Source organism: Sunxiuqinia sp. A32 (assembly GCF_052690465.1).
In genome coordinates, this window is sequence record NZ_JBQYLI010000023.1 from 1 (window position 1) to 57,671 (window position 57,671).

The window sequence follows — 57,671 nt, forward strand, 5'->3', positions numbered from 1 at the left end:
TTTTTTTACTAATTTTATTCAAAAAAATTTAAAAAAAAATATTTTTATATTTTATTTTTTTTTTTTTGTTGTTTTTTTTTTTTGGGGGGGGGGGGGTGGGGGGGGGGGGGGGGGGGGCCCCCCCCCCCCCCCCCCCCCCACGACCGAAACTTCTCTATTTACTTCTCTATTATTGCAGAAGTTCTTAAAATTCGAATAAATTTATTTTACATATTCAGCGGAAGAAATTACAATTTGAGCAAAATCAGAATCAATTGTATTATCATCCGGGTTATCTTTAGTATAAACAATTCCACTAAATTTTATTTCCGCTCCCGCTATCAATTGTTCATTTGAAATATTACAAGGATAGAGTTTAATAGCAATTGACCCGCCATCAGAATATTCTTCATAATAATCAATATAGTTTAAGCCTGTTGACGGTGAAGTTTTCACAAGCCCAATATCATCAGTAAATTGCGCCATGACTAGTCCGGCGTTAGGACACTCTTGGTCATTAAGCTCAATAACTCCTAAATTTAAATTGTCTTTAACGCAACGAACACTATAGCCATGGGCTGGATTTACACTGTTATAGCCAGGTTCCAAATAATCACCAGAACTAAAACCCCAAGTGTATGCATCTTTATCCAAACTCCAGTATCTACCAGAATAATGAAGTGCGTCAAACATTCCATCAAAATACATTCCACCCGGAAAAGCTCCAAAACCAAAATTGTCAGTTCCTGGTCCGGGCATAGAACCATTTTCAAACCAATAATTTTTCGATTTTAAATTACGACCTATCGACATATAACCTTCTGTCCAAAACATAAAATTCTTTCTTGAAATATTTAAACTGCTACCTGCATGAAGCGCCAGGCTTTGCCATTCCTCGTTAGTAGGAATATGCCATCCTTCAGGACAGGCATTTTTAGCAGTTTCCCAATTATATAGCCTGCCGTAGATATTTACATTGCTTTCATTGTCATCATATGCCCAGCAGCCATCTCCGGCATCAAAGGCTAAATTTTCGGCCATCCAGGTTTCATTACCAATTTGTATTGTTTTATATTCATGATTATCTCTGGAATCGACAAATGTCCCATATTCAATATTATTGGTGGAAGTACGAAAAGTTATGGTATCACCTAATGAAGAACCTTCACTGTTGATAGCGAAAGCACAAAATTGATAGTTTTTGCCCGATGTCAGGTTATTTAAATCGTAACTAAAATCATAATCTGAACCTTCAATAATGATTTTGTTTTCGTCATTTATAAGTTCAGTTCCCGCCTCTGTATAATAAAAACCTTTTTGAGTTATTTCGCTTCCATTGTCCGATAAAACAAATGCATTTAAAGTTGCTGTTGTTTCAGTTACCTCAGATGTAAAATTAGTGTATGCAATAGGTTCTGAAACACCTTTAATATACCTTGCAGAAATTCTCGAATTACTTTCAGCACCTTCAAAATCCATTAAATTACCAGAATCAAAGAACATTGCCATAAAATTAGAATGTCCATTATGAATACCTCCATTAGAAGACCAAAAAATAGTAATTTTTCCTACACTCGACCCATCATAATAATATGATGGCGTTATACCACTTGGCAATGCAGAAAATCCATAATCATCGGTCCCGTTTCCTTCATTTTCCCAGCTGGATGTTGTTTTTAATAGATTTCCAATATTTTCCCAGCCTGCTTCTGTTTTGGGAGAGCCTCCATTTTCCGAATTAATAAATTCAGCTAATTGATTCCAGTCGAAGTCACTTGGTAAATGCCATCCTTTAGGGCAAGATTGTAATGCCGCAAACCAATTATATAGTACACCATAAGTTTTATAGTTTGCTGTTTCTCTCGCTTCGTCTGAATTTGTTCCATTGTATCCATATACACTATATGCAGGAACGTTCCATGATTCATAGTCCAATGAATCAACTTTGGGAAGATAAGCCAGATTTTCTGCCATCCACCATTGGTCTCCAATTTGAATAATTGGATAAGATTTTCCGGCAGCATCTTTACATTCATGAAATTCTACCTCATAGGTTTTTGATTCGGTCGGGGAATCAGCAATTTTAGTGATATTATCGCCAGAATAAACAAAGAAGTTAAGTAATTCGTCTGCTGCTGTTTTTGCTGATTTTTCATGTTGAGAAATGGACGAATATCCGCTATATTCAATTTTGTTTGGATATTGATTGTTTCTTGTTGAAATTATTTTTTGTGAAAATTTAGTTTGATTACCTGTAATATTTAAAATATATAATCCATTGTCATTGGTTGAAATATTAAATTGGTGAATACCAAGAGTTACATTTTGTTTTTTTTCAGCAACTATTTGTCCGGCGGCGTTGATTAAAGAAACTTTAATATTATCATTTTGACTTGAACGCAATATGAGTTGAGTATAGTTTTCAAATGGATTTGGATAAACGCATATTTCCTCAGGATTTGATGGAAATAGTTTGGTTCCAGTAGTAAAGGAACTCATATTAATTGTATTTGAACCTTCAACAAACGCAGTTTCCCCACTTTCTACTTTGAAGGCTTTGATACTGTCAATGGTACTTGAAGCATCCTTGGCATTAAATGTAAGGATGATATCTTGAGCATGGAGGTAACTTATTGTCAAGAAAACTAATACAAATAAGGCGGATAGTTTTTTCATAGAAAGTAATTTTTAGTTTTTAGTTTATTTTTAGTCTTTTAGCTATAGGTCACTTGCAAGTTGTCGGGGCGGTTTTCGGAGTGCGTTCCTATCCGCCAGCTGGCGAACACGGAATTACGATGCGATCCCGAGTTCTCGGGACGCAGTTGGCGTACCACCGAACCCCGCCCTGCAATATGTACTGCTTTATGGGCAGATTTTTTTAATTTCTTTGTCATTATATGTTTCTCCTAATTCTTTTCCTTTCATAAAATCCTCGCAGGCTAAATTGTCTTTACCCATAAAATGGTATGTCATTGCTCTCCGTGAATAATAGTCGCCTTGAACATCTAAGTCCATTGCCATAGAGAAATCTTTAATTGCTTTATCAAATTCCGATTTAATCTGAAACATTTGTCCTCTATTTGAATAGTATTGAGCTAAATAATTGTCTGGAATATAATTTGATTTTAAGTTGATTCCTTCAGTCAAGTATTTTATTACAGTATCAATTGTTTTAGACTTATCAATTGAGGGATTAAACCAATCAGTTTTCTCAAGATAGCATTGAGCGATGTTAAAACAAGTATTTTTATATTCAGGCTGTTTTCGATAAACCTGTTGAAAGTTTGAGAGAGCATTTTTATAATCCTTAATTCTCAAATAAGAAAATCCAATCAAATAAAGAGCTTCCGATGATTCAGCACCATTCAACAATTGAATAGCCTCATTGTATTTTCCTTGGTCAGTTAGTTTGTCTGCCTGTAAAATTTTCTCGTTTTCATTGTTAATCCTTTTTGTCTGACTGGAACAACTAACAGAAAGTAGAATTAAAAGTATATAAAGTGTCTGTTTCATTGTGACTTTTTTAAACTTGCCGCTAACGTACCTGTAATGACACATTTGCTTTATTTATACCTGCTATACTCTGGGATGGAACAATTTTCATGATTTTGGGTATTAGGTTTTAAACTCACCTAAATTACAAAATTGATCAGAATCTATTATTATGCTTAACTAATTTGGATCGGTTATAAATGGCCTCTCAATTCATCCGAAAAACAGATGTATATAAGCAGAGGGGTAGAAATAGAACTGCGGCCTCGTGGCAAAGTGCCATTAGTCAAAAAAATGAAAAGTAAGCTCTTGGCACTGTGCCATTGCTCAAAAAACTAAAAAGTGGAGATGTGGCACGATGCCATTACTTCAAGAGGTGATAATTGGACGTATGGCACTTTGCCACAAGTCAAAAAGATGGCAGGTGGAAGTATGGCACATTGCCATCCCATAAAATATCAACTTAAAATTACTTACCATAAATAAATATTTTGTAACTTTTATTCGTTAAATAACCAAGACACTGCCACCCCATACAGAGCTGTGATCAGTGTACTAATCAATTTTATTAAAAACAAATTAATTTACTATGATTCAAAAGTTAAGGAGTACTAGTCGCACTACAGAAGTAGATGCAGTATCAATCCGTTTGATTGGTGCTTACAGAAACACAAGTTTAAACACAGATGCCCATCTGGAAACAATTTATGGCAGCTTGGAAAGCGAATCTACGCAACTGACTGCAGCCATACGGCGCATGAAAGCAGAGTCGGTGCTTGATGAAAAAGACAGCGTTCGGGATCAGTACGTTCGCGGGTTGTTTCACTTTGTGCAGGGCTCTTTGTACCATCCTGATGATGCCATCAAAACTTCGGCTGAAAAGGTGGAAAAAGTTCTTGAGCAATACGGAATTTCTATCGTATCGGAAAATTATGCCACTGAGTCGTCATTAATTAATTCGTTATTGAATGATTTAGCAAAACCCAATTTGCAAGACGACATTGCAGCCTTATCGGGCTGTGCCGACCTAATTGCGGCATTGCAAGCAGCCCAGGCTGATTTTGAGGCTACCCGCATTGCATATGAAGAAGATAAGGCAGACGAAAGCACCATGGAAAATGCCAGTTCAATTAAGAAGCAAGTGGTACAAATAATTAACGAACAACTGGTAATTTATCTGCAGGCAATGAACCAGGTAGATGTAGAAACCTACGGTAGCTTTGCCCGAACGGTAGCCGAAATAATTGCCGATAACAATGAAGTGGTGAAAAAGCGCCGCAAGAAAACTGAGCCGGTGGAATAGTGAGCTTATGTATAGTGCGAGTGTTTGAGAATTAGTAAAATTAAATAGGTTTTAAAAGCCGTTTCTATCAGGAAACGGCTTTTTTATTGCAGTTATTTGTCGCTGGCAAAGGGGAACTAAAACCAACGATAGGTGGTTCCCTCTAATGGATTAATTTCTCTCCAGTTGGATGTTTGATATTCATCCCACCAGTCTTTATAAAGCTCACGAACTTGTAATACCTCATTTCCATTAATTCCTTTATATCGTTCGCTTTCATCTCTGGCATCGTCAATTAAATATGGGTCGAGCGAACCATATCCCATTTGATTTCTAATTCCCTCTACTGACCATAGTAAGCATTCGCCTAAAATTGCATAATCTCTTCCGATTGGGTAGGGTGTCCGCGACGATAATGAGTTTAAAGGATAAGCATGTATATGTGTTGTGTCTGACGAAAATTCAATTAGTAATTGTATATGTTCTTCATTGAACTCAGGCATTAGAAGCCATAATTTTTCTCCATTTTCGTTAACGTAATAGTTGTCGTAAGTTCCATTTTTAATTTGTTGGACAAATTTCCCTACGTCAGGTTTATTAATGTCAAAATCTTCTTTTTCGCAACTAACACAAGAAAAGATTAAAACGATTGCAACAAACAACATTTTCATAATATTTGGTTTTTTTATATGATGGGGTGTATGTCAATTAAGTTGCGTTATTGGTTCTCCATTTCCTGAGATTGCTTCTACCACCTCCGTTAGCGCGGGTAGTTATTTGTTTTAGCCCTTTTAATTCTACGTCTTCTTCTGAAAAATATAATATTTACGATGAGACCAATAATTCCAAATACAATATAGACCTTGAAACTTGAAGTAGAATATCCTAATTCCGATTTAATTAATTTCTCAACAGAAAAAACAGTACTCCATACTGAATCAAAATTCTTTTTACCATGAATAAGTCCGTTGACATTGGTTAAAATGATGTATCCTGATTTGTCTGACTTATTAAAACTCCATAAACTTTGATATCCAATCGTTGAACCACCATGACCAAGTATCTTGTCACCATAATAAATGATTCCCAATCCGTATCCCGGAAATTGACATTTGCTGAATAAATGGAACAGGTCTTTACCATGCGAATGCTTTTTGTGCATCAACTCAATTGTTTCTGGTTGTAATAAGTAATTGCCATTATATTTTCCGTTGGTCATGTGTGCTATCATGAAATTTGCCATGTCTTCAGCATTTGTATACATCCCCGCCCGGAATGGCAGTTTAGTGTCTTCATTACCGTTTCTGGTATAGGAGTTCGGGAAATTAGCGGATGATGCATTATCTGCAAACACAGAATGATTCATGCCTGTTTCTTGAAAAATATTTTTGGTTACATATTCCGAATAAGTTTGACCTGAGACCTGTTCTATCAAATAATGGAGAATGAAGTAGCCCGAATTTGAATAATGAAAGTTTGTACCTGGCTTGAACATCCAGATGTCCGGATTATAATTAACTCCCATGGAATCCAGCGAGGCTTTCATGAAATCTTCTTCTGGAAGTGATTGGATAGGCAGACTCTTCTTCTGGACTGAATATTCCTCAAGGTCTTTGGTGTCCCAATCAAACTGATACTGAAACATGTCCAGCCCTGTTCTATGGGACAATAGCATTATGGTTGAAATCGTGTCGTTCGGAAATTTTGGACTCCGCACTGAAAAGGGAAGGTATTCGTTCACATCGGCATAGATGTCTATTTTCCCTTTCTCATACAATTGCAGTAGAGCCGTGGCTGTTATTACTTTTTCGATGGAGCCAATTTGGTAGAGAACATTTTTATTTGCTTCATTTCCATATGTTTTGGACCATGTAATTTGGTTGTCTCTTACAACAAGTACCTGCAATGAAGGCAAGTTTCCTTGCTCAGCTAAAACTTGAATGGTGCTGTCAATTTGAGGTGGAACAATTCCATTGTTGCTGTCAATATGTACGTCTCGCGTTTGGGCAAATATTGAAAGAGATACGAATAGAGCAGCTATTAGAAATTTTATACTACTTATTTTCATTCGAACACATTTATTTTTTAGCTTGAATGCTAAGTTGCAATCCAGTAACAATCAACAGTATTCCTGCCAGGTAATAGGTGACATGCGCCGGAGCATAGAATTGTTGGATCATAATTATTTGCACGGTCAGCCAAGTGGTCAGTAATAGTCCGCAAAGCGTCGTAAGCCAAGGGAATAAGCTATTTTTTCTGATTCCTAAAATCCCGACAAGCACATTGAATAATCCATTTACAGTAAACAGGATAATTCCCGGGATCAGAAAGTTTTTAAAGGGCGTATGTTCCAAAAACTCAATTGGCATTTGCAGAAATTTTCCCGTTGGATCATAGATCAAACTTCCACCTCCAAATAGGGCAGATACACCATTGAAAAAACATAAACTTATGGCGATTATACGAGTTGATTTTTTCTTAGCCATAACCTGTATCAAATCTATGAGCTTTTTTCTCTTCGCAGTATTTTTACAATACGACTGTATACAATTTCCGATAAATTCCAGTCATATCCATCAAAATTAGTAGTATTATTGAATTGAATGACCACCATGTCCATGTCTTTGTAGTATTTGGCAATACTCTGATAGCCCACAAGCAAACCTGTATGTTCGTACTCATAAACGGAGGAATAGATTTCCTGTTCACCTTCATTAAACACCGAACCATCATTTAATGCACGTAAGAATATACCCACATCTTCTGCAGTAGCCAGCATTAAGCCTGTATCTTCAGTTTTGAAATCAGTTTCAATACCAACATAATAACCACTCATCACATCATTTATATCCACTTCACTTAGCGAACCGAACGTATTTTTGAGGCCGAGAGGTATCAGGATTTCCTCTTTTATATACTGCTGGTGGGGATAGCCCACCGTTTTACCAATGAGGTCCTCAATCAACATATAATTGGTATTTGAATAACCATAATCTTCGCCTGGCTCAAAGTCTGCTGGTAAATCCAGTGCGTATTCAAGTGTTTCTTGTCTGCTTTTGGGAGGTTTTATCCAAAAATCAGGATGGTCAACAAAATTGGGAATGCCACTCCGGTGTTGCAGCATCATTCTCAAGGTTATCTCGTCTGAATTTTCAATTCGTCCTGCAAGTTCCGGAAAGTAATCAGCAAGGGTTTTATCCAAAGACAAACGTTCTGCTTTGACCAATTTCGTAGCAGCAACAGCGACATAGAGCTTGGTGATACTGGCAATCTTGAATAAGGCTTGCGGGTAAGCAGGTATTTTATTTTCTCTATCGTGCCAGCCTGCAGCATAAAACTCAGCTGGTTCACCAGCTTTGTCTACAAAAACAATCATGCCATCAAATCCAAAATCAATTGCTTCATCTAGTTGTTCCTGAACCGTATCAGGTAGTGGTAAAATCCAAGCCTTTACCAAAATCCATGGTACGAAATATAAGGAGCCTATGCTTGCAATAATAAATGCGATTCTGAGTATTCGTTTTATTTGGTTCTTCCTCATAATGTCAATTTTCAGGATACTATCCTTTGTTAAATAGCTTATAACAAGTTTGCATCAGCTTTGTTGTTGTGTTTCGATTGCCAATTTACAAAATCAATCATAGAATGTTCGTTTGGGAAAATTGCCAGCAAAAAATAATTTTATTCTTGGCTATCTTTACAGCAATGGAAAACCCGGTGCGCAAAATAATTCACATCGATATGGATGCCTTTTATGCGTCTGTCGAGCAACGTGATCATCCCGAATTAAAGGGGAAGCCCGTGGTAGTTGGAGGTGATCACGAGCGGGGAGTGATTGCCGCTGCCAGTTACGAAGCACGGAAGTTTGGGGTGCGTTCGGCTATGTCGTCCATTCTGGCAAAAAGAAAATGTCCGGACCTTATTTTTGTAAAAGCGAATTTTGAGAATTATAAAAAGGTGAGTCGTCAAATCAGGGATATCTTTCATGAATATACCGATTTGGTTGAGCCACTTTCGTTGGATGAAGCTTTTCTGGATGTGACCCTGGCAAAAAAAGGAAAGCCGTCTGCTACATTAATTGCTAAAGAAATAAAAAGGCGAATCAAAGAAGAAACAAATCTGACGGCATCGGCAGGAGTTTCGTATTGTAAGTTTTTGGCAAAAGTGGCTTCTGATGAGAAAAAGCCTGATGGAATATTTGTGATTACTCCGGATGAGGCTGCTGCTTTTATTGAAGAACTGGAAGTGAGAAAGTTCTTTGGGATTGGAAAGGTTACTGCCGAGAAGTTGAATAAGCAGGGAATTTATACCGGAGCAGATTTAAAACTACTGGATCAGCAGGAATTGGTCAGACAGTTTGGCAAGGCCGGCAATTATTATTATCACATTGTACGTGGGATTGATAATCGTCCGGTTGTTCCGTCCCGCGAGCGAAAGTCGTTGGGAGCTGAACGTACTTTTGGGCAAGACTATTTTTTATTAAATGATTTGAATATTCAACTCGAAAAGATAGAAGACGAATTATGGCGTAGAATTGAGCGGTCGAAAAGTTATGGCAGAACAATAACCCTGAAAATTAAATTTGCTGATTTTGAGCAAATCACTCGCAGCAAAACAGTTGATCGTCTCATTGATTCGCGAAGTTTGATTCATGAAACTGCCTATAAATTGTTGAAAGCTGAAGAGCCTTTTGCCAAGGGCATTCGTTTGCTTGGCCTTACCGTTTCTAATTTTCCACATGAGGAACCTGGCCCGGTTCAACTCACCATCGATTTTTAGTGGTTTACATTTGAATGGAGAGCAGTCAATCGGTAAAATTCTTTTATCTTCGTTTTTTTAATTTTATTCCAAATGATCACTCCAGAAATAATCCAACGCTTAACGAGCCAACTTCAATTAAATCCTGAACAGGTAAAAAATACCATTGCACTTTTAGATGATGGGGCAACGGTTCCATTCATTTCCCGCTACCGGAAAGAAATGACCGGAAGTTTGGATGAAGTTCAGGTGGCTCAGGTTCGTGATGAGAAAATCAAAATTGAAGAATTGCTCAAGCGTAAGGAAACAATTTTGAAAACCATCGAGGAGCAAGGGAATCTATCTGACGAATTAAAACAGCGGATTGATCAATGTTTTGATTCCACTGAGCTGGAAGATATTTACCTGCCTTATAAGCCAAAGCGAAAGACGAAAGCGTCCATTGCCCGCGAAAAAGGTTTGGAGCCGCTGGCAAAAATCATCATGAGACAACAGGAGAGTGATTTGGAAAGCCGGGTGTTGAAATTTGTGAATGATGAGGTGCAAAGCGTTGAGGATGCGCTTGCCGGAGCCAGAGATATTATTGCTGAGTGGGTGAATGAAAATGAAAAGGCACGAAACATTGTCCGCCGCTCATTTGAAATTGGTGCCGTTATAACCAGTAAACTTGTAAAAGGGAAAGAGGACGAAGGCGAAAAGTACCGCGATTATTTTGAGTGGGAAGAATTGTTGCGAAAATGTCCTTCGCATCGCTTATTGGCCATGCGCAGAGGTGAAAATGAAGGATATTTGAGGATTAGTATTTCTCCGAATGAGGAGGCTGTGCTTGAACGGCTGAATAAATTATTTATCCGTACCCTCTACGAATGTGGTGAACAGGTTGAAAAGGCAATCAAGGATAGTTTGAAGCGTTTGCTGTTGCCATCTATCGAAACGGAATTTGCCAATACATCGAAATTGAAAGCCGATAAGGAAGCTATCCAGGTTTTTGCTGAGAACCTTAAACAGCTTTTATTGGCTCCTCCATTAGGGCAAAAGCGGGTGTTAGCGCTTGATCCGGGATACCGGACAGGTTGCAAGGTCGTTTGTCTGGACGAGCAGGGAAACCTGCTTCATAACGAAACAATTTATCCGCATAAACCACAGGAACAAACCAAGCAGGCTGCACGCAAAATCGTTTCTTTGGTAAGTGCTTATCAGGTTGAAGCTATTGCCATTGGAAATGGTACCGCCAGTCGGGAAACAGAATTTTTCATTAAAAAGTTGCATTACGACCGGGATGTCAAAGTGTATGTGGTTTCTGAAGATGGTGCCTCTATTTATTCGGCCTCAAAAGTTGCCCGCGACGAGTTTCCTCAATATGACGTAACGGTGCGAGGTTCCGTTTCTATCGGTCGCCGATTAATGGACCCGCTGGCTGAACTGGTAAAAATCGATCCAAAGTCTATTGGCGTGGGGCAATATCAGCACGATGTGGACCAGAAGCTTTTAAAGGAAAGTTTGGATACGGTTGTTGAATCAGCGGTGAATATGGTGGGGGTGAATGTAAACACAGCTTCACAGCATTTACTGATTTATATCTCTGGTTTGGGACCACAACTGGCTCAAAATATTATTGACTATCGGAAAGAAAACGGAGCTTTTTCTTCGCGCAAAGAATTGTTGAAGGTGCCAAGAATGGGAGCCAAAGCTTATGAGCAAGCGGCCGGCTTCCTGCGCATTCCGGATGCTAAAAATCCATTGGATAATTCCGCTGTTCACCCGGAGTCGTATCACATTGTTGATCAGATGGCAAAAGATATGGGATGCTCCATTGAAGAGCTGATTGAAAGTTCCGAATTGCAGGATCAAATTCGATTGGAAAGGTATCTGACAGAGCAGGTAGGGTTGCCTACGTTGAAAGATATTGCCAAAGAACTTGCCAAGCCAGGCAGAGATCCCCGAAAACACATTAAGGTTTTTGAATTTGCACCAGGTATCTATAAAATGGAAGACTTAAGTATTGGTATGGTGCTTCCGGGCATTGTTTCCAACATTACCAAATTTGGTGCTTTTGTGGATGTAGGTATCAAACAAGATGGTTTGATACATGTATCGCAATTGGCCGACAGGTATATCAGCGATCCCAATGAAATCGTCAAATTACACGAACATGTCAAGGTGAAAGTGGTCGATGTGGATATACCCAGAAAGAGAATTCAACTGAGTTTAAAAGATGTACCGCAGGACTAATTCTCTTTCGGAATGGCAATCCAGAGAATTAAATAAATTAACAGTCCGGGGAAACCTGCACTAAAAATTGACAACACCACGAATATTACGCGAATAAGAACCGGATCAATATCAAAATAATTGGCGAAGCCACCGAGCACTCCGGCAATTATTTTATCGTTAGATCGGGTTATTCTTTTCTTTACAGTCATGCCCAATTCTCTTTATTCGTCCTCGTCGTCGTCAAAAAGGTTTTCCTGACTTTCCAATTCATTTTCCAGAAACTCTTCTGCATCTTCCAACAATTGGTTGATAATGTCTTTTGATGAAGGTTCGTCACTGATCCAGTATACCTCCTGGTTGGACCAGAAATCTTCAACATCACTTTTTACAATGAATTTAGGTTCTTGCGTGTGGACTACATAAAGTAAGTCTGGTGTTTCCTGCGAATTATCCGCAATTAAAAATTTTGGTAACATAGTGGAGTTGTTTAATTGTTTTGACAAATTTATGGAAAAAACGGAATTGAAGCCTAGTTCATGTCTTTATTTTTAGCAGGAAATGTTATTTTCAACCAAAACTTTTGGAAAGGGGAAGAAACGAATTGATTTTTGTTCATTAATTTAAATTTATAGTTGAAAAAAAACGGACTAAATCTGCGTAATATATTTCATCAAGAATATTGAATATGTTAATTTAGGCCTTAAAATAAAAAAAAGGTATATGAATCAGTTGAATAATGTTTTATCGCTTATTGATAGTTTTATTGGGGGTAGTAGCTGGTTTGTCTTCCTTCTTTTGGGTACAGGGGTTTTCTTTACAGTCTATTTGAAGTTTCCACAATTTCGTTATTTAAAGCACTCGTTACGGATTGTACGCGGTAAATTTGATCGTGAAGGCGATGTCGGAGATACATCACACTTTCAGGCGTTAACTACCGCTTTGTCCGGTACCGTGGGAACCGGAAATATCGCCGGAGTAGCATTGGCTATTCACTTAGGAGGACCGGCAGCTTTGTTTTGGATGCTGGTTACTGCGCTTTTAGGAATGACGACTAAATTTGTGGAGGTTACTCTTTCTCATAAATACCGTGAAAAAGCTGAAGATGGCTCCATTGCCGGTGGACCGATGTATTACATGAAAAACCGGCTTAATATGAAATGGCTGGCCGCCATTTTTGCGATTGCTACCGTTTTTTCATCTTTTGGAACCGGAAGCTTACCACAAATTAATTCTATTGCGAATTCTGTTTTTTCAACCTTTGGTGTCAATAAGATAATTACTGGTGGTATATTGTCGCTGCTGCTGGCCTTTGTAATTATTGGGGGAATTAAACGTATTGCAAAAGTAACTTCCCGTCTGGTGCCGATAATGGCATTAATCTATTTCTTTGGAGCGTTGGCAGTTATTTTCTACAATTACGAAAATATTATTCCTTCGTTTATTAGCATATTTCATGATGTATTTACTGGTTCTGCCGCTACTGGTGGATTTTTAGGAGCTGGATTTGCCTTTGCTTTTAACCGCGGTGTAAATCGGGGATTGTTTTCAAATGAAGCAGGGCAGGGATCTGCACCAATTGCGCATGCTGCAGCGCGTGCTCATGAGCCGGTTTCTGAAGGATTGGTTGCCTTGCTGGAACCGTTCATTGATACGATTATCATTTGTACCATTACCGGATTAGTTATTTTATCGTCAGGAGTATGGTCCCAGAAATTTGAGAATCGTTTTCAAGATGCAGATTTACAAATTTTGGCTGCCAGCTACTCGGAGACAGATATTCAGGATCGGGAAAAATTGAGTAGCTTTTTAGCTGAAAAGGAGGAATTACCCCTTTATACCGGACAACTTCAGGTTTCCGATGGAAAAATAAGTAATGATTTGACGATCGTTCATGCAAGGTCTGTAGCTGAACAAGTAGTGGTGCTGCAGGACGATCAGCCTTATTCCGGGATTGTTGAGGTTGTTAATGGGCACATACCAACTGATGAAAATGTTGAATTGGATGGATATTCTCTGATACACAGTGCACCACTTACCACAGAGGCTTTTACAAAAAGTTGGTTTGGTTCGTATGGAAGTTATATTGTAGCAATAGGACTCTTATTATTTGCTTTCTCAACGGCTATTTCCTGGTCGTATTACGGTGATCGTGCAATAACGTATCTTTTTGGAGTTAAGGCGGTTGTTTATTATCGAATTGTATATGTAATAGGTTTCTTTATAGCGGCATTTACTGATACAACTATTATTTGGACTTTTTCTGGAATTACCATAGCTTTGATGACGATTCCGAACTTAATCGGTATATTGCTGTTGAGAAAAGAAATGAAAACGGAAGTGAGAAATTTTTGGGGGGAGTATGCAGAACGTTTTCCAGATGAAAAGGTACCAATTGACTAATTGGTCGTAACTTAAATGTGATTTAGCTTATATGAAAAATGATTTAGATTCATCCTCTGAAGTTTTAGTAGTTGATGATAACCCCATAAATCATCGGGTAGTGTTATTCTCTTTAAGGGAACAGTTCACGAATATTGACACCGCGTTCAATGGTCAGGAAGCAGTTGACAAATTTAAAAAGAAACATTACGATTTAATTCTGATGGACCTGAGAATGCCAATAATGAATGGTACTGAAGCAGCACGCAGCATTAGAAATTACATAAAACTTAAGGGTATTAATAAGGATGTGAAAATTATAGCTATGTCTGCAAGTGATACAAGTGAAGATACTCGCGCGTGTAAAGAGGCAGGTATGGATGGCTATCTTTATAAACCTTTTCGTGTTCAGGAATTATTTGAAGTAATTAAATAATTCCGTTCATTTACCCGAATACACAAGGTTTCTTTATATTTTTGCCGACAAAATACGGTGAATGGTGAAAATTTATCCTCAAAATTTTGAATCAAAAATTGGTTTTGATCGTGTACGGGAACTACTGAAAGGATCTTGTCTCTGTGATTTGGGCAAGGATCATGTTGATCGTGTGAAGTTCCTGACAGACTACAATCGAATTCAATTTGAGCTTTCTGCCACTGAAGAATTTGCTCGATTGATCAAAGAGACTGATAATTTTCCAACCAGTTTTTATTTTGATTTAAGACCTTCTTTATCAAAACTTAAGACAGAAGGCCGTTTTCTGGAAGTAATTGAACTTTTCGATTTAAAGCGTTCACTGGAAACTATCATGGGGATTGTTCGATTTCTATCCAATCAAAAGGATGAATTATATCCAACTCTAAAAGAAATTCTTAAGCAAGTTCAGCTTTTTCCATACATTAAAGATCGTATTGACCAGATAATTACCCAACATGGGAACATTAAAGATCAGGCATCACCGGAACTGGGAAGAATCAGGAGAGAGCTGTTGAGCAAACAGTCGAATGTTTCAAAACGCTTGCACAGTATTTTGCGACAGGCGCAGCGAGACGGTTTGGTGGAGGAGGATGCATCTGTTTCAATCCGAGATGGCAGGCCGGTAATTCCAATAACGTCTGCTATGAAACGAAAGCTTGGTGGTATCGTTCATGATGAGTCTGCTACAGGAAAAACCGCTTATGTTGAGCCTACGGAAGTAGTTGAGATGAACAACGAAATCAGGGAGTTGGAGTATGCTGAGAAACGCGAAATCGTAAAGATACTGGTTGAATTTTCAGATGATATCAGGCCTTATTTGTCAGACTTGCTGAATTTGTACTATTTTCTTGGTATCATTGATTTTGTCCGGGCAAAGGCTATTTTGGGTAACCGGATGGAAGCCATTAAGCCAGTCATGGAAAATCAATGTATTTTATTGTGGGAAAAGGCGATTCATCCATTATTGCAATTCACGCTTAAGAAAGAAAACCGGCAGGTTGTTCCTTTAAATATTCAGTTGAGTCCGGAAAAACATATCTTATTGATTTCCGGGCCAAATGCCGGAGGTAAATCCGTTTGCTTAAAAACCGTTGGATTGTTGCAGTATATGTTGCAATGCGGGCTGTTAATTCCTATTGATGAAACGAGTAAGGCAGGTATTTTTGATCAACTTTTTATTGATATTGGCGACGAGCAGTCCATTGATAATGATTTAAGTACTTATAGTTCGCATTTGTTGAACATGAAGCATTTTCTTAAAAATGCAAATGATCAAACCTTGGTGCTTATCGATGAGTTTGGAACGGGTACCGAGCCAATGCTGGGTGGAGCCATTGCTGAAGCGATTCTGGACCAGTTAAATCAGGTGCGTTGTTTTGGCGTAATCACCACCCATTATACCAATTTGAAACACTTTGCCTCATCTGCTGAAGGGATTGAAAACGGTGCCATGATGTATGATTCACATCGAATGGAACCTCTTTTTCAGTTGCAAATTGGCAAGCCTGGAAGCTCGTTTGCTTTTGAGATTGCGCGAAAAATTGGAATGCCGGAGTCGATACTGGAGGAAGCAACCAATAAAGTGGGAAAAGATCATATTCATTTTGACAAACACCTTCGGGATATCGTTCGTGATAAGCGTTACTGGGAATCCAAGCGTCAGCGAATTCGAAAGGTTGAAAAGTCATTGGATGAACTTGCAGAAAAATATGAAATTGACTTATCTGATTTAAGCAAGCAGCGAAAAAAGATTGTTCAGGAAGCCAGGGAAGAAGCTGAGCAGATACTCGCAGAGGCTAATAAAAAGGTTGAAAATACGATTCGCGAGATTAAGGAAAGTCAAGCCGAAAAGGAAAAAACCAGGAATGCACGTCAAAGTTTGGTGAAATTTAAAGAAGAGTTGGTTGCTGCAGATGATAAAAATGATGATGACTGGATTAATAAAAAGATAGAAAAGCTTAAACAAAAGGAAGAGAGAAGGAATAAAAAACGTCCAGAAAAACCAGAAAATAAATCTGTTTCAAAAAAGGAAAAGACAGAACTTGAGCCTGGCGATAAAGTTAAAATTGAAGGACAAAGTACAATTGGTGAAATAATGGAGATCGGACCAAAGAATGCAATCGTTGCCTTTGGCCAGCTACGAACTTCTGTAAGCACGAAAAAGCTTCAGAAAATAAGCAACAACGAAGCAAAGAAAGAATTGCGTGGAATGAACCGAACCTTACCCAATGTGCACCGCAAACTTTCTGAAAAGAAGCTCAATTTTAAATCTGAAATTGATATTCGGGGACAGCGAGCTGAAGAAGCTATTTCAAATATTCAGGCATTCATTGACGAAGCGATTATGTTGGATGTTCATGAATTAAGAATTCTGCATGGAAAAGGGAGTGGAATTTTGAAAGAAGTTATTCGCAACTTTTTAAAAGCAGACCCGGTCGTGAATTCGTATCGCGATGAGCATGTCCAATTTGGTGGCTCAGGGATTACGATTGTGGAGTTGGGCTAGCTTTCTCAGGTACCAAAAGTATTCCAAGATTAATTGCAAATGCTGCGATGATCACATAGTTGCCTATTGACAATCCCAGGGTACTGTCTGCAATTTTTCCGAAAAGTGCCAAAAAACCACCCAATCCCATTGCTAGGATGCTCAGTCGTTTGTTTACTTTCCAATTCAATAAAGCGGCAATTAACGGGATAATAAATGCTCCAGAATAGAAAGCCAATGCCAGTAATAGGCTTCCAATGATCGACGTAATTTTTATAGCAATCAACATACTGAAAATACCAACGCTAACGATGAAAAGACGTGTGTTTCGTAATGATGCAGGATTGTCTATATCAGATTTAATTAATTCGCTTAACATCATTGATGCAGTTAATAAGGTGGTGTCAGCCGAAGATAGTACTGCTGATAATAAAGCTGCTGCCATTAATCCAACACTCCAGTCAGGTAAATAGTGGTTGATAAGTTCAATTAGCGCGACGGAACCTTTAAGTGATTCCGCAGGCAGATTGTTATAGGCAAAAACTCCAAGAAAAGCCAGCAAAAACGCTATTGGAATAAGAATAATAGCAACCGTAATAACGCTTTTTTTCGCCACCTGTTCGTTTTTCGCACAAAACAAACGCGAATAAATATCAGGGCCAACCACAAAAGTACTGGAAAATGTAAGCAACAAAATCAATAGGTCCACTCCTGAAAAGTCTGGATTAAAAGGAAAACTTTCCGTCATTTTGGGAATTGTGACATCCGATACTCCCAATAGATAACCAGCACTAATTAATAAGCCTATAATAATAATTGCTGATTGGATAAAGTCAGTTTTTAAGATAGAAACCTGTCCTCCAACCAGCGTGTAAATAATGAAAACACTGCCTGAAATAATCACTCCCAGTTCATAGCTTATACCGAAAAAGCTGAAAAGAATTTTTGATGCCGCAATAATCTGTGCAGCAACAATGCCGGTCCAGGCAATGGGAATAATTACGGACGCGGCTTTTCTGGCATTCTCACCATAAAACTGTCCCAACAGATTGGCTAAGGTGAACTTTCCCAATCGATTTACAAAGCCAACTAATGGAATTAACAGGAAAAGTCCTATTGATGCGGCAAGCAAATACCAGGCTGATGCCCATCCCTCTACTCCTGCAAGATTTACTGAGCCCAGAATGGCTGATCCTCCAAGGATTGTTGCCATCAAACTTCCTGCTACTTGCCATACGCCGTTATTTTTTCCTGCAATAAAATAATCGGTAGGATTTTTAATCTTGAAGAAGGAATATATACCAACTCCAATGACTAAAACAAAATAGGTAATTAGAATCGTAATTTTCATTTGTGTAGCACAAAAATAGGAATTGAATGTAATTAAAGGTGTCAGACACAGAAAAAACTTTACGGTATAACAATATTCCCGTCTATGAATATCTTGGTTGATAATTGGCCATGGGTGCTAGTATCTTTAAGGTGAATTGCAGGTGCTAATTGAAAGCTATTGAATTTATTTTCTTTTGTTTTAGTTAGAATTCAAAAATAGAAAGCAGGTGATATAGATATTTAATTTGTCTTGTTTTGCGCTATAGGATTACCAATATTCATTTAAAAATATTATTTTCGCCATCCATAAAAACAATACAGATATGTTAAAAGGGATTTTAGCGATTTCAGGTCAACCAGGACTTTTTAAACTAGTAGCAGAAGCTAAAAATAGCATCATTGTTGAATCATTGTTGACAGGTAAAAGAATACCTGCATATTCAACTGCAAAAATCAGCTCATTAGAAGATATTGCCATATATACAGATACGGCCGAGGTGCCATTAAAAGATGTTTTAAAATCAATTGCAGATAAAGAAGAGAATGGAGCGGTAGCGAAAATTCCTTCAGGTAATGATTTAAAAAACTATTTTGAAGCAATTCTACCTGAATATGACAAGGAACGGGTTTATACCAGTGATATGAAAAAAATTCTTCAGTGGTATAATATTCTTCATCAGAATGAACTATTAAACTTCGATGAAGACACTGAATCTGCTGAGGAGCAAGCTGACTCTAAAGAATAGCCTCAATTTTTAGTTTAGAATAACCTGGTTTGTCTTGCTGAAGACAAATTATTACTGGGTTGTTGAATATGCCGCTGAAGAATTATCTCGAATAATTTAACGGTAGCCAATGCATCACCGGCAGCACGATGTCGCCCATCGATCCGTATGTCTAGATCATTGCAAATGTTGCCGAGTGAATAGGAACGGTGGCCTGGTAGATATTTTCTACTAAGTTTAACGGTACACATTGTTTTGCGATTGAAATCGTAGCCCAACCGTTTAAATTCTTCCTGAATAAAACGATAATCGAAACTTACATTGTGAGCAACAAAAATGTTTCCAGCAGTAAGTTCAATGATTCTTTTTGCTACTTCATAAAACTTTGGAGCCTGGCTTACCATCGAATTATCAATTCCTGTTAGCTTGGTAATAAAATAGGGAATGTGACACTCCGGATTAATTAAGCTGCTAAATGAATCTACAACTTCGACCCCATTATGAACATATATAGCAATCTCGGTTATCTTTCCTTCCTGGGCACTTTTTCCGGTAGTCTCTATGTCAATTATGTTGTACAAACTTCTATTTTTTGTCGCAAATTACTTAAAAAGTACATAGTTTTATTAAATAATACTCCTAAATGGTGAAAGTTTTAGCAGCTTTTGTGATTTTATTAGGTAAAAGAACAGATGATTATTTAAGTTTGTTAAACAAGACTTGATTTTTATTTATAGGAAATATATTTATTAAACCATTCACAAATTATTATCATCATGAAACGTTACTTTTTATTGCTTCTTGTTTTATCAGCTGGTTTGTTGGTCAATGCACAAACAGCAGATAAGAAATGGGGATTGGGACTAGGTGCCGGTGCCTATGGCAATTTTGACAAAGATGGAGTTGGGTTGATGCCTGAACTTTATCTGAGCAGATATGTAAGTCCAACTTTTGATTTAATGTTAGTGCAGAATTTTGCGGTGTTCAATTCTCAAGTTCAGAATAATCTGGATGCTGTAAACACACTGTTAAATCTTCGTCTAAAGCTTTATAAAGATGCAAGCGCGGTTAAACCATACATTTATGGTGGACCAGGCTTATTATTTGATAATGGTACTGAAGGATTGAATCTCAATGTTGGTGTCGGTTCAAAGTTTTCATTGAGTGAATCCGTTGCTTTATTTGTTGAGGGTGGATATATTGATGGTATCACTTATCAGGATAGTAAAGGTGATGACCGGAAAGAGGATATGTGGAAGGTTGTTGGTGGAATTGAAATCAGCATGGGTAAAGCGAAAGATTCCGATGGTGATGGCGTTCCTGATAAAAAGGATGATTGTCCTGAAACTCCATTTGGAGTTACTGTTGATGAAAACGGGTGTCCTGTTGATACTGACGGTGATGGTGTCGTTGATTACATTGACGATTGTCCTCAGGTTGCGGGTTTAACTTCATTAAAAGGTTGTCCTGATAATGATGGTGACGGTGTTGCTGACAAAGATGATGAATGTCCTGAGGTAGCTGGAAAAGTAGAATTGAAAGGTTGCCCTGATAGCGATGGGGATGGAATAGCTGATGGTAAGGATAAATGTGCTGACACTCCTGCTGGCTGGAAAGTTGATTCAGATGGATGTCCATTGGATAGTGATGGCGATGGAGTTGCTGATGGTGAAGATAAATGTCCAAATCAGGCTGGTGTAGCTTCAAATAATGGTTGCCCTGAAGAAAAAGCCGAGTTAAAACCAGTTAAGGTAGACCTTAAAGTTATTCCTGTTTATTTCGTTGTTGATAAGAGTTATTTAACAGATTACTCAAAAGGAAAATTGGATGACTTGATGAAGGTTCTGAAAAGCAATCCTTCTTATGTTGTTGATTTATACGGTTATACTGATGATTTGGCAACAGAGGAATATAATGTTGCATTGTCTGCAAAAAGAATTGATTCTGTCGTTAAGTATATGATTGGAAAAGGTTTGGATTCTTCAAGAATCACAAAAACAGAAGCGTTAGGTGAAGCTAATCCTGCAGCACCAAATGAATCAGAAGAAACAAGAAAATTGAACCGTAGAGTTGAATTTGAATTATTTGAAATGAAATAATTCATTTAAGATATATAGAAGGAACCCTGCATGAAAATGCGGGGTTTTTTTGTGACTTTCAAAAAGCAGCTTAAAACTTAAACTGGAATCTATTATCTTTGCGGTTTCATTAAAATTTAGGTAATGTCAATAGAGCAAATTATTCGCAAGAAAGTATCAGTAGCAATTTCAAAATTATATAATCAGGAAATAGAAGCACCTTCTGTTCAGTTACAAAATACTCGAAAAGATGTGGATGGTGATTTAACTGTGGTTGTGTTTCCTTATTTACGCTTTTCCCGAAAGTCTCCTGAACAGACAGCGGAAGAATTAGGAGCATATTTACAAGAAAACGTTGATGAGGTTAAAGCCTTTGACGTTGTAAAAGGCTTCTTAAATTTGACGATTTCTACTGGTTATTGGTTAAATGTTTTGGAAGATGCAGCCGCTAAAGAACAGTTTGGCTACCAATCTGCTGATGAGAATTCGCCTACAGTAATGGTTGAGTATTCTTCTCCAAATACAAATAAACCGCTTCACTTGGGGCATATTCGTAATAATTTGCTAGGTTTTTCTCTGGGTGAGATTTTGAAGGCCAATGGGAAAAAGGTTGTTAAAACCAATATTGTAAATGATCGCGGAATTCATATTTGCAAATCGATGTTAGCCTGGAAAAAATGGGGTGAAGGAAAAACTCCTGAAAGTACGGGAATAAAAGGTGATCATTTGGTTGGAGACTTTTACGTATTATTCGATAAGCACTATAAGCAAGAGATTGCTGAATTAATGGAGCAAGGTCAAAGCAAGGAAGATGCTGAGAAGAACGCACCATCAATTGTAGAAGCCAGGGAATTACTTCTTAAATGGGAAGCTAAAGACCCAGAGACCATCAAGCTTTGGGAAATGATGAACCAGTGGGTATATGATGGATTTGATATTACCTATAAAGAGCTTGGTGTTGATTTTGATAAAATATACTACGAATCAGATACGTACTTGGTTGGAAAAGATGAAGTTTTGCGTGGATTAAAAGAGGGAATTTTTCATCAGCGGGATGATCAATCAGTTTGGGCTGATTTGAGAAATGATGGATTAGATGAAAAAATCTTGCTTCGAAGTGATGGTACTTCTGTGTATATGACTCAGGATATTGGTACTGCAAAACTCCGTTTTAATGATTACAAGATTGACAAAATGGTTTACGTGGTTGGTAATGAGCAAAATTACCATTTCCAGGTTCTCTCAATTCTATTGGATAAATTAGGGTACGATTGGGGTAAAGGACTTCATCATTTTTCTTATGGAATGGTTGAATTGCCTCAGGGCAAAATGAAATCAAGAGAAGGAACTGTTGTCGATGCGGATGATTTGATGGTTGAAATGATCGATGTGGCCAGAAAGGTTTCTGAGGAATTGGGGAAATTGGAAGGTTATTCAAAAGAAGAAGCTAATGAAACATTCAAAACAATTGCGCTGGGGGCTTTGAAATATTTTATTTTAAAGGTTGATCCAAAGAAGAACATGCTATTCAATCCTGAAGAATCTATTGACTTCAATGGAAACACAGGACCATTTATTCAATATACGCATGCACGAATCCGCTCGGTGTTGAGAAAAGCAACCGATAGGAATATCGATATTAATTATGAACTGGCTGGGAATTTAGAACTTTCTCAAAAGGAAAAGGAATTGATCAAAAGCACTTCATTATTCCCTTCAGTTGTGAAGGAAGCCGGCGATAATTACAGTCCTGCTTTAGTTGCCAATTATGTGTATGATTTGGTGAAAGAATACAATCAGTTTTATCATGATCATTCTATCATAGCTGAAGAAAATGTCGATGTGAGAAATATGCGCCTGGTTCTTTCTGAAACGGTTGCAAAAATTATTAAATTGGGAATGGCACTCATGGGAATTAGTGTTCCTGAACGAATGTAATTGAGAAACTAAACTTAATAAAATGAAACCCAGATTAATTACAATGTCTGTAATGGCAGTAGTCGTAATTTTGGGAGCATGTAACGGAGAAGGAAAGAAAACGGAGAATGCTTCAAATACAAAACTAAAGCCCAATATTATTTACATTTTAGCTGATGACCTTGGCTATGGTGATTTAAGTTGCTATGGACAGCAATATTTTCAAACCCCCAATATTGATCAACTGGCTGCAGAGGGAATGCGTTTTACGCAACATTATTCAGGAAGCACTGTTTGTGCTCCATCCCGTTCTTCGCTAATGACCGGGCAAACGACTGGGCATACCTATATTCGTGGGAATAAGGAGTGGAATCCGGAGGGGCAATGGCCTATGTCTGCTGAAAGTTTCACGATCGCAGAAATGCTTAAAGATGCTGGGTATATTACCGGAGCATTTGGAAAATGGGGATTGGGTTATCCCGGTTCGGAAGGTGATCCAAATATGCAAGGATTTGATGAGTTTTATGGCTACAACTGCCAGCGGATGGGGCATCACTATTATCCATATCATATGTGGCATAATCAGGAAAAAGATATTTTGGAAGACAATTCAGGGACTGCGACAGGTACTTATGGTCCGGATATTATTCATAAATATGCTTTGGAGTTTTTGGACACCAATAGAGACACTAGTTTCTTTATGTACTATCCATCCATTATCCCGCATGCAGAACTATTTGCTCCTGAGAAATATCTTCAAAAATATAGGGGATTGTTTAATCCTGAAAATAAGTTTGAAGGTGTTGATGATGGACCAAAATATCGAAATGGAGCATATGGCACTCAGTTAGAAGCCCATGCCGCTTTTGCTGCAATGATTAATGTACTGGATGATGAAGTAGGGGAGATTGTTTCAAAACTGAAAGAGCTGGGAATTGCGGATAATACGATTATTTTATTTTCATCAGATAATGGCCCTCATCAGGAAGGGGGAGCTGATCCGGATTATTTTGATAGTAATGGCCCCTTAAAAGGATATAAGCGTGATTTATATGAGGGAGGCGTTCGTGCACCCATGATTGCCTGGTGGCCTGGTAAAATTGAAGCTGGATCAACAAGTGATCATATATCTGCATTTTGGGATGTGATGCCAACAGTTGCTGATTTGGTTGGCATTGACACTCCTGAAAATATTGACGGAATTTCATTTTTGCCGACCTTGCTCGGAGAAGGAAATCAAGAACAACATGAATATCTTTATTGGGAATTTCATGAAAAAGGTGGACGCTTGGCTGTTCGCAAGGGAAACTGGAAAGCGGTTCGTTATAACGTGTCGAAAGGAGATAAGCCTACTGAGCTGTATGATCTTTCAACAGATATTGCTGAAGAAAAGAATGTTGCAGATCAATATCCTGAAATTGTGAAGGAAATGGACGAGATCATGAAAAATGCTCGAACTGAATCTAAAGTTTATCAGTTTAAAGCAGAAACCTACTCGGCGAAATAAAATATATATTTAGAGTCTTTGAAGAGAAATGATGGTTATTAATCTTTTGAAACGATTAGTATTCATCATTTTTTATTTGCTGCCCGAACAATATTTTGTGCCATTCCCCTGAAAATGAAAATGTGAAATGGCCATGAAAGTATCCAGTATAATCTACCCATTACTCCAACTGGGCGAAAAGTTGCAGTTTGAATAAGCACATGTTTGTCGTTTTCTTGCCTGATTTTAAACTCAAGCCATGCCTCACCGGGAAGAACCATTTCTGCATATAGCAATAAGCGTTTTCCTTTTTTATCTGCCAATAGCACTCTCCAAAAATCAAGGGCATCTCCTGTTTGAAGCTCATCCACATTAGTCCGTCCCCTGCGTAATCCAATGCCTCCCCAAAGCTTATCAAGGTAGCCTCTCAGTTTCCATAAAAAGTTTGCATAGTACCAGCCTTGGTTGCCTCCGATCGACCAAACGGCATGAAGGACCTTGTCCGGATTGGTTTTAAATTTGATCTTCTTCGTGTCTTTATAACACCCAAATATGGGAACTTCTATTTGCTCCGGGTAATCGGGTGAAAACTGGCTGCTAATCAACGAATCTTTCCAACTGGACGAAACTTGGTTTTGGCGGATTTTTGTAAAAGCTGCTTCAACTGCTTCTTTATAGGATAACGTGGTAATGTCTAAAATTTTGGATAGCTCATTGTCTTTTGCAATGACCTCAACTTTTAAGCTATTAACCAGGTGCAAAGCCAGGTTAAAGGAAGTCGAAGTAACAAAAAAGAGCCAATAGGAAGAAAGGCGCGGGGTCATAATTGGCAGGGCAACCACTCTTCGTTTAAGTTTTCTAACTTCTGCATATTGCAGTAACATATCCCGATAAGAAAGGACATCCGTTCCTCCAATATCAAAATCTTTATTCATGCATTCAGAACGAAGCATTACTCCAAGAAGAAATTTCAATACATCACGGATACCAATGGGTTGGGAGAGTGTTAACACCCAGTGAGGAGTGATCATTATCGGTAGCTTCTCAACCAGGTCACGTATAATTTCAAAGGATGCACTACCGGAACCAATGATTATCCCTGCATGCAATGCGGTAAAAGCGTAATTGCCTTTTTTAAGCTCCAATTCAACGTTCATCCGGGATCGAAGGTGCTTGGATAACTTTATGTCATTGTAAATGCCACCCAAATAAATTACTTGTTTGACTGTAATTTTATCCATCAATTGCCGGAAGTTTGAAGCCGCTAAAAGCTCAAGCTCTTCAAAATCACCTCTGGGTGTTGACATGGAGTGAATTAAATAATAAGCTACATCGTAATCTTTTTCAAAGATCGATTCAGGAATGATATCTAAGAAATCAACTGCGATATATTTGGTGTTAGGATGAGATTTGATATTCTCAGGAACTCGTTCCAAATTACGGGCACAGCAGGTAACTTCATGCCCTTGATTTACAAGAATGGGAAGAAGTCTTTTTCCAACATAGCCAGTAATCCCCGTCAATAAAATTCTCATGTTTCAATTCCCCTTTTCAATCCATTTTCAAGATAAACAAAAAAACGGCTGGTTTGATCACTTCATATTTCATTCATAGATTGTATATACTAATTGGAAGTGGTTGAAAATGAATTTAATTTGATACCTTGAGTTAATAAATATGAAATAAAAACGATTTCCCTAAAATATTTTAATTCCACATCCGACTTTAATACTGAAGTCATGAAAACAATTTAATGTCTCCCAAGAAGAAACATATTGAAACAACCTATCAGGCAGAGCGACAGAGATTGACCGGTTATTTTCGAAAACAAGTGCCGACGTTTGAAGATGCTGAAGACATTGCGCAAGACGTATTTTTGAGCCTGACAGATGGATTTGATGATATTCTGAATTTGTCGGGGATAATCTCGTGGTTGTATTCGGTAGCGCGCAATAAGATTATCGATTTCAACCGAAAGAAAAAGAACCTGAGGTTGGAAGATCAAAAAGCTGTTTTGAATGATAATGAAGGTGGAATTTATCTGGCTGATATGCTTCCTTCGTTTGATATTCAGGCTGATGATCAGATTATGAATGAATTGATTTGGGAAACAATCAACCAATCTCTGGATATGTTGCCGGTCAATCAGCGTGAAGTATTTACCATGCATGAACTGGAAGGTATGAGCTTTGAACAAATATCTGATCTTACAGGAGATTCGGTAAATACGCTTTTAAGCAGAAAACGATATGCTGTACTTTTCCTAAGAGAGCGATTACGGTCATTATTTAAGTTAATTAATGAAAAAGATTAAGACATGAAAACGAAATCAAAAAAGGCTTTTATTTTTAAAGCTGTAGTGTTTGGAATATTAGCGGTGGCACTCATTTCATTCATCGTTATGTTGCTGTGGAACTGGCTAATGCCTGCATTATTTGGACTAACAATTATCACTTTTTGGCAGTCACTTGGATTGCTTGCATTAGCTAAGATACTGTTTAGCAGTAAGTCGCATGCACACCATTTTCAGAGATACCATCGTGAAAAATTTTGGGAAGGACATTTTAAGGATCGCTGGGCATATGCAAAAGCTCATTCGCATCAATCTGATGAAGAAAAAACTGAATAGTTTATATACCAGCTATTTGGTCAGTTAACAGTGGGCCTGAGCTGAGGAGTTCAGGTCTATTTTTATTTTGCAGCAAATAACCTAACGATTCGTTCACCAGCATCAACCAATAATTTGGGGGCAGTTTCAATACTTTCTTTTAACGAAATTGGACCATTTGGCAGTGCCAGTATAGAAGTAAACCCTTCATCATAAAGTTCTCGATAACCATTTCCTAAAAAACCAGCAACAGCAACTAAAGGCTTGTTGTGTTTTTTTGCCAGCTGAGCGACTCCCCAGGGTGTTTTTCCTTGTTTGGTCTGGCTATCCATTTTGCCTTCTCCGGTGATTACCAGGTCTGCTTTTTTTACTGCTTCTTCTAAATTGGTTTGTTCTTTAACGATATCAAATCCCGCTTTTAATGTTCCATTTGCGAAAGCAACCAAACCTGCTCCCAATCCGCCGGCAGCACCTCCTCCAGGTAATTTTAAGATGTCCTTGTTCAAGTCGCGCCTAATTACAAACGCAAGGATTTCCAGGTTTTTGTCAAGTTGCTGAACTACCTTCGGACTAGCTCCTTTTTGTGGCCCATAAATAGCAGAAGCACCTAGTTTGCCGGTTAGTGGATTGGTGACATCACATGCAACCAGTAATTCGATGTTTTGAAAGGCCGGTGAGACCTGCGAAGTTTCAATTGATGATAATCTGTCAAGATAACCTCCACCTTCAGGCAGTTCATTCCCAGAATCATCCAGAAAACGATATCCCAATGCTTTTGCCATTCCGGCACCTCCGTCGTTGGTGGCGCTTCCACCAATTCCAATGATAATTTTATTGCACCCTTTTTCAATGGCATTCAATAGTAATTGACCGGTTCCAAAGGTTGATGTAAGCAATGGATCACGTTCCTCGAGTTTCAACTTTTCAATTCCAGATGCTGCTGCCATTTCAATTACCGCTGTATTGCCATCATTTAAAATACCATAAAAAGCTTCAGTCTCACGGCCAAGTGGATCACTAGCTTTAAGCGAAATTTTATTTCCACCTAATGCTGAAAGCATCGTTTGTACAAATCCTTCGCCTCCATCAGCAACCGGAATGGCTTCAATATCGGCATTAGGAAGGAAACGTTTGATACCATTCGCTAGGTGTTTAGCTACATCTGCAGCTTCCAGACAATCTTTAAATGAATCGGGTGCAATTAGAATTTTCATAGAAAGAACTTATTGAGGTTAGGTAATAAAGCGGGTTTTAAGCCACATACTTTGGTAAGGAGCAAATTGAATAGTTTCACTATCATAAAGATTCCAGGTGAGCAAATCCCTGCAAAATTCCATTAAGCCAGCTGGTAACATTAGTTCTTGTGGTTCATTCGTTAAGTTGAATAAACAAACTACCGAATCTTCCATCTGCTGTGTTTTGCGCAATATTCCGAAAAAATTATCGCCAAGATCTAAAACCAATTGTTGTGTTTTTGGGGAAAAGGCTTGCATGCTTCTTCGTATCCCTGTTCTTCTATTTAATTCCTTCAAAATAAGTTGATGCTGCGAATTTCCCTCCAATAATTCTTCCAATTCTTCGAAAGAGAATTTACGTCTGTTAATCGATCGGTTAATACCCGTTTTTTCGAAGCCTTCTGTATAATTTGGAATTCCAAAGAGGTTCAGAAAATAGAAAGCCGGTACTCCCTGCAAGGATAGCATAATAGTTTGTGATTGTAAAAAACGCTCAACCTGACTATTGTCAATACCATCTTTTGTGCCTTTGAGTGCATCAAAATAGGTGACATTAACTTCATAAGGTACGTGATGATCACCGAGTTGGCGCGTAGTTATTTTGGCACCGAACTCTTTTAGCTTTTCAATCATTGGCATTTTCTCTTCATCCGGCATTAACCCTTCGAGTGGACGCACTCCAATTCCATCATGAGAAGAAGTGAAATTTAGGTAGGTAGTCCCGGGGCGTGGATCATTCAGTTCCTTTGCCCATCTTGAAAGGTATTGGCCATTGCCGCTGTGAAGTGCATGTAAAATGAGAGGAGGTAATGCAAACTGGTAAATCAAATGGGCTTCATCACCCAATCCAAAATAAGTTAAATTCTCTTTATGAGGTACATTTGTTTCTGTTAGCAATAACGCTCCGGGGTAACAGTAATCCATCACATCCCGGAATAAACAAACTATTTCATGAGTTTCGGGTTCGTGCATACATTTTGTACCGGAGGTTTTCCAGAGAAATGCGATTGCATCTAATCGAATGACTCGTATTCCTTTTGACATGTAAAACAGAAACACATTCAGCATTTCTTTTAATACCTCTGGATTGGAATAATCCAGATCAACCTGATCAGCACTGAATGTTGTCCAAAGTTTCTTTGTTCCGGCCGTTGTTTGATATTCCGTCAATAGGGGAGTGCTTCGTGGGCGGATAACATCCGAAGTGTCGAAATCATCAGGTGGTGTAAAAAAGTAGTTTTTGCCCGGAGCTTCATTATTCAGAAACTGCTTGAACCAAACTCCTTTGCTACTTGCATGATTGGCTACCAGATCAGCCATCAGGATAAAATCTTTTTCCAGTTGCTCAATATCATCCCAATTACCAAGTGCAGGATCTACCTGGTAAAAATCCATTACAGAAAAACCATCGTCGCTGCTATATGGGAAAAATGGCAATATGTGAATTGTGGAAATATTGCCTTTCAAATATTCGTTCGAAAAGTTGTATAAAGTTTTTAGCGGCGACTCACCTTTCTTTTTAACCACATCGCCATACGTAATTAAAAAAACCTGACTTTCATCCCAGCCCGGTGGTTTTCTGGGAGTTTTATTTTTCCCTTCCTCAATAAAATCGATAAAACTCTCAACCCATTCCGTGGTTAACTGATCTTTATATATTCGTTTTAATCGGTTAACCAATTTCATTCTCAATCTGATATCCATAAAATCAACTCATGTTATCTTTTTCAACTACATCGTTATATATGTCTAAAACATCTGGAATCGCATCTAAAACCCGTTTCCACGATGGAATAAATGGAATCAAATTCGGATTATCTAAAAATTCAATTCCTGCACGGTAAATATTTCCTGAAAATAAATCAACTGTTTGCTCTTCTTTATGGCGATCCATTGATAACCCATTAATTGAAGCGTCTGCTGCATATTGCTCAACCATATCCAATGCCAGGCGTAAATATGTGGCTTTAACCGTGCGAAAAATACCTTTACTAAATACAGAGCCTTGGGTTGCCAGTTTTGCATAGATGCTACGTGCAATATCAAAGCTCATTTTTGAGAGTCCAGCATTGGGATTGTCCGCTGATTCTTCCTGATGCTTATGATCATAGCTGTCAGCGATTTCTACCTGGCATATTCGGTTAATTGCATTATTTCGCTGAACTTCAGATAAAATACCTACTTCAAGGCCCCAGTCAGAAGGAATGCGAACCGTTTTCATGATATCTGCACGCATGGAGAACTCGCCTGCCAGGATATAGCGGAAATGATCGAGAAAGTCCAGATAATCATTTGCAGGGAACACCTTTTTTAAAGAGCGAATTAGAGGTGTCACCATCAGACGGGTAACTCTACCGTTTAGTTTAGTGCCATCAGACCTAAAATAATACCCTTTACAGAATTTGTAATTGAATGTTGGATCTGCAACCGGATAGTATAAGCGAGCAAGCATTTCCCTGCTGTACGTGATAATATCCGCATCATGCAATGCAATAGCTTCTGAACGACCGGAGGCAATCATATATCCAAAACACAACCAAACGTTACGGCCTTTTCCCGGGTCACCAATGTAAATCTTCTTTTCTTCAAACAGATTGCGTAATTTCATCATTCTTGGACCATCGTTCCACAGAACTCTGCATCTACATTTGTCACTGTTCAGAACAGAAAAATATTCCTTTGCATGTTTGTATTGTTCTTCATTGGCCTGATCTAAACCAATCGTTATTTCACTGATGTATGGCACGTCTTTTAAAGTGTCAACTATATTTTGAAGTGCTGGTTTTTCCAGTTCTGTGTATAGTGCTGGAATAATTAACCCCATTTTCCTTCTTCTGGCGAATTTCACAAGTTTCTTTTCCAGATAGTCCAATGTAGAGTAGTTTAAGTTGTGGAGGGTGGTAATTCCGCCATTTTGATGAAAGTCGCCCATAGAGTTGAATTTACATGGTTAATTATTTTCAGTTTTTTTATTGAATTCCAAGAATCTCCCATAATTGTTTTAAGGAAGTGATGGTATGATCGGGTTTTATTTTTGATGCTTCCGGGTGATCTTTTCTTAATCGGTATGCGCGCATATCACCAGCATAAAAACAAGTTTTAAAGCCTACTTGTTTAGCGGCCCATATATCTTTGATCATGTCGTTTCCGACATATAAAACATCATCTGGTTTTAGACCACGCTTTTTTAAAGGATCAGTTAGAACTTTGTACACAATGGGATCTGGTTTTCCTTTAAGCATTTTATAGCTGAAAACTGAAATGTCATTTTCAAATCCATCTATAAATTCATCAGGTTTAATCTTATTGTAAAGGAAATAATTCATAATAACAGGCGTGTAGAACTGTGCGTTTGAAACAATTCCCATTGGATAACCGGCATCTTTTATTCCTTCCAGAGTTTTATTTAAATCTGGCATTGGCCAGACTTGATTACTTTTTAACTCAAAAATGAAGGTAAATAGCTTGATGTCTGCCTGTGCAGTACTTTCAATTAACTTTTTCTCTTCACATCGATTCAATGTTTTTTGCCATATTTCAACAATGTTTAATTCAGGAAATGGAGTGCCATTTTCTTTTGCTATTTCCTTGGCTTCAATGACATTTTTACCAAAAATATCATGAATTTCCATTAGGTCAGCTTCAGGAACTTTAATCGTGTATCCAGCGCTAATTAATGCTTCCTTAAACATAGATGAATCATAGGATGATTGCATAATGTCTCCAGATGCCGATATGATAAGTGTTCCGTAAATGTCGAAAATGACTGCTTTAATGCTTTTGTCCAAAGAATATGATGGTACTGCATCGGTAGGCTTTATATCGATCGGTTGTATTTTATCTAAAAATGGTCCTAGTTTTTCAATAAATGCGTTTTCCATATAGAATTTTTAATAGAGCTAACGTTTACAAGATAATTGCTAATTGCTGTTTTTACAATAAATACCAGTTAACACAGCAATAAGTTCACAATTGCATAAAATTAACAGCAATTTGATAGACCCTAAGAAGGGAGTAGAAAAAATACTATTTGGAATAATTTTCCAGTATCTGGTAGTGGATTTACAGTAATTGGAGAACCTACCAATTGTTATGCAGTTTGGAAAATAGAGAAATATAAAAGGATAGTTTACTACATTTGTTTGATTTTACTAATTAACTAAAGTTTATCTAAAATGAAACAAAAGCGACTTCAATTTCACTTAGATGCTTATAGGCTGATCTTAGTTATTATGTTTTCATTTGTGCTTGGACTGGGGGCGCCTCGAATAGTTGGAATGTTCAAGGATACAACGGAATTTTCTAACTGGATAATCTACGCAATCATATTCTTGTCTTTACTGATTACTATTTTGAAGAGTCGTGTCCGAATTGTATCGAAATCATAATTACGAAGTTAGATAGAATCAAATCAATAATATTTTAATTTATTTTCCCAATAACAATGAAAAATTTACTGTTTTTTACCGTATTGTTTCTTGTCGTATGTAATGTCTATTCTGCACAAGTTGACACGTTAAGAGTTGAAAGCAAAGCAATGAATAAACTTGTTTCAAATGTGGTGATTAGTCCTGATAGCTATACTCAATCAAAATCTTATCCTGTTGTTTACCTGCTGCATGGAGCTACAGGAAATTATAGAGATTGGGTTTCGATTGTTCCGCAGGTTAAAGACCTAGCCGATCAATATGATGTTTTAATTGTATGCCCGGATGGTGGATTTACCAGTTGGTATTATGACAGCCCGATTGATCCTACAATGCAGTATGAAACCTATATCTCAAAAGAATTAGTTAGTACAATTGATGAAAAGTATAAAACTATTGCAGAACAATCAGGCCGGGCAATTACAGGCTTAAGCATGGGTGGGCATGGTGCTTTTTACCTGGCGTTCCGTCATCAGTACATATGGGGAGCTGCAGGAAGTATGAGCGGTGGTTTGGATATTTGTCCATTTCCAAACAACTGGGATATCTCTAAACGCCTTGGATCATATGCCGAGAATAAAGATGTTTGGGAAGAAAATTCAGTGATTAATATGTTGTACCTATTGGATGGAAGAAAATTGAAATTAGTTTTTGAATGTGGGGTTGATGATTTTTTTTATGATGCTAATAAGAGGATGCATAAAAAACTACTTGAACGAAATATTCCCCATGATTATACCGAGCGTCCAGGGGTGCACAACTGGGAATATTGGGCGAACGCGGTGAATTACCAATTGATGTTTTTTCATAATTTTTTCAATAGGGAATAATGTAGAATTAACATTTCCAGCAATATACTAACCTTCGACAAAATTCATGGTAAATCTTTTATCGCTTTAGGGGTTACCATCGTATTCCTTTTAGAATTAACGCATAGAAAGGCTTGACTGTATGTTATTGTTAACAAGAATGTGTTTGTAAGTTTTATGAACTTAGTTTCATATTATTGTAGCGTTTTACTAGTTTCGTTTTTTATCACCTTATTCTTTTTTAAGGAGTTTATAATTTGTAAATCAAACAAAAGATCATACCCATTAAAAAAATATTATTTCGACACATCACTGTCGAATTCATTAATTTAATTTTCATGAAAAAATATATTGTTCAGCTTACATTGCTTTTAGTAGCGGTTAGTACAAGTTTTGCACAGAGTGACCTGGATTTGGAGAAAATCAATAAATGGTCAATTGAAGGAAGTGTTGGTGTAACAAAGCCATATCAAAATTTTAATCCTGGTTATTATGCTAAAACACCAGACTTTTTGGTAACCGATTTCGGTGTTCGTTATATGATTAGTGAGTATTTTGGTCTAAAAATGGAGTTTGGATATAATCAATTTATAAACAGTTCTAGCAGTTTGGAATTTACTACCAATCAATACCGGATGGATTTGCAGGGTGTGTTGAATGTAGGTAGAGTTTTAAAATTCGAAAATTGGACAAACTCTTTCAATGTGTTGGCTCACGCAGGAGCAGGAGCTGGCGTATTGAATTATGAGACGACTGGAGTTGATGGTGATAAAGTTGGAATCCTTATTGCAGGTGTTACTGGGCAGGTAAAATTATCCCCTCGAGTTGCGATGAATTTAGACATTAGTGGTTATTCAAATATGCGTCAGAATGAATCATTCAATGGGGGAATTGGGAATGTTGATAATATGGGATTGGTTTTTAACGGAACGGTTGGCTTATCAGTTTATCTTGGTAAAAATAAGAAACATGCTGATTGGCATTCCAGAGATGAGGAAAGATACCAGATCATAACCACCAAAATTAATACCACAGAATCAAAAGTTAACGATGCTGAAGAAAAAGTCGAAACTAATGTTCAGGAAGTTGAAAAGGTAAAAAATGACATTGAAGATCTAACTAAAAAGGTTACTGAAATTGAAGAAAAATTAGTTGCAGAACAAAAGGCTAAAATTGAATCAGAAAGCAGCCATAATTATGTAGCGAGATTACTTGAAGATGGATATGTAAATATTTATTTTGATTTTAATAGTTCGGTTATCAATAGTTCTGCAGTAAGTTCCATAAATTTCTTGAAATCGTATTTAGAAAAGAATCCAGATCAAAGTGTAAAGCTTGTTGGTTATGCTGATGTAACAGGGGACGAAAAATATAATTTGACTCTTTCTGAAAATCGGGCAAAAGCAGTGCATGATCTTTTAGTGAAATTGGGAATTGATGATTCCAGACTTAGTTATGAAGGTATGGGTGAAGACCGGAATATTCCAGAAGGAAGTGGTGAAGCAAATCAATTGGCAAGGAGAGTTAGTTTCTCTTTGAATGAAGGAGGAACAACGATATCTATGCCCGATGCCAATGAAATTAATGAGACTGTAAGAATAAATATTAAAATAAATCCTGTCCATTTTGTTGAAGATAAATTTTACCTAACTGATTATTCAAAGGGGAAACTTGATGATTTGGTACAAATACTTAATGAAAACTCTAAGTATGCTGTAAACTTGTACGCTTATACTGATAATATGTCTAGCACACAATACAATGAAGAAATTTCGCTTAAACGAATTAACTCTGTTATTCAATATTTGGAAAGTAAGGGAATTGAAGAAAGCAGAATTAATAATAAAGAAGTGAAGGGAGCGGTTAGCTTTATCGGTTCAAATGATACAGCGGAGGGTAGACTTTTGAATAGACGAGTTGAATTTGAGATAGTTAAGTTTTAATGAGATGGAACGTTAAAGTATCAAAATACTATAAACAGCCTATAAAATTAGAATCGTTTTTTCACGGTTCTAATTTTTTTTTATGGATTACCAAGCTCGAAGGGGGAGGTGTTGCAATAAGGCGGAATTAATATTTTGAAGGAATTTTTCATTTAGGTTGAAGACGGTTTAAATTTACTTTAAATCAGAGGTTCTTGTTTGAACAACATATTTATAGCAATTATTTTCGGTTAATTTTGCAGCGGATTTTTGAAAAAATAATACTACCTAAAAATTTATAAATATGACCATTAGCGCATTACAAAAAGCCAGGGCTCAATATCAGCCTAAACTTCCTAAGTCACTAAAAGGTGCCGTAAAACTAGTCGACGGTGCTGCTACTGAATCAGTTGCTGATCAGGCAGAAATTAAAGAATTATTTCCAAATACATATGGAATGCCATTAATTACCCTTGAAGAAGGTAGTGAGGCTGCGAATCTTCCAGCTGTAAATGTTGGTGTAATCCTTTCAGGTGGACAAGCTCCGGGAGGTCATAATGTGATTTCTGGTATTTTCGATGGTATCAAGAAATTGAATGCAGATAGCAAATTGTATGGTTTCCTTGGTGGTCCAGGTGGATTAGTGGATCATGATTACATGGAAATTACTGCTGAATATTTGGAAGGATATCGTAATACAGGTGGTTTCGATATTATTGGTTCAGGCCGTACAAAATTGGAAGAAGAAGCTCAATATGACAAAGGTCTTGAGGTTCTTAAAAAATTAGATATTAAAGCATTGGTTATTATCGGTGGAGACGATAGTAATACAAATGCTTGTGTTTTGGCAGAATATTATGCAGCCAAAGATGCTGGTGTTCAGGTTATCGGTTGTCCAAAAACAATAGATGGTGACCTTAAAAACGAGATGATTGAAACTTCATTTGGTTTTGATACTGCAGTGAAAGTTTATGCTGAGTTGATTGGTAATATCCAACGCGATGCTAACTCTGCAAAAAAATACTGGCACTTTATTAAATTAATGGGACGTTCTGCTTCTCATATTGGTTTGGAAGCTGCTTTACAAACTCAACCTAACATCACATTGATTTCGGAAGAAGTTGCAGAGAAAAAGCAAACTCTTGGTGAAATTGTTGATTATATGGCTGGAATCGTTGCTCAACGTGCAGCAAATGGCGATAATTTTGGTGTTGCCTTGATTCCTGAAGGTTTGGTAGAATTTGTTCCTGAAATGAAAGCGTTGATTGCTGAGTTGAATGATTTATTGGCTGAAGGATCAGATGCTGAGAAAGAATTTAAAATTATCCAAAAATCTCATCGCTTGGAGTGGGTTGCTGGTAAACTGAGTGCTGATGCATCAGCGGTTTTCCAATCTCTTCCTCCAACAATTGCGACTCAATTAACATTGGATCGTGACCCACACGGAAACGTACAGGTTTCTTTAATTGAAACTGAAAAGCTTTTAGGTGAAATGGTTAAAGCCAAATTGGATGATATGAAAGCTGCGGGGGAGTTTAAAGGAAAATTTGGAACTCAATACCACTTCTTCGGATATGAAGGCCGTTGTGCTGCTCCTTCAAACTTTGATGCTGACTACTGTTATTCATTAGGATATACAGCTTCTGTATTGATTGGTGCCGGTAAAACTGGTTATATGTCAAGTGTTCGTAATACAACTGCTCCTGCTGATGAGTGGATTGCTGGTGGTGTTCCTGTAACTATGATGATGAATATGGAAAAACGTCATGGTCATATGAAACCAGTTATTCAGAAAGCATTGGTTGAATTGGATGGTGCACCATTCAAATATCTTGCTGCAAATCGCGATGCGTGGGCTATTGGTACAGAGTACTTGTATCCAGGGCCAATTCAGTATTGGGGACCAACTGAAGTTTGCGACCTTACTACTGTTACATTGAAATTAGAAAAAGAAGGTTAGTAAATCTTTTTAGCATAAAATAGAAAACCCTGCAATTTGCAGGGTTTTTTTATGACTAAATTTTTTAAGAATTGTTCTTGATATCATAAGCTCCTAAATAATTACCATGCCGTATGTAGAGTACTCCACCGTTTATAACAGGATGTGAAAAATGCTCTTTTGTTCCTTTTTCAATCTTAAAAGATGAAACTGGTTTCATTGCATCTTCACTTGGATCTATTAAATAAACTTCTCCTTTGAAATTATAGTAGTAAAGCATGTTGTCAGCCGAAATTAAAGCTCCATTGCCTATTTTAAGACTATCTGAAACTTCCCAGCTTTGGCAGTCGATACATTTCAAATATGGTTTTTGTGTTCCCGAGCCATATAGTTTTGAATCAATCTTTACAATTCCTCCCATATAACAATCAAAACTCTTGTTTGTCCATTCTTCTTCAATTGCTTTTCCGTCCTGAGAAAGTTTAAGTTTCACACCACAATTTCCGTCTCCTGCAGCGTAGTACAGATATCCATCTTCATAAATAATGGTATTTCCATGAGTATCGCCTTTACCTGGACCACGTTCATCTGGCTTTATATTTGTTTGTTCGTGAGACCATATGATTTTGCCAGTTTCGGTATCAATTCCCATTAGGTGATAAGCGGAGAAGGTTACCAGTAGTTTTTCATCAGCAAGCTTAATAATTTGTGATGGATTGTAACCAGGGCGCTCTTTGAAACCTTCATTGCTCCAGATTAATTCGCCAGTCATTCTGTCAAGAGCAACAATGTTGAATTGTTCTCCTCCCGGAAGGCAAAATATTTTATTGTCGTCAATCGCAAGTGCTTGTGCATAGCCAAATCTGGGACTAACACCCTCAAAATCATTTATCATGTTTTTTTTCCAGATTAGCTTTCCTGTTGAAGACTGAATGCAAGCAATATCCCCAACACCGGAACAAATGTAAATCTGATCGCCATACAGTGTAGGAGTTCCTCTTGAACCTTGAAAATTTGTAGTCCATTCCTTTCCGTATTCAGACTGCCAGACTTTATTCCCGGACAAATCAAATTTGAATAAACACCCAAGACTGTCTATTTCGCCGGTAATATAGATGAACTCATCAGTAACAATTGGACTGCTGTAGCCATTGCCAACTGTTTCTTTTTCCCATATCAAATCTGGTCCTTTTTCAGGCCAGCTTTTCAGGAGATTTGTTTCGTTGTATATTCCGCTACGGTTTGGACCTCTCCATTCAGTTAATTGAGGTTTTTGCTGACAACCAGCAAAGAGGAGTAGGGCAAGTAAAAGTAAATTCTGTTTCATTTGGTTGATGATTGATTCTAATAAAAGAGTATTCAAACGCTTTCAATAATTACAATCATCGGAATTTCAATAGCTATTATTTTTTAACCAATCTCGAAACTCTTTAATATCATGCATAATTTGGTCCCTGTCTTTTTCAATACTCCTATTATATGGAAGTCCGGAAGTGTTGTGTTGAGTATAAACAAATGCTTTTTTATTTTGGTTGTCGATCTCGATGTCAAGAATTGATCGTTGATACAAGGGGACGCTTTCCCATAAATCCAATATTTTTAGTTCATCATCAGAGACTTCAACAACCTTTCCAGTGACACTTTGGTTTGGGTGTGGTTTTACAAATAAATAGCCGTTTTCAGGATGAATATATAAACCGTAGTTATTTAATCGGGCATTACGATATACTGGCTCACGATCAAGTAATAGTTTGAATATTTCGAAATCACCAATTGTTCCATAAACAAATAGCTGTTGCATAATTTGTCCTGTTTATTTGGTACAAGTATATAAAAAAACATGAAAGCCACTTTCGACTTTCATGTTCATATTCATTCTGTTAATTGCAGTCTATTTTTCAGTAATACCTTTCCATGTATCTGTTCTGAAAGGAACAGCAGGAAGTCCTTCTTTGTTGTACAGATTCAAATCATCCGGATTATCTGCCCATCCAAAACGAACAGCCACCGGGGTTTCAACTTTTTCAGAATAAAGAATAATTGAATTTTCATCCAGCTGTATTCCTTTTGCCCAGTAGAATTTTTTATCAGCGCCGGCAATTGCAAAAGCTTTAAGGTACCCGTACTTATCTTTTACTTCCAACCCGCTTCCTGTACTTTTAAAATGAACAATTACTTTATTTCCGTCAACTTCCATCGATTCATACATCGGTCCGGAGTTCACAAAATCTTTTCCATAAGCTACTTTCAGTGCATTTAATGCCAGTCGTTTACCAACATCTTGTTTGTTTCGGGGATGAATATCATTGGCATTACCGATGTCAATGGCCAGAGCTTGTCCTGTATTCGGAAGTTCAAGAGCCATTGTTTGCGCTTCGCGTAATTCTGCCCAGGCACTTTCTTCGGGTTGCTTTTGAGCTTGCATGAAATTTGCGAGCTGCACCCAAAAGAATGGGAAATCGCCCACTCCCCAGTGTTGTCTCCAATCTTTTATAAGTGTTTGAAATACTCTTCGGTATTGATAGGCACGGTCGGCATTTGATTCACCTTGATACCAAATTGCTCCTTTTATGCCATACCCAAGAATTGGTTTTATCATACCATTATAGAGTAGGGTTGGGTAGTCATTCGGACCGACTTCCGTATTTGCTGGTGAAACATACGTAAATTTAAATTTCCATTCGCCTGCCAAACTTATTTTTTCATCACCGATGCTGAGGTAACAATCATTTTTATTGCCGTATATTCCGCCACCACCTCCAGTGTCCTGAACGCGCACTGCAATAATATTCTCACCTTCCTTTAGAATTCCCGATTCGACGGGGTAAATCCTTTCTAAGGTGTGGTCGTTAGTTGCACCAACTAATTGTCCGTTAATCCAAGTTTGGTCATTGTCATCAATTTTTGACAAGTGAATTGTTGATCTGGAAGAAGCCTGCTCGGCTGTCAGGTTCACTTTCTTTCTGTACCAGGCAATTCCATCGATGTCAGGAAATCCTTCTGATTCCCAAAGTGCAGGAGTTTCAATTGATTTCCAGTCATTTTCATCTAAATCCATTGATGCGTAAACAGCCTTGCCATTAACTAAACCTGTATCATTTGTTGGAATATCACCGTCAAATAAATTTTTAATTTTTGCTAACTTTTGCTCTTTGTAATTTTCCAGATCCAATTGATTAAGTTCTGCCAACGCAGATGAAAGATCTTCATCTTTTTCAATATTTTCAGGACTTATCCACGTCTCAGCGACGGTTCCTCCCCATGACGTATGAATCATCCCAATGGGAACATTTAAATCCTTTAATAATTTTCTGGCAAAGAAATAGCCAACGGCAGAGAAATGTCCAACGTTCTTGGGAGAACAAAGTTCCCATTCACCCGCATCCATATCTTCGATAGGGACTTGACTTACTTTTTTAGGAACAGTAAACATCCGTAATTTTGGGTAATTCGCTTCAGCAATTTCCTGCTCTTTATTGTTGACGTTTTCAACAATCCATTCCATGTTCGACTGACCAGAACAAACCCAAACCTCACCAATTAAAATATTATCATAGGTAATCGTATTTGATTTACCTTCAATGGTTAATACGTAGGGGCCTCCATATTCCATTTTTTGCAATCTCACCTTCCATTTTCCCTGTTTGTCAGCTTTTGTTTTGAATTCCTGATTGTTAAATCGAACGGTGATTTTCTCACCTTTGTCTGCCCAACCCCAAATTGGATTGTCTAATCCTTTTTGAAGCACCATGTTTGATCCAAATATTCGGGCTGTTTTAACTTCGGCAAAACTTACAGTTATTAAAAAAAATGTAATGATGAATAAGGTTATTTTTTTCATAATTGTGATTTGTGAATTTTTTACGCAATTTAATTAAACAAGCCAGTTGAAAAAAATTAACGAATGAGATTTTTTGAATTTTATGATGAGGGATGGATTGATTGTGCTTGAATGAGACTGAAAATAATTAATTTAGCATTATTATTGATTTAAGCCCCCGCCTAAATCCTTTCTCTCACCTTACTGGCGGGGGATTTTTTTACTTGCTGGAGCTTGATTCTTTAACTAGTGGAAATGATAGATAGAATTCGGAGCCTTTTCCCTCTTCTGATTTTACTTTAATTTCTGATCCTAACATTTTGGCAAGTGATTGAGAAATAGCGAGTCCAAGGCCAGATCCTTGATTTAAGCTATCAAGTTGACTAAATCGATCAAAAACTAATTCCAGATGATCGTCAGGGATTCCCAGTCCTGTATCCTTAACGAAAAGGTCAAAATACCCTTCTATAGCCGATGGTCTGCATCCAAACTCAATAACTCCTTCGTTTGTATATTTGAATGCATTCGATATCAGGTTGTTTAGGATTTGACGAATGCGGCTTTCGTCAGATTTAAATGAGCAGTGTTCGAATTCAGGAAGCATTGGTGCTTTTTTGAATTCAATTTCCGGTGGACACAAAGCTTCAAAATTTTCGTAAATATCATCCAGAATTTCGTGTGTGATTACATCATTCGGATCAATTTCTAAAGAGCCAGCTTCAATTCGGGAAAAGTCTAAAATATCGTTGATTAGGGTAAGTAGTAATTCATTCTGTTTTTGAATGATATATTTGAAGTCTTCTCTCTTTTCTTTACTTAATTTCTCGTTTGTAAGCATATCAGAAAACCCGATAATTGAATTTAAAGGAGTTCTGATTTCGTGACTCATGTTTTCTAGGAACGATGTTTTCATTTTTTCGCTTTCCTCTGCCTTTTCTTTGGCGTCAACGAGTTCTTTTTCGTGTTCAAGCTGAGCAGTAACATTTTGGATAAGACCTACTGTATTTACTGGGAAATCGAATTTATTCTTTTGTATTAAACCAAAAATCTTGATGTAGACAATTTCTCCATGATCATTAATCATGCGGCAATAATTGTCTTGCCCTTTGTCGGTTTCAATGAGGTGTAAATAATTAATAAATTTTTCAAGATCCTCGGGATGAACAAACCTCTTCAATTCTTCGAGTTCAAGATCATTGTGGTATTTTTCAATTCCGGTGACAATATAAACCTCGTCAGATAAGAAAAGTTCTTTCGTTTTTAGGTTGAAATTCCAGGTTCCCATTTCCCCAATTTCCATGGCTTTTCTCAAGTAAACCTGCCTGTCGTCGAGCTCTTTCGTTCGAATGTTAACTTGTTTCTTTAGCGTAATTAGAAATAATACAGCGAGGATCAGAATCATAAAGGTTAGCATGAGAACCAACTTTAGCCATTCTGGCATCTCCCAGCTTGTTGTTTCATCAATATTGCTGATCTCGGATATGTTATACTTTTCAAATAGTTGATAATAAACAGACTGCGAATTACTCTTATATATGCCAAGTCTTAAATCAATTTTGTTCTTTAATTCCTGATTTTTGTTTTTAGGAAAAGCAAATTTTAATTCAGTCGGATTGAAATAAAGACCTGAGTTTTTAATGTTTGCAGGCAGATCGGAAAGAATGTTTGGTGTAGGGCCAGCAAAACCAAATAATTCACCCTGCGAGAGCATTTGTAATGCTTCTTCATGATTACTATAGAACACGGGAACTATTTCAATGTTGAATCCGGAAATGTAATTGAGGAAGCCGACAGCACTGTTGTCATTTATGACTAATCCTATTTTTTGACCGTTTAGCTGAGAAATGTTTTCAAATATAGTGCTGTTGTTTAGATACAATTCGCTCCAAATTGCATAAAGGCTGTTATACGTAAAATCCAGTAGCTCTTTTCTCGCTTCAGACTCTTGTGTGCCTGGTAAAACATCAATTTCACCATTTTGAAGTTTATTGAATAATTCACTCCAGCTACCATTTACCCATACATATGAAATATTTTCATCAATGGCAATTGTCTGAAAAATTTCTAATGCAAAACCATTAATGTTGCCAAGTTTATCTTTTGACATGAGTCCAGGAATGTAGGGAAGTCCAACTTTATATACCTTTTTTGCCTGGATAGAATCATTCGATTGATATACTAGAACGGAGTCGCTGGTTGATAGCGAATCGTTTGCAAATGAGAGTTTAGTGCTGTTTAACGTAGTTGCGGAGTCGAGTTGTGAGAAAGAGGAAAATGGAATCAGAATAAGCAATAATAACAAATTAAAACGATTGGATATCCAAACGAATAAGTTATCAAATTCAAGCCCATGAATTTGGTATTTGATATTAGGATTGTTCGCCATATATCCTGGTTACCTTTTTAATCGCACACAAGTCAAGGATATCAAATTTACAAAATGGATTAGTAATAAGTAGGTGGTTTCCTTTGTCTACAGCGAAAAGTGTTGAAATTACTTAGCCTTAATAATATCAAAAAAATTCCTTCGGATGTCCATTTCTTCTTGGCTTGGGACGTCATTTACGTGCCATTTGTCAAGGATGGTTCCATTTTTCAACAGTATAAATCCTGGATTCGAACGAACAATAGTCTTTAAGGTAATTTCATCACAATGAAGAAACTCAAAATTGAAATTGTATTTGTTTAAAAATGAATCTGCATCTTCAGGCAGCGAGGCTGTTAACCCAATGAAATTAATATTATTTTTATTGGTGTAATCTATCAGATTGCTGATCTTGTTTTTATCCGGGATTTGAGCTCTCAAAAGATCATGCGAAATAAAAATTACGGTGTAACCTTCATCGTAAAGAAAGAAATCTTTAACATCTTCTCCGTCTTTGGTTTCCATGATGAAATTGTGAATTGGAGGTTCATATCCTTTTTTCACAAGTACTGCATCTTCGGCCGAAACAAATTCCCAGGTAAGGGTATCTTGCCACGGGTAGTTTTCCTGATTAAATTTTTTTGTCTTGCCCGTTTTCTTGTTTTTATAATAAAAGATATTCTCATAAACGTCTTGAGGTGCATCTTCTGGTATAATCATCGCCTCCGGAATATTGGTGCCAACTTTATAGGGCCTGAAATCAATAATTGGAAGATGATTGTAGGAGTAATCAACTAGATAAGCAAATATCATTATGGTTGCTGCAGCCATAACACCAATGATTAGTGAGTTTTTCGCAGGCTTAAATTTTTTCCGATAGTAAAAGACGATTATGGCAAATCCAAGAAAGAAAATATTTTTATAAAATGTAGCCCAATTAGAAAGCTTGATTGCATCTCCAAAACAACCACAATCGGTAACTGGATTTTGTATCGCAATCCAAAGGGTCAGTGCAGTGAAGAAACCCATGAACGCCAATGAAACCAACGAGAAGAAAGAGATAAACACATTAAACAGGAGGGCGATACCTGTTATAAATTCAGTTGCCGAAAGTAATATTCCAAGCGGTAGGGAAACTGGATTTAGTCCTTCCACCCCCCACGCATTAAAATAATCGGTGAATTTATAGGCAGATCCCAGTGGATCAATTCCTTTTACAAAACCAGAAAAAATAAATACAATTCCCAATAAAATCCGTAAGAGCTGCCAAAGTGTTTTCATGTTAATTATTATCGAATTCAAGCTTTATTAACGCAAAAACAGCATAATTGATCATATCAAGATAATTTGCATCGATCCCTTCAGATATAATTGTCTGACCAGCATTGTCTTCGATTTGTTTGGTTCGTTTAATTTTCATCAGGATGAGGTCAGTAATGGAGCTTATCCGCATACTTCTCCATGCTTCATCATAGTCATGATTTTTATTTAGCATGAGATCCTTGGCTTTTGTGAAATATTCAATATAAAGATCCAGTGTTTCCTGCGGTTCCAAGTCATCGCCTTCCGAAATTCCTTTTTCGAGCTGGATGAGCGCCATGATGCAATAATTGATAATACCAATATACTCAGAACGACTTCCTTCATCTACTTTCATCGTTCCTTTCATTTCGATACTTCGAATTCGTTGTGCCTTAATGAAAATCTGGTCGGTCATTGAGCTCGGGCGTAAAATTCGCCATGCAATGCCATAGTCTTTCATTTTTTTTGTAAAAATGTCCTGGCAGATAGAAATTACGTGATTGTATTGCTGTATGGTTTTTTCCATGGGATCGTCTTATTATGAAGCCATAAAAATAAAAATTAAATGTGTATTTTGTAGGCATTATTATACTTTTGTATGAACAATTGTCAAACCCCACAAATTCTTAATGCTTTATGTTGATCACTAGTTCAGCAAGTAAGTTTTTTAAACGCAAACATTCGATTAGTCTGAATGGGAACCTAATTGATTTAAAAGATCCTGTAGTAATGGGAATCATTAATGTGAGTCCTGATTCATTTTATGACGGTGGAAAATACGCGTCGGAAGACGATATTGTAAAGCGCGCCGGCGAAATGATTGATGAGGGTGTTACCATTATTGACGTGGGGGCCGTATCTACAAAACCCGGAGCTTCTCATATTTCTACAAAAGAGGAATTGAGTCGCCTGTTACCTGCAGTTAAATCAATTCGCAAACATTTCCCGGATGTGCCGATATCTATTGATACGTATAGATCCTGGGTTGCATTGCGTATAATGGATGAAACAGGAGAATGCATTGTCAATGATATTTCCGGAGGTAATTTCGATGAGCACATGTTTGATACAGTTGCGAAATTGGGCATTCCATATATCTTGATGCACATACAAGGAACTCCTCAAACTATGCAGGATAACCCAACTTATGAAGATATAATAAAAGATATATCAAATTATTTCTCGGAGAAAGTACGTAAATTGACAAAAGCCGGAGTGAAGGATGTGATTATTGATCCTGGTTTTGGCTTTGGAAAAACATTGGAGCAAAATTATGATTTGCTAAACAGGCTTGATTCTTTTAAAGTTTTTCAGCTTCCATTGTTAGTTGGGATGAGCAGAAAGTCAATGATTCATAAATTACTTGAAATTGATCCTGAAAAGAGTTTGCCTGGAACCATTACCGGAAATACAATGGCTTTGCTTGGAGGGGCTGATATTTTGAGGGTTCACGACGTGCGTGAAGCAGTTGAGTCAGTGCGCATGTTTAAAATGCTGAAAGAAGTAGCTATTTAATGAATTTATTTATCACTATTCGTTTTCTTGATGTCCTTGACATATTGCTGGTAGCTTTTTTGCTTTACCAGCTATACATGTTGATTAAAGGGACTATTGCGTTTAATATTTTCATTGGATTATTTCTGGTTTACTTGTTTTGGCTGTTGGTGAAAGCGCTAAATATGGAGCTGCTTGGCTCGTTTATGGGGCAGTTTATTGGTGTTGGAGTATTGGCATTGATTGTTGTGTTTCAGCAGGAAATTCGCCGGTTCTTATTATTGATAGGAAGTAACCATCAAGTGAATAAGCTACTGGGAATGGAGAAGCTTTTTTCGTCTGACAAGTACAAGTCTGCATCAAGTCAGCAACTAAAATTAGTAATAAAAGCTTGTGAGAATCTGGCCAGAACAAAGACGGGGGCGCTCATTATTTTTGCTCAAAAATCAGAATTAAAAGAATTTGTAAGAACTGGGGAGAAGATTAATGCTCGAATTTCAGATGCACTTATAGAAACCATTTTTTTTAAAAATACTCCTCTGCATGATGGAGCAGCCATTGTGATTGGCAATCGAATTGTCGCAGCCCGTTGCATTATGCCCATTACCGAAAACCAAAAGTTGGATCCAAAATTAGGGTTAAGACACAGAGCAGCTGTTGGCATTACAGAAGCAACTGATGCAATTGCTGTGATTGTATCTGAAGAGACTGGTAAAATATCAATTGCAGAAGGTGGAGAACTTCATTTAAATGTTTCTGTTATTGATTTAAGCAATATGCTGGAGAAAGTATTTCTTGAAAGTAATGACGATGTTTGATAAACTACCAGATATACCTTTATTTGAAATTGGAAGTTGGCATTTCAGTCTTCTTTCTTTATTAGGCACAGTAGGTGTTTTTTTTATTGTGTTTTTTCTCAATAGGATGGCAGTAAGGTCTTTGAGTCGATTTTTTGAAAGTAAAGGATTGTCAAAGTTATTCGCCCGTTTTATTCGTATAGGCATCACTGGCTTTTTGTTTTTCTTGGGATTGGTAGCTATTATGGAAATATTGGGAGTAAAATACATGGTCGTTTTAAACCATGTGGTGTTTAGTCCAAATGAAAAAATAAATGTAAAAGTATACAATCTCCTGATTCTTGTCTTAATCGTTTTCTTTATTCGATTAATCGTCTATGTGATTGAGTACGTGATTGAAATACGTATTGAATCGAAACATTTAGACAGGGGGCGTGGTCGTTCTTTTTTCCAAATTGTAAAATATTTGGTGTGGATGATTGGAATTCTAATCATCATAAGTTCTTTAGGGTTTAAAGTTACCCTGATTATTGCCAGTATATCTGCATTATTAGTTGGTGTAGGATTTGGACTTCAGCATATATTTAATGACCTGTTTTCTGGAATTATTATTCTCTTTGATGGTTCGATAGAGGTGGATGATGTGGTTGAAGTGGAAGGAACCGTTGGACGTGTATTGGAAATAGGTTTACGTGTTTCAAAATTGCTAACTCGTGATAATGTGGTAATCATTATGCCAAATTCCAGGTTTACCGGGGAGAAGGTAATAAACTGGTCGCATAACGAGGAGGTTACCCGGTTTCATGTAAATGTTGGAGTTGCTTATGGTTCAGATGTTCGTTTAGTTGAAAATATTCTTTTACAATGTGCAGAACGACATAAGGAGATTGTGAAAAATCCGCGTTCATTTGTTCGTTTCAATGACTTCGGCGAATCGTCACTTGACTTTCAACTTTATTTTTGGACTGCCAATGATTTCATGGTTGAAAATATAAAAAGTGATCTTCGATTTGACATTGATGACCAATTCCGAACAAACAATATTCAGATACCTTTCCCTCAGCGGGACTTGCATCTCAAAAGCAAAAATTTTGAGGGATAGCAAATCAATTCTACTAACTTTGTCGCTTCACAAATAATAAAAATGATTTCATGCAAAATCGTGTGACAAATTTATTTGGTATTCAATATCCAATAGTACAGGGAGGAATGGTCTGGTGTAGTGGCTGGAAGCTCGCTTCAGCTGTTAGTAACAATGGAGGGCTTGGACTTTTAGGTGCAGGATCCATGCATCTGGAAACTTTGCAAGATCACATCCGGAAAGTGAAATTGGCAACAAATAAACCTTTTGGAGTTAATGTTCCATTGCTTTATCCTCAAATTGAAGAGATAATGGAGATTATTGTTGCCGAAAAAGTTCCAATTGTTTTTACATCTGCAGGAAGCCCTAAAAAGTGGACCGGATGGTTGAAAGGAAAAGGAATTCTGGTAGCACATGTTATTGCCAGTTCTTATTTTGCAGGAAAATGTGAAGAAGCAGGGGTGGATGCGTTGGTGGCAGAAGGATTTGAAGCTGGTGGCCATAATGGACGAGAAGAAACAACAACCATGAACTTAATTCCATCCGTACGTAAGTCATCAAATTTACCGTTGATAGGCGCGGGAGGAATAGGTAGTGGAAAGTCGATGCTGGCAGCAATGGCCTTGGGAGCCGAAGGGGTGCAAATCGGATCTAGGTTTGCAATTACCAAAGAATCTTCGGCCCATGAAGAGTTTAAAAAACTGGTTGTTGGCTTGGAAGAAGGTGGAACAAAACTATCGTTAAAACAGCTTGCACCTGTGCGATTAATAAAAAATGAGTTTTTCAATTTAGTTGAAGAAGCCGAAAAAAGTGGTGCAAGCCCTGAACAATTGATTGCTCTTTTAGGTAAAGGTAGAGCAAAGAAAGGAATGTTTGAAGGAGATTTACGTGAAGGAGAATTGGAAATTGGACAGGTTTCTGCACAAATTGAAGATATTCCTTCTGTCGAAGAAGTTATGAACAGAATCATCACAGAATATAATCAGCTTAAAGAAGAGATTGTAAGTGGTGCCAATTTTAGTTTTTAAATATGGTTGAATTTTCTCGTCACCAATTGGAGAATGGACTCCAGATTATCATATGCCCCGATTATTCTACTCCAATGATTGCCTTTGATGTTTGTTATCATGTGGGAGCAAAAAACGAAGACCCGGAACGAACAGGTTTTGCGCATTTATTTGAGCATTTAATGTTCGGAGGATCAGTTAATATTCCAGATTATGATGTGCCTTTGCAACAAGCAGGAGGAGAGAATAATGCATATACGACAAATGATCTTACCAATTATTACCTTACAGTTCCCAAAGAAAATATAGAAACCGGATTTTGGTTGGAATCTGACAGGATGATGGAGCTTGCATTTTCTCAAAATAGTTTAGATGTTCAAAAAAGTGTTGTGATTGAAGAGTTTAAGCAGCGCAATTTAAACCAGCCGTATGGAGATGTTTGGGCATTGATGCGGGAATTGGCCTATCAGGTTCACCCATATCAATGGGCAACGATAGGAAAAGAAGTTAGTCATATTGAGAAGGCAAACCTGGATAATGTGAAAGACTTTTTTTACCGATTTTATGCACCCGACAACGCTGCTTTAATTTTAAGTGGTCATGTGGATAAGGATAAAATGTTGAAATTGGCAGAGAAGTGGTTTGCTCCAATTCCAAATAGAAATGTGAATAAGCTAACGTTACCTGCAGAGCCTGTGCAAACCTCATTTAGAGAGAAAACTGTAGAACGATCAGTACCCGATACCGCATTGTACATGGCATTTCATATTAGCAGTCGACGGGAACGTGAATATTTTATTTGCGATCTAATATCTGATGTTTTATCAAATGGAAATTCATCCAGATTGTATCAGAAACTGGTGAAGGAAAAGCGGTTGTTTGTTGAGTTGGATGCCTATGTTTCAGGTGATCATGATCCCGGTTTGTTTATTGTATCAGGGAAACTTTCAAAAGATGTTTCTATCGATCAGGCTCAAAAGGCTATTTGGCAAGAGCTAAAAGAATTACAGATGGAGTTGGTAGGCGCTATTGAGTTGGAGAAAGTAAAAAATAAGCTGGAGGCCAACTTGGTTTACAGTCAGATGAATTACCTGAATGTGGCTCAGGAGTTGGCTCATTTCGAGAATATTGAGAGGGCGGAAATGATTAATGGCCAGCTTGATGTTAATCATTCCATTACTCCGGATGAACTGATGCTTACCGCTCAAAAAATATTTAGGATGGAGAATTGCTCACAATTGAATTACCTCGCAAAATGATTATTGATCGAAAAATAGCACCTCAAATTTTTACCGCTGATAAACCTGATTTGACATTTCCACGTGTTTACCATCTGGATAATAAGCTACCCGTATATTTACTCAATGCAGGCACAAAAGAAGTTACCAAAATCGAATTTATATTTGAAACGGGAACTTGGTTTGAAAATCACCCGCTGCAGGCCGCATTAACCAACTCAATGTTACAGGAGGGAAGTAATAATTATTCTTCTTCCCGAATTGCCGGGCAATTTGATTTTCATGGAGCTTATTTGCAGCTGGTGGCAGATCAGCATTTTGGAGTGGTTAGTTTGGTTAGTTTGAATAAGCACTTGCCTAATCTTTTTCCTGTGCTGGAAGATTTGATAAAACATTCTATTTTTCCGGAAGAGGAGTTCCAAACACTTGTTAAAAGACGCAAGCAACGTTTCTTATTAGAGAATGAGAAGGTGAAAGTTCTTTGTCAAAAGAAGTTTTCTCAGGTCTTGTTTGGAGATACGCATCCATATGCGCAGACTGTTGTTGCCGGTGACTTCGATTCTGTAAAAAATGAAGATTTATTGTCTTTTTACACTAAAGGATATCGCTCAAATAACTGTGAAATTGTCGTTTCCGGGATGGTAACTGAAGAGATTATTCATTCATTAAATCAGTATTTTGGAGGTGATGATTGGAATGGAAATGTTCTGGAAACAAAGACATTCCAAATTGCATCCGCATTAAGTAAGTTCCATCAGGTTGAAAAGAAAGATGCTATTCAGTCTGCACTGCGAATAGGAAAATTGATGGAGAGAAAAGATCATCCTGACTTCCCGGCATTGCAACTGCTAGTGACAGTTCTGGGTGGTTATTTCACCTCGCGCTTGATGATGAATATTCGTGAAGAGAAAGGTTATACATACGGGATTGGATCTTCAATGTTGGCTTTTAAAAACGCTGGATATTTAATCATCGCAACAGAAACAGACAAGAAATACGAGCAAGCTACGATAGATGAGGTTTTTAAGGAGTTGGCAATTTTGCGAAATGAATTGATTGGACAGGTAGAGTTGGAGCGGGTTAAGCAATATTTACTAGGCGAATTTATTCGTGATTTTGATGGACCCTTTGCTCTGTCGGTTGCTTTTAGGGGAGTGCTTGACTACGACATGGATTATCAGTTCTATGAGAATTATTATCAGACTTTGCTAAATGTTACTCCTCAAAAACTGAATGAGTTGGCTTTGAAATATTTCAAGGAAGACGATTTCTATTCTGTAACGGTTGGAGCAAAAAGTTAATTATCTGATATTTCTCTTGAAATCTTTTAGGACTTCTGCCGCAAGTAAATAGCTTGTTTGGTGTCTACTACTTTTGAAGAAACCTTTGGACATTTTTTCAAGATCCAGATGAATCTTTTCCATTGAATTGGTGATAGTTTGTCTGAAAAGTGCCGCACAATTAATACACGATTTTTGTTGTAGTTCAGTTGTTTTGTCAAAGGCGATTCGAAGTTCTTCAATGGATTGAGGAAAGTTTTTGTCAATGAAGTGTTCGCGGGCATTAATGATATTATTATTGATGAGTTTTCTATGCTCAATGCAGTTTTTTCCACCTTGAGGGCAATTAACCAATTCAATAAACTTTCGTTTGTCGTTAAAATATTCGCTTTCCTTCTTCGATATTGAAAATATTCCCATACTTCATCTTTTCATTCAACGTTCCAATAGCACACGATAAATAAACGAATTTTAAGGATTTTTCGTATCTGCTGAAAAACAGCCTTTTCTGTTTATTTTAAACAAGTTGATGTTAGTAACTAACAAAAAATGTGAAATATGGTTTTGTTTTAGGTAATTTTGTTCGAGATAAAAATGGATACAAAATGAATGGAACGAAGAGATCAAATATTAAAATTGAAGCGCATGTGGAGATTGTGCAAAAGCATCATCAGCGCACCGGCGAGTTAACTGAAGGCTATGTGTCTCAAATACTGACAAAATCACCACAACATCCTCATGGCATAAAAGTGAGACTGGAAACCGGAGAGGTTGGCCGCGTGAAAAATATCCTACCAGACGATTAAGTATGAAAGTAATTTCGACCAATATTGCAGAGCCCCGCGAGATTGAATGGCGTGGCAAAAAAGTAAAAACCGGTATATATAAAACTCCCGTTGATCAACCAATCATTTTGGAAAAAGAAGATGTACGAAATGACCATGTTTTGGATCGCCGGTATCATGGTGGCATTGACAAGGCTTGCTATTTGTATTCGAAAGATAGCTATTCGTTTTGGCAGCGAAAGTATCCTAAACTGGATTGGCAATGGGGTATGTTTGGTGAGAATTTGACCGTTGAAGGACTTGATGAGTCATCAATAAATATTGGTGATGTCTATGAAATAGGGGAGGCAGTGGTTCAGGTAAGTCAACCGAGGCAGCCTTGTTATAAGCTAGGGGTTCGTTTTGGTAATCAGTCGGTAGTTCGTGAGTTTCTGGAATCATCTTATCCTGGAGTTTATGTTCGGGTGCTAAAGGATGGAGCTGTTCGAAAAGGTGATGTGATGAATCTCATGCAAAAGGCAGCAAATAGTTTATCGTTGGTTGATGTGTTTTCTTTGTTTTCCAGAAATATTGACAATAAAGAATTGTTGGAGCAAGCTATTTCAATTCCGGAACTGGGCGAAGCTTGCCGGAAGGATTTAAAGAAGCTTTTGTCTTTCAGTTAAACTACTCAATAAGTTTAATTGCATCAGAGGTTTTTTCAACGGGTAGGTTACACGCCTGATTTTCGCATACGTAGATCAAGGTTTCGTCAGCAGCGAATCGGTTCTCCAGCAAAGGCAATTTGCTTTCTACATTACTATAACACAAAATTGTTTGTGGTAAATAGTTCGATAATAGTTCGTTTGCTTTTATTTTAGCACCACTTCCAGAAACTGCTATTTCATAAAAAGGGTCAGTCATTGAGAGTAATAGCATTGCCCAATTGGAATATCCGGATGGATGTGCCGGTAGTTCTGAAACAACTGTTTTAAGCATGTTTCTTGCTACTTCATGATATTTCAGGTTGCCAGTGAAATGTCCAAGCCTAAATAAGTTTGTAGCCATTATTGAATTCGATGCAGGTATCACATTGTCATGAATTTCAATGCTTCTCGAAATCAGTCCTTCTTGCCCTTTGGCACTGAAATAGAAAATATTTTTTTCGTGATCAAAAAACAAGTCAAAGCTTTTATCAATTAATATGGACGCATCATTCAAATAGGTCTCGTTACCGGTAACTTCAAATAATGAAATATATGCGCTTGCCAATAGTGAATAATCTTCAAGAAAACCTTCAATTTTGCTTTCCCCGTTTTTATACGAGTGATGAAGAGTGCCATCAACTTTCATTAATTTTTCCTTTAGAAAGGCGGCATTTTTTTCAGCTAACTCCAGGTATTTTTCATCTCCCAATGCTTTATAGGCATCAACTAGTCCTGAAAGAGCCAGAGCATTCCACGAAGTGAGTATTTTATCGTCCAAGCCCGGGCGAACTCTCTTTTCTCTTTCTTTTAAAAGAATGGACTTCCAACGATCAATTTTCATTTTTAAGTTTGAAAGATTCAGCTCATGTTTTGCTGCAAATTCTTCATCGCTATACCTGCGAATTAGTATATAATTGCCATCTTCCCAGTAGCCGAATTTGTTGATGTTATAATAATCAGCAAAAAGCTCAAAGTCAGTATTAATCAGTCCTTGCAACTCCTTTTTGCTCCATACATAAAATTTCCCTTCGATGCCTTCACTGTCCGCATCGAGCGCAGAATAAAAACCAAATTCCGGTGAAAGCAGTTCCCGTTCCATAAAGTCAATCGTGCTTTCAATGGTTTCCTTGTAAAGTGGTTTTTTGAACTTTTGCCAAGCTCGAGAATAGACCGTTAAAAGTTGTCCATTGTCATAGAGCATCTTCTCAAAATGGGGAACCTTCCATAAAGCATCTGTTGAATAGCGGGCAAAGCCACCACCAACTTGATCATAAATACCACCCATTGCCATCTTGTTTAAGCTCGTGACAACAAAATTTTCAACTTCAGAATCTTGTTTTTGATGAGCCCATCGCAAAAGAAATTGCAGATTATTAGGCATCATAAATTTAGGGGCACCTTTTCTTCCTCCTTCTGAATAATCGAAATACGATTTCCATATATTGACCGCTGTTTTCAGAGTTTCACCGGAAAGTTCATCAGTGGGTGAACTAATGGGGATGAACGCACTTTTGGTAATTCCGTTACTTAAGCTTTCGGCATATTCTTCTGTTTTTGCAGGGTTTTGTTTCCAAAATGCATTTACCTGTCGAAGTGCGCTGATCCACATTTCTCTTTGAAAATAAGTGCCTCCCCAGATTGGGCGACCATCTGGCAATGCGATAGCATTTAGTGGCCAGCCTCCTTGCTGAGTGATAATTTGAACAGCGGTCATGTAAATGTGGTCAATGTCCGGCCGTTCTTCACGATCAACTTTTATACAAACGAAATGTTCATTCATGATTGCCGCAACTTCGTCGTCTTCGAATGACTCGTGTTCCATTACATGACACCAATGACAAGCCGAGTAGCCAATGCTGATCAACAGAAGTTTGTTCTCTTTCTGTGCTGTTTGAAGAGCTTCATTTCCCCACGGCATCCAGTTTACCGGATTATGTGCGTGTTGAAGAAGATAGGGGGAGGTCTCGTGAATTAAATCGTTGGTATATTGGTGTTTTGTCATTGGAACATTCTCTTGAGTGTGAATATTGGAAGGTATGCATAATAGAATGAAAAATACCTTCCAAATGTAATTGTAAACCTGCATTCTTTTTGCTGATACCAACAAGCTGTTCTGCAAGAATGTTCTTTATGGAAATCGAATAAAAAGTTTATCGGAGTTCTTCCAATAGTTCGTAAAACTTGTTTAAATGAAAATCTCGCCTCTTAAATAGGTGATCGCTTTTCCTGCAATTAAAACACGATCGTCTTCTAAAGTTAGATCGAGTTCTCCACCTCTACTGGATACTTGAAGAGCTTTCATCTCTTTTTTTTCAAGTTTTTGAGACCAAAAAGGAGTAAGCGTGGTATGTGCAGAGCCTGTAACCGGATCTTCGTCAATTCCCACACCTGGAGCGAAGAATCTGCTTATAAAATCAACTTCACTTCCTTTGGCGGTGGCAATTACACCACGAGCACCTGACTCTTGCAACATGTAATGGTTTGGAGCCAAATTTTTCACTTCTTCTTCCGATTCAAAAAACAATAAGTAGTCCGTTTTTCCCATGTAGGTTTCCAACGGTTTTCCCCCGATACCTTTTAAAACAAATTCGGGAAGCTCTACTTTGGAAACCATGTCTGATGGAAAATTAAGTTGTAATTTGTCGCCTACTTTCCTTACTGAAAGTTTACCACTTCTGCTTCCAAATTCAAGCGTATCTTTGTTAAAACCAGCCTCGTTAAAAATAACATGTGCAGTGGCAAGTGTAGCATGTCCGCATAAATCAACTTCCGCCAGCGGCGTGAACCACCTGATTTCAAATCCAGCTTTCGTTGGAACAAAAAAAGCTGTTTCTGAAAGGTTATTTTCCATGGCAATTTTTTGCATTGTTTTGTCGGGCAACCATTCTTTTAGCGGAATAACAGCAGCAGGATTTCCTTTGAATGTTTCACTTGCAAAAGCATCAACTTGAAATATGGGAAGTTTCATGGTTTTAAAATTTGATAGTTAATTTGAGGTTGACTTTTCGATTGGTCAGATAATTGGGAACCGCAAACATGTCGCCATGATTACTGGTAACCCAGAAATAAGACACCGTATTGTTTATCCCCAATAAATTAAGTACTTCCAGGCTTAGCCACATGTCTTTTACTTTATTGAGCATATTTCCTCTCTTAAAACTGCTATCCGTACTTATTAATACTTTTGAAATACCAAGGTCGATGCGTCGGTATGGAGGCATACGGAAAGTGTCCTGATAGCGCTCTGAATTTGGTGGCCCAACAGGTAGTCGAGTTCCATAAAAGGCTGATAAATGCACTTTATAGGTCGGATTTCCCGGCAGGTAATCCTGAAAAAACACACTGAAATTTAATTTTTGATCTGTCGGTCGTGGGATGTAGCCATGACCATCTCCCAGAATATCTTCTTTTGTTTGTAATAGCGAAACACTAGCCCACGATTGAATACCACTTACGAATTCACCATTGATCTTAAAATCCATTCCGGCGGCATACCCTTTTGATTCCTGATCTGCCAGGTAGCGAATTTGAACATTGTCAACCTGATAGGGGACAAGGTGTGATAAATGCTTGTAAAATAGTTCAGAAGTTAACTTAAACGGTCGATCCCATGCCCGGAAAATATAATCGGAACCCAACACGATTTGAGTAGATTTTTGTGCTTTCACTTCAGGATATATCGTACCGTTTCGATCTTTTAATTCTTTGAAAAAAGCTGGTTGCTGATAGCTTCCCACTGAAAACCGAAAGAAAAAATCGGCGTTCCACTCGGGGTAATAACTTGCAGATAAACGAGGACTTACCAGAAACTCTTTATTATAGCTCCAGTAATGAGCTCGCAATCCACCCGTAAGGTAAAGTTCTCCTGTTGAAATTGGGACTTCGTATGTATCTTGAAAGTAGGTGGTGATTCTTGTCGAATTCATTTGATTATCGGTGTTTACCGTTCTATACAGTAAAACCACTTCATCAGAATACGGGATCGAATAACCCGTTGAATCTCGTAGTTCCCATTCGTTAATTCGGTCATCAACTTTTTCATATTGAAATTTAGCCCCCCAGTTTAGCAAGTGCGAGTCGCTATTATATGCGCCTTTGTGAGAAATGCTATACACTCGAGCATCCAGTTTATTTCGGGCATGGTTGAGGAAAGTTCCTACACCAAGATTGAGAACACTGTCTCCGACATTTTCAGAAACTGGATTTTGCTCAAGCTGATTTAGGTAATACTGTCCAAGAATGTCGTAGTTCTCTTCTTCTTTTGTTTTGAA

At 37.6% G+C, this 57,671-nt stretch carries 48 protein-coding genes and 1 pseudogene (1 of these 49 running past the window's edge); 24 read left to right on the forward strand and 25 right to left on the reverse strand.

All coding sequences use genetic code 11. From position 1 onward, the window contains the following. Positions 1–201: 201 nt before the first annotated feature. Complete coding sequence (locus ACUNWD_RS18325) at positions 202–2,655, reverse strand: FISUMP domain-containing protein (protein WP_445589310.1); 2,454 nt, start codon at positions 2,653–2,655, stop codon at positions 202–204. 186 nt (positions 2,656–2,841) lie between these two features. Further along, complete coding sequence (locus tag ACUNWD_RS18330) at positions 2,842–3,492, reverse strand: tetratricopeptide repeat protein (protein ID WP_445589311.1); 651 nt, start codon at positions 3,490–3,492, stop codon at positions 2,842–2,844. Between the two features lie 321 nt (positions 3,493–3,813). Between ACUNWD_RS18330 and ACUNWD_RS18335 the strand changes: the two genes are divergently transcribed. Both ACUNWD_RS18335 and ACUNWD_RS18340 read left to right on the forward strand, forming a co-directional pair. Then, positions 3,814–3,957 (forward strand): hypothetical protein, encoded by a 144-nt coding sequence (locus ACUNWD_RS18335; RefSeq protein ID WP_445589312.1) that lies wholly within the window; start codon positions 3,814–3,816, stop codon positions 3,955–3,957. Between the two features lie 103 nt (positions 3,958–4,060). Then, complete coding sequence (locus ACUNWD_RS18340) at positions 4,061–4,774, forward strand: DUF6261 family protein (protein ID WP_445589313.1); 714 nt, start codon at positions 4,061–4,063, stop codon at positions 4,772–4,774. A gap of 116 nt (positions 4,775–4,890) precedes the next feature. Here the strand turns inward: ACUNWD_RS18340 and ACUNWD_RS18345 are convergent, their stop codons facing one another. From ACUNWD_RS18345 to ACUNWD_RS18360, 4 genes are all read right to left on the reverse strand, one after another. Beyond that, positions 4,891–5,424, reverse strand: a complete 534-nt coding sequence (locus ACUNWD_RS18345; protein WP_445589314.1) for a DUF4943 family protein — start codon at positions 5,422–5,424, stop codon at positions 4,891–4,893. Between the two features lie 89 nt (positions 5,425–5,513). Beyond that, a complete protein-coding gene (locus ACUNWD_RS18350; protein ID WP_445589315.1) occupies positions 5,514–6,821 on the reverse strand; it encodes a serine hydrolase domain-containing protein in 1,308 nt (435 codons plus the stop codon). Between the two features lie 10 nt (positions 6,822–6,831). Beyond that, entirely contained in the window at positions 6,832–7,239 is a 408-nt protein-coding gene (locus ACUNWD_RS18355; protein WP_445589316.1) for a hypothetical protein, read from the reverse strand. A 14-nt stretch (positions 7,240–7,253) separates the two neighbouring features. Then, complete coding sequence (locus ACUNWD_RS18360; protein WP_445589317.1) at positions 7,254–8,294, reverse strand: serine hydrolase domain-containing protein; 1,041 nt, start codon at positions 8,292–8,294, stop codon at positions 7,254–7,256. 146 nt (positions 8,295–8,440) lie between these two features. Between ACUNWD_RS18360 and dinB the strand changes: the two genes are divergently transcribed. Both dinB and ACUNWD_RS18370 read left to right on the forward strand, forming a co-directional pair. After that, positions 8,441–9,532: a DNA polymerase IV gene (gene dinB / locus ACUNWD_RS18365; RefSeq protein ID WP_445589318.1), complete on the forward strand. Its 1,092-nt coding sequence runs from the start codon at positions 8,441–8,443 to the stop codon at positions 9,530–9,532. A gap of 72 nt (positions 9,533–9,604) precedes the next feature. Continuing rightward, positions 9,605–11,743, forward strand: coding sequence for a Tex family protein (locus ACUNWD_RS18370; protein WP_445589319.1), 2,139 nt, complete (start codon positions 9,605–9,607; stop codon positions 11,741–11,743). Here the strand turns inward: ACUNWD_RS18370 and ACUNWD_RS18375 are convergent. Continuing rightward, complete coding sequence (locus ACUNWD_RS18375; RefSeq protein WP_445589320.1) at positions 11,740–11,934, reverse strand: PspC domain-containing protein; 195 nt, start codon at positions 11,932–11,934, stop codon at positions 11,740–11,742. The genes ACUNWD_RS18370 and ACUNWD_RS18375 overlap by 4 nt on opposite strands. A 12-nt stretch (positions 11,935–11,946) precedes the next feature. Next, a complete protein-coding gene (locus tag ACUNWD_RS18380) occupies positions 11,947–12,201 on the reverse strand; it encodes a hypothetical protein (protein WP_445589321.1) in 255 nt (84 codons plus the stop codon). Positions 12,202–12,445: 244 nt separating this feature from the next. Between ACUNWD_RS18380 and ACUNWD_RS18385 the strand changes: the two genes are divergently transcribed. The 3 genes from ACUNWD_RS18385 to ACUNWD_RS18395 all read left to right on the forward strand — a co-directional run bounded on the left by ACUNWD_RS18385 (position 12,446) and on the right by ACUNWD_RS18395 (position 17,088). Beyond that, complete coding sequence (locus tag ACUNWD_RS18385; protein ID WP_445589322.1) at positions 12,446–14,125, forward strand: alanine/glycine:cation symporter family protein; 1,680 nt, start codon at positions 12,446–12,448, stop codon at positions 14,123–14,125. Positions 14,126–14,156: 31 nt separating this feature from the next. After that, positions 14,157–14,540, forward strand: coding sequence for a response regulator (locus ACUNWD_RS18390; protein ID WP_445589323.1), 384 nt, complete (start codon positions 14,157–14,159; stop codon positions 14,538–14,540). 61 nt (positions 14,541–14,601) lie between these two features. Next, positions 14,602–17,088 (forward strand): endonuclease MutS2, encoded by a 2,487-nt coding sequence (locus ACUNWD_RS18395; RefSeq protein ID WP_445589324.1) that lies wholly within the window; start codon positions 14,602–14,604, stop codon positions 17,086–17,088. On the opposite strand, the gene ACUNWD_RS18400 is transcribed toward ACUNWD_RS18395, so the two are convergent. Beyond that, positions 17,066–18,418 (reverse strand): sodium:solute symporter family protein, encoded by a 1,353-nt coding sequence (locus tag ACUNWD_RS18400; RefSeq protein WP_445589325.1) that lies wholly within the window; start codon positions 18,416–18,418, stop codon positions 17,066–17,068. The genes ACUNWD_RS18395 and ACUNWD_RS18400 overlap by 23 nt on opposite strands. Before the next feature lie 304 nt (positions 18,419–18,722). Between ACUNWD_RS18400 and ACUNWD_RS18405 the strand changes: the two genes are divergently transcribed. Next, positions 18,723–19,145: a DUF5606 family protein gene (locus tag ACUNWD_RS18405; RefSeq protein WP_445589326.1), complete on the forward strand. Its 423-nt coding sequence runs from the start codon at positions 18,723–18,725 to the stop codon at positions 19,143–19,145. Positions 19,146–19,159: 14 nt separating this feature from the next. On the opposite strand, the gene ACUNWD_RS18410 is transcribed toward ACUNWD_RS18405, so the two are convergent. Further along, positions 19,160–19,705, reverse strand: coding sequence for a 3'-5' exonuclease (locus ACUNWD_RS18410; RefSeq protein ID WP_445589327.1), 546 nt, complete (start codon positions 19,703–19,705; stop codon positions 19,160–19,162). A 195-nt stretch (positions 19,706–19,900) separates the two neighbouring features. Between ACUNWD_RS18410 and ACUNWD_RS18415 the strand changes: the two genes are divergently transcribed. The 3 genes from ACUNWD_RS18415 (at position 19,901) to ACUNWD_RS18425 (ending at position 24,626) form a co-directional block, all read left to right on the forward strand. Beyond that, the gene (locus tag ACUNWD_RS18415; protein ID WP_445589328.1) at positions 19,901–21,223 is read left to right on the forward strand and encodes an OmpA family protein; all 1,323 of its coding nucleotides are present in this window, start codon (positions 19,901–19,903) and stop codon (positions 21,221–21,223) included. Between the two features lie 123 nt (positions 21,224–21,346). Then, entirely contained in the window at positions 21,347–23,140 is a 1,794-nt protein-coding gene (gene argS / locus ACUNWD_RS18420; RefSeq protein ID WP_445589329.1) for an arginine--tRNA ligase, read from the forward strand. 22 nt (positions 23,141–23,162) lie between these two features. Continuing rightward, entirely contained in the window at positions 23,163–24,626 is a 1,464-nt protein-coding gene (locus ACUNWD_RS18425; RefSeq protein ID WP_445589330.1) for an arylsulfatase, read from the forward strand. Between the two features lie 65 nt (positions 24,627–24,691). Here ACUNWD_RS18425 and ACUNWD_RS18430 read toward each other — a convergent pair whose 3' ends face one another. Continuing rightward, positions 24,692–26,140: an SDR family oxidoreductase gene (locus ACUNWD_RS18430; protein WP_445589331.1), complete on the reverse strand. Its 1,449-nt coding sequence runs from the start codon at positions 26,138–26,140 to the stop codon at positions 24,692–24,694. A 218-nt stretch (positions 26,141–26,358) separates the two neighbouring features. Here ACUNWD_RS18430 and ACUNWD_RS18435 point away from each other — a divergent pair, with 218 nt between their 5' ends. Next, on the forward strand, positions 26,359–26,919 hold the full coding sequence (locus tag ACUNWD_RS18435) for an RNA polymerase sigma factor (RefSeq protein WP_445589332.1): 561 nt from the start codon (positions 26,359–26,361) through the stop codon (positions 26,917–26,919). A 3-nt stretch (positions 26,920–26,922) separates the two neighbouring features. Further along, on the forward strand, positions 26,923–27,234 hold the full coding sequence (locus ACUNWD_RS18440) for a hypothetical protein (RefSeq protein ID WP_445589333.1): 312 nt from the start codon (positions 26,923–26,925) through the stop codon (positions 27,232–27,234). A gap of 62 nt (positions 27,235–27,296) precedes the next feature. On the opposite strand, the gene ACUNWD_RS18445 is transcribed toward ACUNWD_RS18440, so the two are convergent. From ACUNWD_RS18445 to ACUNWD_RS18460, 4 genes and pseudogenes are all read right to left on the reverse strand, one after another. Further along, positions 27,297–28,427 carry a glycerate kinase gene (locus ACUNWD_RS18445; RefSeq protein ID WP_445589334.1) on the reverse strand — a complete coding sequence of 377 codons (1,131 nt, stop codon included), beginning with the start codon at positions 28,425–28,427 and terminating at the stop codon, positions 27,297–27,299. Between the two features lie 885 nt (positions 28,428–29,312). Further along, positions 29,313–30,152: pseudogene (locus tag ACUNWD_RS18450) on the reverse strand (alpha-amylase family glycosyl hydrolase); the annotation flags it as partial. 4 nt (positions 30,153–30,156) lie between these two features. Continuing rightward, positions 30,157–31,380 (reverse strand): hypothetical protein, encoded by a 1,224-nt coding sequence (locus ACUNWD_RS18455; RefSeq protein ID WP_445589335.1) that lies wholly within the window; start codon positions 31,378–31,380, stop codon positions 30,157–30,159. 37 nt (positions 31,381–31,417) lie between these two features. After that, positions 31,418–32,329 carry an HAD family hydrolase gene (locus ACUNWD_RS18460; protein WP_445589336.1) on the reverse strand — a complete coding sequence of 304 codons (912 nt, stop codon included), beginning with the start codon at positions 32,327–32,329 and terminating at the stop codon, positions 31,418–31,420. Between the two features lie 563 nt (positions 32,330–32,892). On the opposite strand from ACUNWD_RS18460, the gene ACUNWD_RS18465 reads away from it, so the two are divergent. From ACUNWD_RS18465 to ACUNWD_RS18475, 3 genes are all read left to right on the forward strand, one after another. After that, entirely contained in the window at positions 32,893–33,705 is an 813-nt protein-coding gene (locus tag ACUNWD_RS18465) for an alpha/beta hydrolase (protein WP_445589337.1), read from the forward strand. Positions 33,706–34,022: 317 nt separating this feature from the next. Beyond that, positions 34,023–35,627 (forward strand): OmpA family protein, encoded by a 1,605-nt coding sequence (locus tag ACUNWD_RS18470; RefSeq protein ID WP_445589338.1) that lies wholly within the window; start codon positions 34,023–34,025, stop codon positions 35,625–35,627. Positions 35,628–35,910: 283 nt separating this feature from the next. Then, complete coding sequence (locus tag ACUNWD_RS18475) at positions 35,911–37,566, forward strand: diphosphate--fructose-6-phosphate 1-phosphotransferase (RefSeq protein ID WP_445589339.1); 1,656 nt, start codon at positions 35,911–35,913, stop codon at positions 37,564–37,566. A 64-nt stretch (positions 37,567–37,630) separates the two neighbouring features. On the opposite strand, the gene ACUNWD_RS18480 is transcribed toward ACUNWD_RS18475, so the two are convergent. The 6 genes from ACUNWD_RS18480 to ACUNWD_RS18505 form a co-directional block, all read right to left on the reverse strand. Next, the gene (locus ACUNWD_RS18480) at positions 37,631–38,872 is read right to left on the reverse strand and encodes an outer membrane protein assembly factor BamB family protein (RefSeq protein ID WP_445589340.1); all 1,242 of its coding nucleotides are present in this window, start codon (positions 38,870–38,872) and stop codon (positions 37,631–37,633) included. A 66-nt stretch (positions 38,873–38,938) separates the two neighbouring features. After that, on the reverse strand, positions 38,939–39,346 hold the full coding sequence (locus ACUNWD_RS18485; RefSeq protein ID WP_445589341.1) for a gamma-glutamylcyclotransferase family protein: 408 nt from the start codon (positions 39,344–39,346) through the stop codon (positions 38,939–38,941). 90 nt (positions 39,347–39,436) lie between these two features. Further along, on the reverse strand, positions 39,437–41,386 hold the full coding sequence (locus ACUNWD_RS18490) for a sialate O-acetylesterase (protein WP_445589342.1): 1,950 nt from the start codon (positions 41,384–41,386) through the stop codon (positions 39,437–39,439). 199 nt (positions 41,387–41,585) lie between these two features. Then, a complete protein-coding gene (locus tag ACUNWD_RS18495; RefSeq protein ID WP_445589343.1) occupies positions 41,586–43,751 on the reverse strand; it encodes an ATP-binding protein in 2,166 nt (721 codons plus the stop codon). 108 nt (positions 43,752–43,859) lie between these two features. Beyond that, positions 43,860–45,011 (reverse strand): BT_3928 family protein, encoded by a 1,152-nt coding sequence (locus ACUNWD_RS18500; protein ID WP_445589344.1) that lies wholly within the window; start codon positions 45,009–45,011, stop codon positions 43,860–43,862. A gap of 1 nt (position 45,012) precedes the next feature. Continuing rightward, positions 45,013–45,558 carry a DUF1599 domain-containing protein gene (locus ACUNWD_RS18505; RefSeq protein ID WP_445589345.1) on the reverse strand — a complete coding sequence of 182 codons (546 nt, stop codon included), beginning with the start codon at positions 45,556–45,558 and terminating at the stop codon, positions 45,013–45,015. Positions 45,559–45,668: 110 nt separating this feature from the next. On the opposite strand from ACUNWD_RS18505, the gene folP reads away from it, so the two are divergent. The 6 genes from folP to ACUNWD_RS18535 are packed head-to-tail and all read left to right on the forward strand — an operon-like array spanning position 45,669 to position 51,950. Continuing rightward, entirely contained in the window at positions 45,669–46,547 is an 879-nt protein-coding gene (folP, locus tag ACUNWD_RS18510; protein ID WP_445589346.1) for a dihydropteroate synthase, read from the forward strand. Next, the gene (gene cdaA / locus ACUNWD_RS18515; protein WP_445589347.1) at positions 46,547–47,344 is read left to right on the forward strand and encodes a diadenylate cyclase CdaA; all 798 of its coding nucleotides are present in this window, start codon (positions 46,547–46,549) and stop codon (positions 47,342–47,344) included. The genes folP and cdaA overlap by 1 nt, the downstream gene beginning before the upstream one ends. Then, positions 47,337–48,425, forward strand: a complete 1,089-nt coding sequence (locus tag ACUNWD_RS18520) for a mechanosensitive ion channel family protein (protein ID WP_445589348.1) — start codon at positions 47,337–47,339, stop codon at positions 48,423–48,425. Before cdaA ends, ACUNWD_RS18520 begins: the two co-directional genes overlap by 8 nt. A gap of 50 nt (positions 48,426–48,475) precedes the next feature. Further along, the gene (locus ACUNWD_RS18525) at positions 48,476–49,432 is read left to right on the forward strand and encodes an NAD(P)H-dependent flavin oxidoreductase (RefSeq protein WP_445589349.1); all 957 of its coding nucleotides are present in this window, start codon (positions 48,476–48,478) and stop codon (positions 49,430–49,432) included. A 2-nt stretch (positions 49,433–49,434) separates the two neighbouring features. Continuing rightward, a complete protein-coding gene (locus ACUNWD_RS18530; RefSeq protein WP_445589350.1) occupies positions 49,435–50,670 on the forward strand; it encodes a M16 family metallopeptidase in 1,236 nt (411 codons plus the stop codon). Then, positions 50,667–51,950, forward strand: coding sequence for a M16 family metallopeptidase (locus tag ACUNWD_RS18535; protein ID WP_445589351.1), 1,284 nt, complete (start codon positions 50,667–50,669; stop codon positions 51,948–51,950). Before ACUNWD_RS18530 ends, ACUNWD_RS18535 begins: the two co-directional genes overlap by 4 nt. Here the strand turns inward: ACUNWD_RS18535 and ACUNWD_RS18540 are convergent, their stop codons facing one another. Then, positions 51,951–52,349, reverse strand: a complete 399-nt coding sequence (locus tag ACUNWD_RS18540) for a hypothetical protein (RefSeq protein WP_445589352.1) — start codon at positions 52,347–52,349, stop codon at positions 51,951–51,953. 185 nt (positions 52,350–52,534) lie between these two features. On the opposite strand from ACUNWD_RS18540, the gene ACUNWD_RS18545 reads away from it, so the two are divergent. Next, entirely contained in the window at positions 52,535–52,735 is a 201-nt protein-coding gene (locus ACUNWD_RS18545) for a YwbE family protein (RefSeq protein WP_445589353.1), read from the forward strand. A gap of 2 nt (positions 52,736–52,737) precedes the next feature. Beyond that, positions 52,738–53,379 (forward strand): MOSC domain-containing protein, encoded by a 642-nt coding sequence (locus tag ACUNWD_RS18550; protein ID WP_445589354.1) that lies wholly within the window; start codon positions 52,738–52,740, stop codon positions 53,377–53,379. A 1-nt stretch (position 53,380) separates the two neighbouring features. Here the strand turns inward: ACUNWD_RS18550 and ACUNWD_RS18555 are convergent, their stop codons facing one another. The 3 genes from ACUNWD_RS18555 to ACUNWD_RS18565 form a co-directional block, all read right to left on the reverse strand. Next, complete coding sequence (locus ACUNWD_RS18555; RefSeq protein ID WP_445589355.1) at positions 53,381–55,402, reverse strand: thioredoxin domain-containing protein; 2,022 nt, start codon at positions 55,400–55,402, stop codon at positions 53,381–53,383. A gap of 183 nt (positions 55,403–55,585) precedes the next feature. After that, entirely contained in the window at positions 55,586–56,368 is a 783-nt protein-coding gene (locus ACUNWD_RS18560) for a PhzF family phenazine biosynthesis protein (protein WP_445589356.1), read from the reverse strand. 4 nt (positions 56,369–56,372) lie between these two features. Next, positions 56,373–57,671 carry the 3' portion of a TonB-dependent receptor gene (locus ACUNWD_RS18565; protein ID WP_445589357.1) on the reverse strand. It continues 1,122 nt past the right edge of the window, so only the last 1,299 of its 2,421 coding nucleotides appear in the window; its start codon lies beyond the right edge, outside the window; it ends in the stop codon at positions 56,373–56,375.

Bases quoted from the DNA above. Each gene is read 5' to 3' on its own strand.
- ACUNWD_RS18545 (WP_445589353.1), top strand. From the start codon at position 52,535: ATGAATGGAACGAAGAGATCAAATATTAAAATTGAAGCGCATGTGGAG.
- ACUNWD_RS18530 (WP_445589350.1), top strand. From the start codon at position 49,435: ATGGTTGAATTTTCTCGTCACCAATTGGAGAATGGACTCCAGATTATC.
- ACUNWD_RS18355 (WP_445589316.1), bottom strand. From the start codon at position 7,239: ATGGCTAAGAAAAAATCAACTCGTATAATCGCCATAAGTTTATGTTTT.
- ACUNWD_RS18360 (WP_445589317.1), bottom strand. From the start codon at position 8,294: ATGAGGAAGAACCAAATAAAACGAATACTCAGAATCGCATTTATTATT.
- ACUNWD_RS18465 (WP_445589337.1), top strand. From the start codon at position 32,893: ATGAAAAATTTACTGTTTTTTACCGTATTGTTTCTTGTCGTATGTAAT.
- ACUNWD_RS18385 (WP_445589322.1), top strand. From the start codon at position 12,446: ATGAATCAGTTGAATAATGTTTTATCGCTTATTGATAGTTTTATTGGG.
- ACUNWD_RS18550 (WP_445589354.1), top strand. From the start codon at position 52,738: ATGAAAGTAATTTCGACCAATATTGCAGAGCCCCGCGAGATTGAATGG.
- ACUNWD_RS18325 (WP_445589310.1), bottom strand. From the start codon at position 2,655: ATGAAAAAACTATCCGCCTTATTTGTATTAGTTTTCTTGACAATAAGT.
- ACUNWD_RS18395 (WP_445589324.1), top strand. From the start codon at position 14,602: ATGGTGAAAATTTATCCTCAAAATTTTGAATCAAAAATTGGTTTTGAT.
- ACUNWD_RS18340 (WP_445589313.1), top strand. From the start codon at position 4,061: ATGATTCAAAAGTTAAGGAGTACTAGTCGCACTACAGAAGTAGATGCA.
- ACUNWD_RS18370 (WP_445589319.1), top strand. From the start codon at position 9,605: ATGATCACTCCAGAAATAATCCAACGCTTAACGAGCCAACTTCAATTA.
- ACUNWD_RS18485 (WP_445589341.1), bottom strand. From the start codon at position 39,346: ATGCAACAGCTATTTGTTTATGGAACAATTGGTGATTTCGAAATATTC.
- ACUNWD_RS18535 (WP_445589351.1), top strand. From the start codon at position 50,667: ATGATTATTGATCGAAAAATAGCACCTCAAATTTTTACCGCTGATAAA.
- ACUNWD_RS18390 (WP_445589323.1), top strand. From the start codon at position 14,157: ATGAAAAATGATTTAGATTCATCCTCTGAAGTTTTAGTAGTTGATGAT.
- ACUNWD_RS18425 (WP_445589330.1), top strand. From the start codon at position 23,163: ATGAAACCCAGATTAATTACAATGTCTGTAATGGCAGTAGTCGTAATT.
- ACUNWD_RS18490 (WP_445589342.1), bottom strand. From the start codon at position 41,386: ATGAAAAAAATAACCTTATTCATCATTACATTTTTTTTAATAACTGTA.
- ACUNWD_RS18435 (WP_445589332.1), top strand. From the start codon at position 26,359: ATGTCTCCCAAGAAGAAACATATTGAAACAACCTATCAGGCAGAGCGA.
- ACUNWD_RS18455 (WP_445589335.1), bottom strand. From the start codon at position 31,380: ATGGGCGACTTTCATCAAAATGGCGGAATTACCACCCTCCACAACTTA.
- ACUNWD_RS18520 (WP_445589348.1), top strand. From the start codon at position 47,337: ATGTTTGATAAACTACCAGATATACCTTTATTTGAAATTGGAAGTTGG.
- ACUNWD_RS18350 (WP_445589315.1), bottom strand. From the start codon at position 6,821: ATGAAAATAAGTAGTATAAAATTTCTAATAGCTGCTCTATTCGTATCT.
- cdaA (WP_445589347.1), top strand. From the start codon at position 46,547: ATGAATTTATTTATCACTATTCGTTTTCTTGATGTCCTTGACATATTG.
- ACUNWD_RS18560 (WP_445589356.1), bottom strand. From the start codon at position 56,368: ATGAAACTTCCCATATTTCAAGTTGATGCTTTTGCAAGTGAAACATTC.
- ACUNWD_RS18375 (WP_445589320.1), bottom strand. From the start codon at position 11,934: ATGACTGTAAAGAAAAGAATAACCCGATCTAACGATAAAATAATTGCC.
- ACUNWD_RS18415 (WP_445589328.1), top strand. From the start codon at position 19,901: ATGAAACGTTACTTTTTATTGCTTCTTGTTTTATCAGCTGGTTTGTTG.
- ACUNWD_RS18480 (WP_445589340.1), bottom strand. From the start codon at position 38,872: ATGAAACAGAATTTACTTTTACTTGCCCTACTCCTCTTTGCTGGTTGT.
- ACUNWD_RS18330 (WP_445589311.1), bottom strand. From the start codon at position 3,492: ATGAAACAGACACTTTATATACTTTTAATTCTACTTTCTGTTAGTTGT.
- ACUNWD_RS18460 (WP_445589336.1), bottom strand. From the start codon at position 32,329: ATGGAAAACGCATTTATTGAAAAACTAGGACCATTTTTAGATAAAATA.
- ACUNWD_RS18405 (WP_445589326.1), top strand. From the start codon at position 18,723: ATGTTAAAAGGGATTTTAGCGATTTCAGGTCAACCAGGACTTTTTAAA.
- ACUNWD_RS18540 (WP_445589352.1), bottom strand. From the start codon at position 52,349: ATGGGAATATTTTCAATATCGAAGAAGGAAAGCGAATATTTTAACGAC.
- ACUNWD_RS18400 (WP_445589325.1), bottom strand. From the start codon at position 18,418: ATGAAAATTACGATTCTAATTACCTATTTTGTTTTAGTCATTGGAGTT.
- ACUNWD_RS18445 (WP_445589334.1), bottom strand. From the start codon at position 28,427: ATGAAAATTCTAATTGCACCCGATTCATTTAAAGATTGTCTGGAAGCT.
- argS (WP_445589329.1), top strand. From the start codon at position 21,347: ATGTCAATAGAGCAAATTATTCGCAAGAAAGTATCAGTAGCAATTTCA.
- ACUNWD_RS18495 (WP_445589343.1), bottom strand. From the start codon at position 43,751: ATGGCGAACAATCCTAATATCAAATACCAAATTCATGGGCTTGAATTT.
- ACUNWD_RS18430 (WP_445589331.1), bottom strand. From the start codon at position 26,140: ATGAGAATTTTATTGACGGGGATTACTGGCTATGTTGGAAAAAGACTT.
- ACUNWD_RS18345 (WP_445589314.1), bottom strand. From the start codon at position 5,424: ATGAAAATGTTGTTTGTTGCAATCGTTTTAATCTTTTCTTGTGTTAGT.
- ACUNWD_RS18525 (WP_445589349.1), top strand. From the start codon at position 48,476: ATGCAAAATCGTGTGACAAATTTATTTGGTATTCAATATCCAATAGTA.
- ACUNWD_RS18555 (WP_445589355.1), bottom strand. From the start codon at position 55,402: ATGACAAAACACCAATATACCAACGATTTAATTCACGAGACCTCCCCC.
- ACUNWD_RS18475 (WP_445589339.1), top strand. From the start codon at position 35,911: ATGACCATTAGCGCATTACAAAAAGCCAGGGCTCAATATCAGCCTAAA.
- folP (WP_445589346.1), top strand. From the start codon at position 45,669: ATGTTGATCACTAGTTCAGCAAGTAAGTTTTTTAAACGCAAACATTCG.
- ACUNWD_RS18500 (WP_445589344.1), bottom strand. From the start codon at position 45,011: ATGAAAACACTTTGGCAGCTCTTACGGATTTTATTGGGAATTGTATTT.
- ACUNWD_RS18470 (WP_445589338.1), top strand. From the start codon at position 34,023: ATGAAAAAATATATTGTTCAGCTTACATTGCTTTTAGTAGCGGTTAGT.
- ACUNWD_RS18440 (WP_445589333.1), top strand. From the start codon at position 26,923: ATGAAAACGAAATCAAAAAAGGCTTTTATTTTTAAAGCTGTAGTGTTT.
- ACUNWD_RS18505 (WP_445589345.1), bottom strand. From the start codon at position 45,558: ATGGAAAAAACCATACAGCAATACAATCACGTAATTTCTATCTGCCAG.
- ACUNWD_RS18380 (WP_445589321.1), bottom strand. From the start codon at position 12,201: ATGTTACCAAAATTTTTAATTGCGGATAATTCGCAGGAAACACCAGAC.